Annotated in this window: 52 protein-coding genes and 5 tRNA genes (2 of these 57 only partly in view); 30 read left to right on the forward strand and 27 right to left on the reverse strand. The window is 59.7% G+C overall.

Annotation, left to right across the window (positions count from 1 at the left end):
* The 5 genes from ribB to BM225_RS16595 form a co-directional block, all read left to right on the forward strand.
* On the forward strand, positions 1-250 hold the 3' end of the coding sequence (gene ribB, locus BM225_RS16575) for a 3,4-dihydroxy-2-butanone-4-phosphate synthase (RefSeq protein WP_072705832.1). 881 nt of this gene lie to the left of the window's left edge; only the last 250 of its 1,131 coding nucleotides appear in the window; its start codon lies beyond the left edge, outside the window; its stop codon occupies positions 248-250.
* Positions 250-777: a 6,7-dimethyl-8-ribityllumazine synthase gene (locus BM225_RS16580; RefSeq protein ID WP_072705833.1), complete on the forward strand. Its 528-nt coding sequence runs from the start codon at positions 250-252 to the stop codon at positions 775-777. The genes ribB and BM225_RS16580 overlap by 1 nt, the downstream gene beginning before the upstream one ends.
* A 21-nt stretch (positions 778-798) precedes the next feature.
* Positions 799-1,281 carry a transcription antitermination factor NusB gene (gene nusB / locus BM225_RS16585; RefSeq protein WP_072705834.1) on the forward strand — a complete coding sequence of 161 codons (483 nt, stop codon included), beginning with the start codon at positions 799-801 and terminating at the stop codon, positions 1,279-1,281.
* Between the two features lie 170 nt (positions 1,282-1,451).
* Positions 1,452-1,772 (forward strand): hypothetical protein, encoded by a 321-nt coding sequence (locus BM225_RS16590; RefSeq protein ID WP_072705835.1) that lies wholly within the window; start codon positions 1,452-1,454, stop codon positions 1,770-1,772.
* A gap of 377 nt (positions 1,773-2,149) precedes the next feature.
* Complete coding sequence (locus tag BM225_RS16595; RefSeq protein ID WP_072705903.1) at positions 2,150-2,602, forward strand: MmcB family DNA repair protein; 453 nt, start codon at positions 2,150-2,152, stop codon at positions 2,600-2,602.
* Here the strand turns inward: BM225_RS16595 and BM225_RS16600 are convergent, their stop codons facing one another.
* On the reverse strand, positions 2,603-2,803 hold the full coding sequence (locus BM225_RS16600) for a DUF6324 family protein (protein ID WP_072705836.1): 201 nt from the start codon (positions 2,801-2,803) through the stop codon (positions 2,603-2,605).
* A 126-nt stretch (positions 2,804-2,929) separates the two neighbouring features.
* On the opposite strand from BM225_RS16600, the gene BM225_RS16605 reads away from it, so the two are divergent.
* Positions 2,930-3,006: transfer RNA gene (locus BM225_RS16605), tRNA-His, on the forward strand.
* 136 nt (positions 3,007-3,142) lie between these two features.
* Here BM225_RS16605 and BM225_RS16610 read toward each other — a convergent pair.
* Both BM225_RS16610 and BM225_RS16615 read right to left on the reverse strand, forming a co-directional pair.
* Positions 3,143-4,591, reverse strand: coding sequence for an ammonium transporter (locus tag BM225_RS16610; RefSeq protein ID WP_072705837.1), 1,449 nt, complete (start codon positions 4,589-4,591; stop codon positions 3,143-3,145).
* Positions 4,592-4,925: 334 nt separating this feature from the next.
* Positions 4,926-5,225: a DUF6476 family protein gene (locus BM225_RS16615; protein WP_083595625.1), complete on the reverse strand. Its 300-nt coding sequence runs from the start codon at positions 5,223-5,225 to the stop codon at positions 4,926-4,928.
* On the opposite strand from BM225_RS16615, the gene BM225_RS16620 reads away from it, so the two are divergent.
* From BM225_RS16620 to BM225_RS16630, 3 genes are all read left to right on the forward strand, one after another.
* Positions 5,224-6,255, forward strand: coding sequence for an RluA family pseudouridine synthase (locus BM225_RS16620; protein ID WP_072705839.1), 1,032 nt, complete (start codon positions 5,224-5,226; stop codon positions 6,253-6,255). The genes BM225_RS16615 and BM225_RS16620 overlap by 2 nt on opposite strands.
* A gap of 152 nt (positions 6,256-6,407) precedes the next feature.
* Entirely contained in the window at positions 6,408-7,304 is an 897-nt protein-coding gene (gene rpoH, locus BM225_RS16625) for an RNA polymerase sigma factor RpoH (protein ID WP_072705840.1), read from the forward strand.
* A gap of 68 nt (positions 7,305-7,372) precedes the next feature.
* Entirely contained in the window at positions 7,373-8,347 is a 975-nt protein-coding gene (locus BM225_RS16630; RefSeq protein ID WP_072705841.1) for a Gfo/Idh/MocA family protein, read from the forward strand.
* Between the two features lie 63 nt (positions 8,348-8,410).
* Here BM225_RS16630 and BM225_RS16635 read toward each other — a convergent pair whose 3' ends face one another.
* The 5 genes from BM225_RS16635 to BM225_RS16655 all read right to left on the reverse strand — a co-directional run bounded on the left by BM225_RS16635 (position 8,411) and on the right by BM225_RS16655 (position 14,209).
* The gene (locus BM225_RS16635) at positions 8,411-10,228 is read right to left on the reverse strand and encodes a M3 family oligoendopeptidase (RefSeq protein ID WP_072705842.1); all 1,818 of its coding nucleotides are present in this window, start codon (positions 10,226-10,228) and stop codon (positions 8,411-8,413) included.
* Positions 10,229-10,302: 74 nt separating this feature from the next.
* The gene (locus BM225_RS16640; RefSeq protein ID WP_072705843.1) at positions 10,303-11,886 is read right to left on the reverse strand and encodes an ATP-dependent DNA ligase; all 1,584 of its coding nucleotides are present in this window, start codon (positions 11,884-11,886) and stop codon (positions 10,303-10,305) included.
* Positions 11,886-12,908, reverse strand: a complete 1,023-nt coding sequence (locus BM225_RS16645) for a ligase-associated DNA damage response exonuclease (protein WP_072705844.1) — start codon at positions 12,906-12,908, stop codon at positions 11,886-11,888. The genes BM225_RS16640 and BM225_RS16645 overlap by 1 nt, the downstream gene beginning before the upstream one ends.
* A 45-nt stretch (positions 12,909-12,953) precedes the next feature.
* Positions 12,954-13,898, reverse strand: coding sequence for an alpha/beta hydrolase (locus BM225_RS16650; protein WP_072705845.1), 945 nt, complete (start codon positions 13,896-13,898; stop codon positions 12,954-12,956).
* A gap of 20 nt (positions 13,899-13,918) precedes the next feature.
* Positions 13,919-14,209, reverse strand: a complete 291-nt coding sequence (locus BM225_RS16655) for an SCP2 sterol-binding domain-containing protein (protein WP_072705846.1) — start codon at positions 14,207-14,209, stop codon at positions 13,919-13,921.
* Positions 14,210-14,381: 172 nt separating this feature from the next.
* Here BM225_RS16655 and BM225_RS16660 point away from each other — a divergent pair, with 172 nt between their 5' ends.
* The 5 genes from BM225_RS16660 to BM225_RS16680 all read left to right on the forward strand — a co-directional run bounded on the left by BM225_RS16660 (position 14,382) and on the right by BM225_RS16680 (position 19,259).
* Positions 14,382-14,837 (forward strand): tetratricopeptide repeat protein, encoded by a 456-nt coding sequence (locus BM225_RS16660; RefSeq protein ID WP_177218645.1) that lies wholly within the window; start codon positions 14,382-14,384, stop codon positions 14,835-14,837.
* A gap of 12 nt (positions 14,838-14,849) precedes the next feature.
* Positions 14,850-17,714 carry a helicase-related protein gene (locus BM225_RS16665; RefSeq protein ID WP_072705848.1) on the forward strand — a complete coding sequence of 955 codons (2,865 nt, stop codon included), beginning with the start codon at positions 14,850-14,852 and terminating at the stop codon, positions 17,712-17,714.
* A gap of 8 nt (positions 17,715-17,722) precedes the next feature.
* Complete coding sequence (locus BM225_RS16670) at positions 17,723-18,100, forward strand: RNA-binding S4 domain-containing protein (protein WP_072705849.1); 378 nt, start codon at positions 17,723-17,725, stop codon at positions 18,098-18,100.
* Positions 18,101-18,150: 50 nt separating this feature from the next.
* Positions 18,151-18,489 (forward strand): ferredoxin FdxA, encoded by a 339-nt coding sequence (gene fdxA, locus BM225_RS16675; protein WP_072705850.1) that lies wholly within the window; start codon positions 18,151-18,153, stop codon positions 18,487-18,489.
* A gap of 254 nt (positions 18,490-18,743) precedes the next feature.
* A complete protein-coding gene (locus BM225_RS16680) occupies positions 18,744-19,259 on the forward strand; it encodes a CarD family transcriptional regulator (protein WP_072705851.1) in 516 nt (171 codons plus the stop codon).
* Between the two features lie 98 nt (positions 19,260-19,357).
* Here the strand turns inward: BM225_RS16680 and cobS are convergent, their stop codons facing one another.
* Positions 19,358-20,119, reverse strand: coding sequence for an adenosylcobinamide-GDP ribazoletransferase (cobS, locus tag BM225_RS16685; RefSeq protein ID WP_072705852.1), 762 nt, complete (start codon positions 20,117-20,119; stop codon positions 19,358-19,360).
* Positions 20,120-20,189: 70 nt separating this feature from the next.
* Here cobS and cobT point away from each other — a divergent pair, with 70 nt between their 5' ends.
* Positions 20,190-21,200, forward strand: a complete 1,011-nt coding sequence (gene cobT / locus BM225_RS16690; RefSeq protein ID WP_072705853.1) for a nicotinate-nucleotide--dimethylbenzimidazole phosphoribosyltransferase — start codon at positions 20,190-20,192, stop codon at positions 21,198-21,200.
* Between the two features lie 35 nt (positions 21,201-21,235).
* On the opposite strand, the gene BM225_RS16695 is transcribed toward cobT, so the two are convergent.
* The gene (locus BM225_RS16695) at positions 21,236-23,119 is read right to left on the reverse strand and encodes a monovalent cation:proton antiporter-2 (CPA2) family protein (RefSeq protein WP_072705854.1); all 1,884 of its coding nucleotides are present in this window, start codon (positions 23,117-23,119) and stop codon (positions 21,236-21,238) included.
* A 130-nt stretch (positions 23,120-23,249) separates the two neighbouring features.
* Entirely contained in the window at positions 23,250-25,526 is a 2,277-nt protein-coding gene (locus tag BM225_RS16700) for a hypothetical protein (RefSeq protein ID WP_072705855.1), read from the reverse strand.
* 164 nt (positions 25,527-25,690) lie between these two features.
* On the opposite strand from BM225_RS16700, the gene BM225_RS16705 reads away from it, so the two are divergent.
* Complete coding sequence (locus BM225_RS16705) at positions 25,691-26,386, forward strand: SIMPL domain-containing protein (RefSeq protein WP_072705856.1); 696 nt, start codon at positions 25,691-25,693, stop codon at positions 26,384-26,386.
* A gap of 132 nt (positions 26,387-26,518) precedes the next feature.
* Here BM225_RS16705 and BM225_RS16710 read toward each other — a convergent pair whose 3' ends face one another.
* Together BM225_RS16710 and BM225_RS21860 are read right to left on the reverse strand one after the other, a co-directional pair.
* On the reverse strand, positions 26,519-27,502 hold the full coding sequence (locus BM225_RS16710; protein WP_072705857.1) for a hypothetical protein: 984 nt from the start codon (positions 27,500-27,502) through the stop codon (positions 26,519-26,521).
* A 113-nt stretch (positions 27,503-27,615) separates the two neighbouring features.
* A tRNA-Tyr gene (locus BM225_RS21860) sits at positions 27,616-27,699 on the reverse strand.
* A 114-nt stretch (positions 27,700-27,813) separates the two neighbouring features.
* Between BM225_RS21860 and rlmB the strand changes: the two genes are divergently transcribed.
* Both rlmB and BM225_RS16725 read left to right on the forward strand, forming a co-directional pair.
* Complete coding sequence (rlmB, locus tag BM225_RS16715; protein WP_072705858.1) at positions 27,814-28,593, forward strand: 23S rRNA (guanosine(2251)-2'-O)-methyltransferase RlmB; 780 nt, start codon at positions 27,814-27,816, stop codon at positions 28,591-28,593.
* A gap of 479 nt (positions 28,594-29,072) precedes the next feature.
* Complete coding sequence (locus tag BM225_RS16725; RefSeq protein WP_072705860.1) at positions 29,073-29,492, forward strand: CoA-binding protein; 420 nt, start codon at positions 29,073-29,075, stop codon at positions 29,490-29,492.
* Here the strand turns inward: BM225_RS16725 and BM225_RS16730 are convergent, their stop codons facing one another.
* The 3 genes from BM225_RS16730 to hisA form a co-directional block, all read right to left on the reverse strand.
* Entirely contained in the window at positions 29,493-29,804 is a 312-nt protein-coding gene (locus BM225_RS16730; protein WP_072705861.1) for a phosphoribosyl-ATP diphosphatase, read from the reverse strand.
* Entirely contained in the window at positions 29,801-30,562 is a 762-nt protein-coding gene (gene hisF, locus BM225_RS16735) for an imidazole glycerol phosphate synthase subunit HisF (protein ID WP_072705862.1), read from the reverse strand. Before hisF ends, BM225_RS16730 begins: the two co-directional genes overlap by 4 nt.
* 78 nt (positions 30,563-30,640) lie before the next feature.
* Entirely contained in the window at positions 30,641-31,357 is a 717-nt protein-coding gene (gene hisA, locus BM225_RS16740) for a 1-(5-phosphoribosyl)-5-[(5-phosphoribosylamino)methylideneamino]imidazole-4-carboxamide isomerase (protein WP_072705863.1), read from the reverse strand.
* Between the two features lie 141 nt (positions 31,358-31,498).
* Here hisA and BM225_RS16745 point away from each other — a divergent pair, with 141 nt between their 5' ends.
* Positions 31,499-31,876 carry a DUF2147 domain-containing protein gene (locus BM225_RS16745; RefSeq protein WP_072705864.1) on the forward strand — a complete coding sequence of 126 codons (378 nt, stop codon included), beginning with the start codon at positions 31,499-31,501 and terminating at the stop codon, positions 31,874-31,876.
* A 96-nt stretch (positions 31,877-31,972) separates the two neighbouring features.
* On the opposite strand, the gene hisH is transcribed toward BM225_RS16745, so the two are convergent.
* From hisH to BM225_RS16775, 6 genes are all read right to left on the reverse strand, one after another.
* Positions 31,973-32,611, reverse strand: coding sequence for an imidazole glycerol phosphate synthase subunit HisH (gene hisH, locus BM225_RS16750; protein WP_072705865.1), 639 nt, complete (start codon positions 32,609-32,611; stop codon positions 31,973-31,975).
* Entirely contained in the window at positions 32,611-33,198 is a 588-nt protein-coding gene (hisB, locus tag BM225_RS16755) for an imidazoleglycerol-phosphate dehydratase HisB (RefSeq protein WP_072705866.1), read from the reverse strand. Before hisB ends, hisH begins: the two co-directional genes overlap by 1 nt.
* A gap of 97 nt (positions 33,199-33,295) precedes the next feature.
* Positions 33,296-33,370 (reverse strand) — tRNA-Gly (locus BM225_RS16760).
* Positions 33,371-33,394: 24 nt separating this feature from the next.
* Positions 33,395-33,469, reverse strand: a tRNA-Gly gene (locus BM225_RS16765).
* Between the two features lie 35 nt (positions 33,470-33,504).
* A tRNA-Gly gene (locus BM225_RS16770) sits at positions 33,505-33,579 on the reverse strand.
* 181 nt (positions 33,580-33,760) lie between these two features.
* Complete coding sequence (locus BM225_RS16775; RefSeq protein WP_092465007.1) at positions 33,761-37,204, reverse strand: pyruvate carboxylase; 3,444 nt, start codon at positions 37,202-37,204, stop codon at positions 33,761-33,763.
* A gap of 406 nt (positions 37,205-37,610) precedes the next feature.
* On the opposite strand from BM225_RS16775, the gene BM225_RS16780 reads away from it, so the two are divergent.
* Positions 37,611-40,016, forward strand: a complete 2,406-nt coding sequence (locus BM225_RS16780) for an ATP-dependent helicase (RefSeq protein ID WP_072705868.1) — start codon at positions 37,611-37,613, stop codon at positions 40,014-40,016.
* 510 nt (positions 40,017-40,526) lie between these two features.
* On the opposite strand, the gene BM225_RS16785 is transcribed toward BM225_RS16780, so the two are convergent.
* Positions 40,527-40,751 carry a DUF1127 domain-containing protein gene (locus BM225_RS16785; RefSeq protein WP_072705869.1) on the reverse strand — a complete coding sequence of 75 codons (225 nt, stop codon included), beginning with the start codon at positions 40,749-40,751 and terminating at the stop codon, positions 40,527-40,529.
* Positions 40,752-42,242: 1,491 nt separating this feature from the next.
* Here BM225_RS16785 and mraZ point away from each other — a divergent pair.
* The 8 genes from mraZ to murD all read left to right on the forward strand — a co-directional run bounded on the left by mraZ (position 42,243) and on the right by murD (position 51,433).
* Positions 42,243-42,749 (forward strand): division/cell wall cluster transcriptional repressor MraZ, encoded by a 507-nt coding sequence (gene mraZ / locus BM225_RS16790; RefSeq protein ID WP_072705870.1) that lies wholly within the window; start codon positions 42,243-42,245, stop codon positions 42,747-42,749.
* A 4-nt stretch (positions 42,750-42,753) separates the two neighbouring features.
* A complete protein-coding gene (gene rsmH, locus BM225_RS16795; protein ID WP_072705871.1) occupies positions 42,754-43,740 on the forward strand; it encodes a 16S rRNA (cytosine(1402)-N(4))-methyltransferase RsmH in 987 nt (328 codons plus the stop codon).
* A 1-nt stretch (position 43,741) separates the two neighbouring features.
* Positions 43,742-44,092: a cell division protein FtsL gene (gene ftsL / locus BM225_RS16800; protein WP_072705872.1), complete on the forward strand. Its 351-nt coding sequence runs from the start codon at positions 43,742-43,744 to the stop codon at positions 44,090-44,092.
* On the forward strand, positions 44,089-45,870 hold the full coding sequence (locus tag BM225_RS16805) for a peptidoglycan D,D-transpeptidase FtsI family protein (RefSeq protein ID WP_072705873.1): 1,782 nt from the start codon (positions 44,089-44,091) through the stop codon (positions 45,868-45,870). The genes ftsL and BM225_RS16805 overlap by 4 nt, the downstream gene beginning before the upstream one ends.
* Positions 45,871-45,894: 24 nt before the next feature.
* Positions 45,895-47,376 (forward strand): UDP-N-acetylmuramoyl-L-alanyl-D-glutamate--2,6-diaminopimelate ligase, encoded by a 1,482-nt coding sequence (locus BM225_RS16810; protein ID WP_072705874.1) that lies wholly within the window; start codon positions 45,895-45,897, stop codon positions 47,374-47,376.
* On the forward strand, positions 47,373-48,830 hold the full coding sequence (locus BM225_RS16815; protein WP_245780527.1) for a UDP-N-acetylmuramoyl-tripeptide--D-alanyl-D-alanine ligase: 1,458 nt from the start codon (positions 47,373-47,375) through the stop codon (positions 48,828-48,830). Before BM225_RS16810 ends, BM225_RS16815 begins: the two co-directional genes overlap by 4 nt.
* Positions 48,830-49,912 (forward strand): phospho-N-acetylmuramoyl-pentapeptide-transferase, encoded by a 1,083-nt coding sequence (mraY, locus tag BM225_RS16820; protein ID WP_072705876.1) that lies wholly within the window; start codon positions 48,830-48,832, stop codon positions 49,910-49,912. Before BM225_RS16815 ends, mraY begins: the two co-directional genes overlap by 1 nt.
* 120 nt (positions 49,913-50,032) lie before the next feature.
* Positions 50,033-51,433 (forward strand): UDP-N-acetylmuramoyl-L-alanine--D-glutamate ligase, encoded by a 1,401-nt coding sequence (gene murD / locus BM225_RS16825; protein ID WP_072705904.1) that lies wholly within the window; start codon positions 50,033-50,035, stop codon positions 51,431-51,433.
* A gap of 1 nt (position 51,434) precedes the next feature.
* On the opposite strand, the gene BM225_RS16830 is transcribed toward murD, so the two are convergent.
* From BM225_RS16830 to moaA, 3 genes are all read right to left on the reverse strand, one after another.
* Positions 51,435-52,121, reverse strand: a complete 687-nt coding sequence (locus BM225_RS16830) for a ParB N-terminal domain-containing protein (RefSeq protein ID WP_092465008.1) — start codon at positions 52,119-52,121, stop codon at positions 51,435-51,437.
* Between the two features lie 203 nt (positions 52,122-52,324).
* Positions 52,325-52,747: a GFA family protein gene (locus BM225_RS16835; protein ID WP_072705878.1), complete on the reverse strand. Its 423-nt coding sequence runs from the start codon at positions 52,745-52,747 to the stop codon at positions 52,325-52,327.
* Positions 52,740-53,744: a GTP 3',8-cyclase MoaA gene (gene moaA / locus BM225_RS16840; RefSeq protein WP_092465009.1), complete on the reverse strand. Its 1,005-nt coding sequence runs from the start codon at positions 53,742-53,744 to the stop codon at positions 52,740-52,742. Before moaA ends, BM225_RS16835 begins: the two co-directional genes overlap by 8 nt.
* A gap of 89 nt (positions 53,745-53,833) precedes the next feature.
* Between moaA and BM225_RS16845 the strand changes: the two genes are divergently transcribed.
* Positions 53,834-54,382: a hypothetical protein gene (locus BM225_RS16845; protein ID WP_072705880.1), complete on the forward strand. Its 549-nt coding sequence runs from the start codon at positions 53,834-53,836 to the stop codon at positions 54,380-54,382.
* A gap of 141 nt (positions 54,383-54,523) precedes the next feature.
* Positions 54,524-54,934, forward strand: a complete 411-nt coding sequence (locus BM225_RS16850) for a hypothetical protein (protein WP_092465010.1) — start codon at positions 54,524-54,526, stop codon at positions 54,932-54,934.
* 30 nt (positions 54,935-54,964) lie between these two features.
* Here BM225_RS16850 and glmS read toward each other — a convergent pair whose 3' ends face one another.
* Positions 54,965-56,135 carry the 3' portion of a glutamine--fructose-6-phosphate transaminase (isomerizing) gene (glmS, locus tag BM225_RS16855; RefSeq protein ID WP_092465011.1) on the reverse strand. Its footprint extends 647 nt past the window's final position, so the window shows 1,171 of its 1,818 coding nt (coding positions 648-1,818); its start codon lies beyond the right edge, outside the window; it ends in the stop codon at positions 54,965-54,967.

The following is a 56,135-nucleotide window of genomic DNA, read 5'->3' on the forward strand; positions in this document are numbered from 1 at the left end:
CTCAGCAATGAAGATGGTTGCCGAAGAGGGCAGGGGGGTCATCGTCCTGCTCCGCGACTTGACCATGCAGCTTGGCGGTGGGACCAGCCCCCAAACCCTGCGCCAGTATGGCCTCGGGGCTCAGATCCTGACCCATCTGGGCCTGAAACAGCTGACTCTTCTCACCAATTCGCCCACCCCAAAGGTGATCGGCCTTGATGCTTACGGCATCGAAATCACCGGCACCCGCAAAATTCCGGAGGCAAACTGATGGCCGCCAATGAACAGCACTACACTCTAGAGCGCCCGACTTTCGACAAGCCCGTGAAAATCCTGATCGTCGTCGCACCCTATTACAAGGATATCGCAGACAACCTGCTTGCTGGTGCCCGCGCCGAGATTGAAGCCGCTTGTGGCACCCACGAGACGGTCGAGGTCCCGGGCGCACTGGAAATCCCCACCGCGATCGGCATGGCCGGACGTCTGGCCAACTACGATGGCTACGTGGCCTTGGGTTGCGTGATCCGTGGCGAGACGACCCACTACGACACCGTCTGCAACGACAGCTCGCGCGGGATCACCCTGCTGGGTCTATCGGGGCACTGCATCGGAAACGGCATCCTGACCGTGGAGAACCGCGAACAGGCCGAAGTCCGCGCGGAACCGGACGGCCAGAATAAAGGTGGCGGAGCGGCGGCTGCGGCCTTGCATTTGATCGCATTGGCGCGTAACTGGGGCGGCTCAAAGCGTGGCGTTGGCTTCATGCCCACCGAGGATGACAGTTACCGCATCGCTTAACCCCATCTTCAGGCTGACCCGATGACCACAGATTCCGCACCCCTGTCTGGCAACCAGAAGCGCAAGATGCGCTCGGCATCCCGTCTGTACGCGGTGCAGGCGCTCTACCAGATGGAGTTGACCGGCCTGTCGTACGACCGCGTTAAGGCAGAGTTTCTGGACCTGCGCTTTGGCGCAGAGATCGACGGCGAAGAGCTCATCGACGGTGATATTGACTTGTTCTCGACCATCCTCGAAGCGGCTGTGAACTGGCAGGCGCGGATCGACCAATGCACCGACCGCGCGCTGGTTGCGAAATGGCCCCTGGGCCGGATCGACACTACTCTGCGCGCGCTCTTCCGTGCGGCTGGCGGTGAGTTCCAAGCCAAAGAAACACCGCCCAAAGTGGTGATCACCGAATATGTCGACGTAGCCCGAGCGTTCTTCCCAGAGGGCAAGGAAGCCGGTTTCGTAAACGCGGTGCTTGATCACATCGCCCGGGAGATGCGCCCAGAAGCCTTCTGATCAGCTCAGGCAATTTAGACACTTAAACCCGGCGCGGTCTTCGCAGCCGGGTTTTTCTATCACATCAAGACGTATCACAACGGCGCGATTTCGCCCATTATCCGCTTGATCAGGTAGACACTCCCTCCGTGCGGCACTACCTTTCTTGTGCAAAGCACAGGAGATGCAAAATGCCTAAGCTCGTACGTCTCTATATCAGCCAAGTGATCATGGGCTTCGGCCTGTCCGCCGTCTTTGTTGCCGCGCTCCTTACTTTGAACGTCGCAAACCTTTGGCATTTGGTCACTCACTCGACCGGCGGTCTTCTGGCTGTGACCATGCTTTGGATTTTTAACGGCATTGTTTTCGCAGGGGTGCAGTTCGGTATCTCGATCATGCGTATGGCCGACGACGATGACACGCCGCGTGGCCCACGCCAGCAGGCTCTGGTCCGCGAATATGCGCCGATCCCCGTCCGCACGGACGAGCAGCGCAAGCGCCGCCACATCTGAGGTTTACGCCAATCGCGCTTTCACCTTTGTAAAAATACTCTGGGGGAGGCGCGCATCGCGCGACGGGGGCAACGCCCCCTTTTTTGTGCCAGATCGCAAGAAGAATGAAGCGTATTCAAAGGGTAAGGTGTGGCGGGCCCGCGCGCGACCGTCTAGGTTTTTGCATTCCCGAGGACCTGTATATACAGGTGGGCGCCAGGTAATCAGGCCAGGGCCAGAACAGAGCCAGCTCCCTCGGATTTGCTTAAGGCCACCGGAATGAAACCGACATACGAGAGGGGCAGCACCCGCCACGCAGCACAGGTAATGTGACAAGCCCCTTTCGACAAGGGGGCATGTGACTTGATTTTGTTCTCTTTATGTTCATATTGGGTGATATGCAGATTATCCCCAGCCAAACTTCCATTGATCCCAAGCCAGGACAGCTTTTGGCCCGCGGGGTCACGCGTCATCTGGCGCAACTCGGCTTTGCTTGCCTCGACGAATTCAAGCCCGCGCGCGGGCTGCGCATGGACGTCATGGGGATGGGAAAGAAAGGGGAGCTTTGGTGCGTAGAATGCAAATCTTGCCGTGCAGATTTCCAAAGTGATTCCAAATGGCAGAACTATTTGCCCTACTGCGAGCGATTTTTTTGGGCCGTGGATGCTGATTTCCCGACGGATCTCCTGCCCGAAGGGACAGGTTTGATCATCGCAGATGCCTATGACGCAGAGATTATTCGCATGCCGGATGCGCTGCCGCTCGCTGCGGCCCGCCGCAAGGTCCTGACGCGTGACTTTGCCCGCACGGCGGCACTGCGTCTTCAGACCCTGCGCGATCCGCGTTTGTGATCAGCGACGGCCTTTGCTGGCCAGATCCTTGGCGGTCTGGATGGCGGACTGGATTTCCTCGACGATTTCTTCAGCTTCATCCGGCGTGAAGTCCATCGGAATTTCCAGGTCACCCGCTTCGATATAGAGGCGGATCATGCCCTTGTCTGTCGGACCGATCTGCAAGCTGGCTTCGATGTCGCGTTCTGTGTTGATACCCATGAAAGGCTCCGTTTTCCTGTTGAATATCGCGGGTAAACCCTGTTCGGGCCCTTGGCAATATCATGTGAATTTTTTGTTATACTGCTTCTTGCAATCCGAGTTCGCTAGGGGTAAATGACCCCCAGTGCCGCCTTAGCTCAGTAGGTTAGAGCGCCTGATTGTGGATCAGGAGGTCCCCCGTTCGAGCCGGGGAGGTGGTACCATCATCATCTTCCAATGATGTTCGAAAGCGCCCTTGAGGCGCTTTTTTCGCGCTTGGATGATGTGATCATTTGTGCGCCAAAGAAAAACGCGGCACCCATAGAGCGCCGCGTTCAGGTCGTGTGATGTTGTCCTAGCTTAGAACGTTGTCTTTGCCTTGCCCGGGGCCGTCAGGTTGATCGAGTAGGCGTCCTGCCCGTGCAACTCCAGATCCATACCGGCAAGCTCTTGCTCTGGTGTGACACGCAGGTGGTTGCGGGGCATCGGGCCGTAGTCGAAATACTGCGAATTGCCCAGTTTCTTGATCACGTACATCAGGCGTGACGCCACCCAGAACGTCACGAGCGCCGATAGGAAGCCGAACATGCAGATCATCGCCCCATAGAACATCTGTGTCCCAAAGACGATCGGACCCAGTTCCATGTCGCCCGTCGTCAGAGCGAACATGCCGCCCGCGAATAGGCCGACAGCTCCGTGAACGGGGAAGGCGCCGATAGGATCGTCAATCTTGGCGCGGAACATAAAGATGACGGCGATGACATAAACTGCGCCGGACAGAACACCGATTAGAACTGCGATTGGGGCGGTTGCAGCGTCGGCGTTTGCGGTGATGCCCACGAGGCCCGCGAGTGCCCCATTCATCAGATCAGAAATGTTGTACTTGTTCTGGGTAACCATAAAGAAAGCCAGCACCGAGAATACCGCAGCACATGGTGCGAGTGTGGTGTTGATCACGACCTGACCAAACCCTCCAATTAGCTGCTCAAAGATCGCATTGGCGATCATGTCGGGCTGATCTTGGGTGGCGCTCAGGTCAATTTCTGACAGGTCGAAACCCGCGGCAAAGGTGCTGCCTGCGTTAAAACCGTACCAACCAATCCACAGGAAAAACACACCCAGCGCGCTGATCGGAATATTGTGGGCGGCGTTGCTGATCGACGACCCCGCAAAGCGATAGGAATCGATCTGACCACGGCCAAAGTTGAACTCACCGATTCGGGGCCGCAACATGATCGCGCCAGCGAGACCAGCGAACCCGCCAAGGCCGTGGACCACGAGCGAGCCTGCAAAGTCATGGATGACGCCGTACAGCATCCCATCAGGGTTCCAAACCGTAAAGGCGACAACGGGGTAGATCAGGGCAGAGAAGACAGCGCCAAAGAAAAGATAGGCGTAGGGGGCAATTCGGCCTGTGACCGCGCCCGAGCAAATCGTCACGCATGTGGCCGCGAAGGCAAAATTGAAAAACAACGAAATGTCATCGTTCAACGTTACAATCGGGCCGGGAGAGGTATTCTCGGTCGTGTGCGCAAATCCCATTTCGCGCATCCAGTCGACCAGAATGGAATCCCCGGTCAGGATCGGATATCCGAACCAGTAAAAGAAGATGCCACACACGCAGGCATCGACAAAGTTTTTAAAGATATTGTTGATCGCGTTCTTGCGCGACATGCCGCCCGTTTCGAGCATCATGAACCCGGCTTGCATCATGAAAATCAAGACGCCGCTCATGAAAACAATTACGTTGATAGTCGAGTAGACCCCGAAAATAAGGGATCGGTCGTAACTGGCTAAATCACCGCCCATGTTTCTGTCACCTAAATAGTATATGGGCCCAAGTGTAAGTAAAACCCGGGCGCCATTTCATGCGTGAAAATTTACACTTATGGGATTAGCGGGGTGGCTGAACGTCCGTCAAGGTTGAAAGGGTCAAAACATGATTTACTGAGATTTGATTGCAGAATTGACGCAATCTCAGGAGGTGAATCGTAGGCTGAAATTACACTAAATACGATAATGATATTTATTTGAGTGTAGAAAGGGGATTCCTTGATGTCCGGAATCCTAGATAATATGCGCCACAAACAGAATGTGACCGTGATTTGCGCGCTAAGGTGTGAGACTCTCTTACATTGCCCGTTTATTGAGCGGAATTGATCTGCACCGTTTGCCTCAGGGAACCGCTGACCGCATCAAAGATCAGGATCTCTTGTCGGTCGGTGACGATTGCAATCCAACCCTTGCCTTGTGTAACTGCGCTGATTGTTGATCCCGCAGGCAGTCTCAGATTTTCTGGTAGAACTGGCGTGGGGTCAGGGAAGCGAAACACAATGACCAGTGCGATGGCGATCATGCCTCCCATCATCACCACGGTCAGGGCCGTCACAAGGCGGCGCAGGAACAGGGCGTCTGGGGGCGTCTGGTCAGAAGGAAGCGACATGGGCGAGACCTTGGTTACCGTCATCATCGCGGCAGATCCGCCGCCCCGTCTGGATAAGGCCTTGGCGCGCGATGTGCCAGAGGAAGCGTCTCTGTCGCGGACCCGTCTTGCCAAACTCATCGCCGAGGGCAAAGTCGCGCGAGCGGGCGAGGTGTTGTCTGATCCCAAAGCAAAGGTGACGGAAGGCGACGAAATCAGCATTCAGATCAAGGTTGCTGCCGAAGTCGACACCGTGGCCGAGGATATCCCGCTCGAGATCATCTACGAAGACGATGATCTGATCGTGGTGAACAAGCCTGCTGGCATGGTGGTGCATCCTGCGCCCGGCTCGCCCGGTGGCACTTTGGTCAACGCGCTGCTGCACCATTGCGGCGATACTCTGTCGGGCATCGGGGGCGAGAAGCGTCCGGGCATTGTGCACCGTATTGATAAAGATACCAGCGGGCTTTTGGTCGTGGCAAAATCGGATCGCGCCCATCACGGGTTGGCGGCTCAATTCGAGGACCACAGCGTCGAGCGGGTGTATTCCGCCGTTGTCTATGGTGTCCCAGACAGCAATGAGCCGCGCCTCAAGGGGGTGAAGGGTGTCAGCTTCGAGCCGGGCAACATCATCAAGATCACGTCTTTCCTCGGCCGTCACAGAACCGACCGTCAGCGGCAGGCCGTCAGTTTTAGCAGTGGGCGCCATGCAGTGACCCGGGCGCGGGTCGTTGAAACATTCGGGACGCCCGTCTGTGCGACATTGGTGGATTGCTGGCTGGAAACAGGTCGGACCCACCAGATCCGTGTGCACATGACCCATGCAGGTCATGCGTTGATAGGAGACCCCGTTTACGGCGGGCGGCGCAAGCTGTCTCCCAAGGCGTTGTCGTTGGCTGGCATTGAAGCTGCAGCAACGTTCCCCCGTCAGGCGCTGCACGCGCGCAATCTTGGTTTCATCCATCCCGTGACCGAAGAAGAGATGACCTTCGAAGCGCCGCTGCCTTACGATATGGTTTCACTTCTCGATGCGTTGCGCACCAAGAAGTGATCCTCACGCACGTGTGCGTGAGTGCACCCAAATCCCTCTATCCAGCCAAGTGTCTCTCATTTTATATGGAACCAAAGCGAGGCTGAGGACTTGAATACATGAAGTCAGCTACCTAGCTGCATGTTAAAGCCTGTTACATTCAGGAGGGACAAATGGCAAACTATGCAAATCTTCCGGCACCGACCCCAGAGGGCGGCCTGTCGCGCTACATGCAAGAGATCCGCAAGTTCCCTCTGCTGGAGCCTGAAGAAGAATATATGCTGGCCAAGCGGTGGGTCGAAGAACAAGACACAGAGGCGGCCCACAAGATGGTCACCAGCCACCTGCGTCTCGCGGCCAAGATCGCCATGGGCTACCGTGGCTACGGTCTGCCCCAAGCAGAGGTAATATCCGAGGCAAACGTCGGTCTGATGCAAGCGGTCAAACGCTTTGACCCTGAAAAGGGCTTCCGTCTGGCGACCTACGCAATGTGGTGGATCCGCGCAAGCATTCAGGAATACATCCTTCGCAGCTGGTCGATGGTGAAACTGGGGACAACTTCGGCGCAGAAGAAATTGTTCTTTAATCTGCGCAAAGCGAAATCCCGCATCGGAGCGCTGGAAGATGGCGACCTGCGTCCGGAGCACGTTCAGAAGATTGCGACGGACCTTGGCGTAACCGAGGACGAAGTGATCAGCATGAACCGCCGTTTGTCGGGTGGTGACGCCTCGCTCAACGCGACCGTCGGCTCCGAAGATGATGGTGGCGCACAGTGGCAGGATTGGCTCGAGGATGAAGATGCGAACCAAGCTGCGGCCTACGAGGCGCAAGACGAAATGGACTCGCGCCGCGAACTGCTGGCCGAAGCCATGGATGTGCTGAACGATCGTGAGAAAGACATTTTGGTCAAGCGCCGCCTGAGCGAAGAGAATATCACGCTCGAGGATTTGTCAGCCGAGTACAACGTGAGCCGCGAGCGTATTCGCCAGATTGAGGTGAGGGCGTTCGAAAAACTGCAGAAGCGGATGACCGGTCTTGCACGGGAAAAGGGCATGCTGCCTGCGGTCTGATCCTTTGACAGAGTTGTAGAAAATCCCCTCGGGCCCTAGGCTCGAGGGGATTTTTATTTGGGGGCGGTATGACCAAAATCTACAACTGGGGCATTCTGGGGGCGGCGAAATTTGCCCGCGAACACATGGGGCCCGCGATCCATCTGGCCAGCGGGGCGCGCTTGGCGGGGCTGGCCACGTCGAGCTACGACAAATCTGCGCCGTTCCGCGCGTTTGCGCCGGATATCCGCGTGTACGAGAGCTATGACGCCCTGATCCATGATCCCAAAATTGATGTGGTCTACATTCCGCTCCCGAACCATTTGCATGTGGAGTGGGCGCTCAAGGCGTTGAAGGCGGGCAAGCATGTGCTGTGCGAGAAACCGATCGCCCTCGAGGCCGCCGAGATCGACCAGATCATTTCCCTGCGCGACGAGACCGGCCTGATGGCTGCCGAAGCCTATATGATCCTGCACCACCCCCAATGGCAGCGCGCGAAAGAGATCATAGACAGTGGCGAGATCGGGCGCCTGCGTCATGTGAGCGGGATTTTTACATTCGACAACCGAGAGGACACCGGCAATATCCGTAATAAGGCCGAGACCGGCGGTGGTGGCATCCGCGATATCGGGGTCTATACCTATGGCTCTGCGCGGTTCGTGACGGGGCAGGAGCCGACCGAACTGCGCGCGGATGTGGAGTTCGAAAAAGGGATCGACACCTATGCAAATGTCACAGGACGGTTTGGGGACATCACGTTTACCCTGATCAACTCGATCCGCATGGCGAACCGTCAGCGCATGGAGTTCCATGGGGAGAAGGGTGTGTTGGCCCTGACAGCGCCGTTCAATGCGCAGGTGTTCGGGGAGCCGAAGCTGACGGTGGAATGCTCTGGCGGGGTGATCCGTGAAGAACGTTTCCCGGCCGCTCAACACTACAAGCTTCAGGTCGAGAATTTCTGTGCTGCGATTGGTGGGGACCGTTCGGCTTATCCGGTGTCGCTGGAGTTCTCGCAGGGCACGCAGGCGATGATCGACCGCGTATTCGCTGACGCAAAGCGCTGATCAACCAAAAGGAACGCCGCCCTGATCGGGCGGCGTGCTGTGTTCTTGGTGATTGCGGTTGGGTTATTCCATCGCCTCGAGCTGGTCGATGAAGCCTTCGATCATTGACAGGCCCTTGTCCCAGAATTTCGGGTCAGACGCATCGAGGCCAAAGGGCGCCAGGAGCTCTTTGTGGTGCTTCGACCCGCCCGCCTTGAGCATGTCGAAATACTTGTCTTGGAAACCTTCGGGCTGCTCTTGGTAGGCCGCGTAAAGGGCGTTCACCAGACCGTCGCCGAACGCATAGGCGTAGACGTAGAAGGGCGTATGGACGAAGTGTGGGATGTAGGCCCAGAAGGTCTCATAGCCCGGCATGTAGTCGAACACTGGACCAAGGCTTTCTGCCTGAACGCTCATCCACAGGGCGTTGATGTCGTCGGGGGTCAGTTCTCCACCGCGGCGCGCCTCGTGCAGTTTGCATTCGAAATCGTAGAAGGCGATCTGGCGCACGACTGTGTTAATCATGTCCTCGACCTTGCCAGCCAGCATGACCTTGCGCTCGTTGTCGTCCTTGGCGCCGGACAGCATCTTCTGGAAGGTCAGCATTTCGCCAAACACAGACGCAGTTTCCGCCAGCGTCAGCGGAGTGGAGGACAGCATTTCGCCCTGACCAGCGGCCAGACGCTGGTGGACGCCGTGTCCCAGTTCGTGGGCGAGTGTCATCACATCGCGCGGTTTGCCAAGGTAGTTCAGCAGCACGTAGGGGTGCGCATCGGTGACGGTGGGATGGGCAAAGGCACCAGGCGCTTTGCCCTGTTTGACGCCCGCGTCGATCCAGCCTTTGGAGAAGAACGGCTCGGCCAGTTCGGCCATGCGCGGGTCGAAGTCGCCATAGGCGTCCATGACAATCTTTTCCGCTTCGGGCCACGCGATCTTGCGCTCGGTCTCCATGGGAAGGGGCGCGTTGCGGTCCCAGACTTCCATGGTTTCAAGGCCGAGCCATTTTGCTTTGAGTTTGTAGTAGCGGTGGGACAGGCGCGGGTAAGCATCGACCACAGCGTTGCGCAGGGCCTCGACGACTTCGGGCTCTACGTGGTTGGCCAGATGGCGACCGGTCTGCGGGGTGGGCATGCCGCGCCAGCGGTCCATGACCTCTTTTTCCTTGGCCTGGGTGTTGTGCACGCGGGCGAAGGTTTTGACGTTCTTGGTAAAGGTTTCACCCAAGGCGCGGGCACCAGCCTCGCGCTTGGAGCGGTCTTGTTCGGACAGCAGGTTCAGGGTCTCTTCGATGCCCTTTTCCTCGCCATCCACGTCGAATTTCAGGCCCGCAATGGTTTCGTCGAACAGACGCTCCCAAGCGTCGCCAACCACGCCCATGTCGTGGAGGAATTTCTCCATCTCGTCGGACAGCTGATAGGGCTTCATTGCGCGGATGCGGTCAAACACGGGCTTGTAGCGGGCCAGATCGCTATTTTCCGCGAACAGAGCGTCCAAATGGTCATCGGGCAGTCGGTTCAGTTCCAGCGTGAAGAACACCAGCGGGGTGGTGTAGCGGGTCAGGCGATCTTGCAGGTCGGACATGAACTTGGCGCGTTCGGCGTCCATGGTGTTCTGATAGTAGCGCAGACCGGCAAACGACATGATGCGCCCCGCGACCATATCGATGCGTTCGTTGCGCAGGGTGCATTCCAGCATGCCGTCTGCATCCAGATCGGCCAGTTTGCCTTCGTAATCTTCGGCAAAGCTGGCGCAGGCGCTTTCCAGCCAGTCCAGATCGCGCAGCAGTTCAGGGGCGTCTTCGGCGGTGTACAGATCGCTCAGGTCCCATTCCGGCAGATCCCCCAGATCGCCAGTGCCTGCGCTGGGGTTTGCATCAAAAAGCGGTTGAATGCGGTGTGCCATAGGTGGTCCTTTTTAATCTTGCTTGGAACACAGGTAAGAGCGCCCCCGCAGGATGTGCAAGGGGGCGGGGCGAATTAGGGCATCAAAGCCCTCAGATCATCGAGCGTGTTCGCCTCTGACGCGGGTTTGTCGTGCCGCCAGCGGATCATGCGGGGAAAGCGCAGGGCGACGCCCGATTTGTGGCGCGGGCTGTCCATGATCCCTTCGAACCCGATTTCGAACACATGCTCCGGGGTGACCTGCCGGACGGGGCCAAAGCGTTGCAAAGTGTTTTTGCGCACCCAAGCGGTGATCTTGCGGAATTCTGCGTCGGTGAGGCCGGAATAAGCCTTGGTAAAAGGGACCAATTCGCCGTTGTTCCAGACCGCAAAGGTGAAGTCGGTGAACAGGTTGGCCCGCCGTCCATGCCCTGATTGGGCATAGATCATCACGGCGTCGATGGTCAGGGGATCGACCTTCCACTTCCACCAGTCGCCTTTTTTGCGGCCCGCCAGATAGGGGCTGTCCAATCGTTTCAGCATCAGCCCCTCGGCATGGGCATCGCGGCTGGTTTCTCGGATATCTGTCAGGGTTTGCCAGTTGTTGAAGGGCACGACTGGAGAGGGGATTACAGCGGCCTCGGGTGGGATTTCAGCCAGCAGAGTTTCAAGTCGTGCGCGCCGTTCTGCCAAAGGCTTGTCGCGTATGTCTTCGCCCGCGTGTTCCAGCAGGTCATAGGCGCGCAGGACCACGGGTGCGTCTTTCAACAGCTTTTTCGGCACGGTTTTCCGGCCAATCCGTTTTTGAAGTTCGGAAAAGGGCAGGGGTTTGTCCTCGTGCCACGCCAGAACCTCGCCATCCAGAACGGTACAGTCGGGCAGGAAATCCACGCTGCGGGCAAATTCGGGAAAGCGGTCGGTGATCAGCTCTTCGCCGCGGGACCATAGAAAATGGGTGCCGCCGCGCAGGATCAGTTGCCCGCGAATGCCGTCCCATTTCCATTCAGCTTGCCAGTCTGAGGGCGCACCAAGGGCCTCGGGCGCATCTTCCAGACCATAGGCCAGATAAAACGGGTAGGGACGTGACTGGTCCGCCTCGGTGTCCTGCGCATGTATCAGATCGTGAAAGGTGGTCGTTTCTGGCGTCCAATTGCCCATCAGGCGATGGGCCATCTGCGCCTCTTCGGTGTCCGTGGCGCGGGACAGGGCGCGGGTCATGAGTTTTTGGCTGACACCCACGCGAAAACCCCCGGTCAGCAGCTTGTTAAACAGAAACCGCTCTGTCGTGTTCAGGCAGTCCCATGCGTCCAGAACGGCCTCCTTGCGGGAGTCTTCGTCCGCTGGTGTCAGGCGCAGGATTTCATCCATCCAGTCCGACAGGGTTCGGTTGGTCTGGCGCGTGGCGTCGGGCAGGATCAGGGCGATGGTTTCCGACAGATCGCCAACGATTGGATAGGTTTCCTCGAACAGCCACAAGGGGATGCCTGCCCGTTCCGCCGCCCATTCACGCAGGCGCGTGGTCGTGACGGCGCGCTTCGGGCGACGTCCGGAAAACAGCGCGATGCACCACAGTTTGTCGGGATCAGCAGCGGTTTCAAAATAGTCGGTCAGCGCGGCGACCTTCGCATTGGTCGAGGTGGTCTGATCCAGCGCGTTGAACAAGTCGGCAAAGGCTTGCATCAGTCCACCTCTGCCACATCGTCAGTGTCGGCGCCTTCGCCGGTGTATTCGGTGGCGACAATTGCGGAATCGTAGCCTTGGCTCAGAAGCCACTGGTTGAAGATTTCGGTGTAGCCGTGCGTCACAAAGACTTTTTCGCAGCCTGTGGCGCGGATGGTGTCGTTCAGGCCCGGCCAATCCGCATGGTCGGACAGGACAAACCCGCGATCTGCGGCCCGGCGCCTGCGGACCCCGCGCAAGCGCATCCACCCGCTGGCAAATCCCGTCGCGGCGCGACCGAACTTCTTGGCCCAAGGGGTGCCGAACGCCGAAGGGGGCGCGATCACGATGCCGCCCGTGTGGGCTTTGACATCCAGATCGCCGGTGACGCGGGTGGTGGCGGGCAGCGGGTAGCCTTGGGCGCGGAGGACTTCGTTCGTGGCCTCGACCGCGCCGTGGGTCAAGATCGGGCCGATGGATGGGTCGAGCAGGGACATCAGCCGCTGCGCCTTGCCCAAGGAATAGGCCCCGAGCAAGGAGAACCGCCCCTCGGCGGCATTGGCGGCCCACCATCCGTTGATCTCCTCAGCCGCCACGGATTGAGGGGCCCATTTGAATGCCGGCAGGCCAAAGGTGCATTCGCTGATAAAGGCGTGGCAGCGGACCAGTTCAAAGCTCTCGCACAGGCCATCCGGTTCGGGTTTGTAGTCGCCCGAGACAACCCAAACCTCGCCACCGACCTCGATCCGGATTTGCGCCGAGCCGGGGATATGTCCTGCAGGGTGAAAACTGACTGAGGCCGCTCCAATTTGCGTCTTAGCGCCGTAGGGTGTGGTTTGGATCGCCACGTCACCCAGCCGGTGGTGCATGACGGGTGCTGCGGCTTCGGTCGCCATGTAATGCTGATGGCCCCAGCGGGAGTGATCGGAATGCCCGTGAGTGATCAACGCACGATCCACGGGGCGCCAGGGGTCGATATAAAAATCACCAGCAGGGCAGTAGATGCCGCGATCAGTAAAGGTCAGAACAGGGTCAGCTCGCATAAGGCGAAGCTAGTCCGCCGCTGCCGCACTGCCAGAGCAATCCAGTCAGGCGTCAACGTTTTCTTTGGTGCGTTCAACAAAAGCGGCGATTTCGGACTTTGCACGACGGCGGATGTCCGGAGTTTCCATCAGCACCTCGTGCTGTGCATTCTCGATCTCAATCAGTTTGCCCTTGGGCCATGCGCCCATCCGCCGCTTGATTTCCTGAGGATCAACAATGCTTTCTAGATCGCCGAGAAAGCAGAGGGCAGGCACGTCGGGTGACGGGATAGAGGCCAGCGCCAAAGTCTCGCGAAGCGCTTGGTTCAGCCAGTTCAGACTGGGGCCGCCAAGGCCAAGGTCCGGTTGCGCGTCCGTCTGGCTGCGCATGTAGGCATACATGTCACGATCCGTGGTCAGCGCATTCCCCAAAAACGGAGCTGCCTCGGTATAGGGGCGGCGGCTGGTGCTTGGGGTCAACAGATGACCCAATGCAACTTTGTCTGCAGTCCACGTCACGGTCCACGCGACGGTACGCAATACGCCAGGCATCTGGATGCCCCACATGGGCGCAGTAAAAAGCACGCCGGAAATTGGCGCGCCATTTAGAACTGTGCGAAGTGCGATGCACCCGCCCATGGAGTGGCCCAGTATGTACCAGGGCTTGGGCAGGTTCATGCGCGCCGCGTAGTCCAAGAAGGCGGCTACATCTTTCTGGAAGTCCGAAAACTGCCCAACGTGCCCAACCAGACGATCGTCTAACGCGCGGTCCGACAACCCTTGGCCGCGCCAGTCCAGCGTCGCGGTCGCGAGCCCGATTTCGGCCAACTCTCGGGCCGTGATGCCATATTTTTCGATGTATTCGGTGCGCCCGTTGAAAAGCAGCATCGTGCCTTTAGCCCCAGTGTGGGGCCAGTGGGCCATGCGCAGACGCACCCCGTCCGAAGCAGTGACCCAGTGCGCAGCCCCCCCATCGGGGCCGCGTGCCAGATCATTGAAAAACGGGGCCATCTGCGTCACGTCTGTCGTCCCTAGGCCAGTACGGTGCCAAGCTGCATGGCTTTGCCCATGTCGCCATCGACGCTCAGGCGGCCCGACATAAAGGCTGCAGTGGCATCCAGTTCGCCATCGAGAATGGATTTGAAGGTGTCGGCGTCAGCAGTCAGGGTGACTTCAGCCTCGTCATCGGCGGCGCGTGCGCCGTTTTCGTCGATGATAATGCTGCCTTCGTCCTCGATCACGAATTTGGCGGTGCCGTCAAAGCCGTCATCCCCCAGTTTCGCGTTCAACTCCTCGACTGCGGTATCAATCACAGAGCTCATCGTGTCGCCTTTCACATTCTTGTTGCGGCACTCGCTTTTCGCCGCGGTTGGATTACACTGCTGAACTATGACCAGATTCCTTGATCCGCTCAAACGTGTCGTCACGGCAGGTTTCATGATAGTCACGATTTCCTCACCTGCAACGGCGCAGAGCCCGCAGGAGACGGAGTTGTTGGAACGATTGAAGAAAGCTGACCCCGATGGTGCGCAAGTTCTTGCCGAAGATTTGCGTCTGATTTGGGCGCGCTCGGGGTCCGCCATGGTGGACATGCTGCTGCGCCGTGCAGAGCGGGCGATGGCCGAGGGCGAGTTGGAGCTTGCGCTAGAACATCTGACGGCCGTGACTGACCACGCTCCTGACTTTGCCGAGGGGCATATGTTGCGGGCCACAACACTCTACCAGTTGGACCTCTATGGTCCTGCGATGGAAGAGCTGGAGCAAGCGATTGCGCTCAACCCTAACCATTTCGGGGCACTCTTTGGGGCGGGGATCATTTCCTATGAAACCGGACAGACCGAAGCGGCGATGACGTTTTTCGACGCTGTCGAGGCTATACATCCCAACTTCGAGCAATTATCTCGGCTCCAACAGGAACTGGACAAAGAGGCGGGCGCGCTCGACCTCTGAGACGAGGGTATAATGGCCAACAGGGGCCGGATCGCGGCCATTTTGGGCCCGACCAACACAGGCAAAACCCATTATGCCATCGAACGGATGTTGGGATATCGGACCGGTGTGATCGGTCTGCCCCTGCGTCTTTTGGCGCGCGAGGTCTATGACAAGCTGGTCGCCCTGCGGGGGCCTTCGGTCGTGGCATTGGTGACGGGCGAAGAGCGGATCGTCCCGCCGCGCACCCAGTATTGGGTCTGCACGGTCGAGGCGATGCCAGAGGGTATCGGCGCCGACTTTGTCGCGGTTGATGAAATCCAACTCTGTGCGGACCCTGAACGTGGACACGTGTTTACAGATCGCCTGTTGCGGATGCGCGGGACGAACGAGACCTTGTTCATGGGCAGTGACACGATGCGCGGGCCGATTGCCGCGCTGGTCCCGCATTGCGAGTTCGTTCGCCGCGAACGGATGAGCCAGTTGCTTTACTCCGGGTCAAAGAAGATCAGCCGCATGCGGGCACGCAGCGCGATTGTCGGCTTCTCGGTGGATAACGTGTACGCCATTGCCGAACTTTTGCGCCGCCAGAAGGGCGGTGCGGCTGTGGTGATGGGGGCGCTGAGCCCGCGGACGCGGAACGCTCAGGTCGAACTCTATCAGAACGGGGATGTGGATTATCTGGTGGCGACTGATGCCATCGGGATGGGCCTGAACCTTGATATCGACCACGTGGCGTTTTCCAGCCTGATCAAATTCGATGGCCGCCGGATGCGCGAGTTGCACCCCAACGAACTGGCCCAGATAGCAGGCCGTGCGGGACGGGGGATGTCGGATGGCACATTCGGTACCACAGGCGAAGCGCCGCCGCTGGATGACGAGGTCGCTGATGCGATCATGGAGCACCGCTTTACCCCGCTGCAAAAGCTGCAGTGGCGGAATCACGACCTGCGGTTCGGCCATGTGGACGCGCTGATCGATTCCCTTGAGCAGGGGCCAAACGACCCCCGTTTGCTCAAGGCGCGAGAGGCTGACGACCTTCGCGTTCTGAAAATCCTGACGGCGGTGGATGAAATCCGCGCACGGGCCCACGATGGAACAAGTGTGAAACTGCTGTGGGATGTCTGCCGGATTCCCGATTTCAGGGGGATCAGTAGTGGTGAACACGCCACACTTCTGGAGCAAATCTACCGATTTTTGCATCAGGATGGCCGTGTTCCCGATGATTGGCTCGCCAGACAGATCAAACGCATTGACCGGACGCAAGGCGACATAGATACCCTATCCAAGAGGCTCGCGTTCATTCGGACTTGGACATATGTCGCGCAGCGTTCTGGCTGGGTCCGTGACGAAAGTCATTGGCGTGGCGAAACAAGGGCGGTAGAAGACCGCTTGTCAGATGCGCTGCACGAGCGCTTGACGCAGAGATTTGTGGACCGGCGCACATCCGTGCTTTTGCGCCGGCTCAAGCAGAAGGAGGCCCTTTTGGCCGAAGTAAACGACAAGGGTGAAGTGACCATCGAAGGAGAATTCGTTGGTCGTCTCGAAGGGTTCCGTTTCCGTCAGGACAAGGGCAGCAGCCCCGACGAAGCGAAAACCGTAGCCAAGGCAAGCTTGCAGGCGCTGGCGCCTCATTTCCATCTGCGCGCAGACAAGTTCTACAACGCGCCCGATACCGAAATCGACTTCACCGAACAGGGTGGTCTGATGTGGGGTACGGATGCGGTTGGCAAACTGGTCGCCGGATCGGATCCGCTCAAGCCCGAGGTTGTCGCCTTTGTCGATGACGAAGCAGGTGCAGACGTGGCTCAGAAGGTGCAGCGCCGTCTGCAGCACTTCATTGACCGCAAGATCGCGACCCTGTTTGAGCCCCTGATGAACCTGTCCAAGGACGAGGCTCTGTCGGGGCTGGCTCGTGGCTTTGCCTTCCGCATGGTCGAAGGTCTGGGTGTGCTGGAACGTGCGCCCATCGCTGACGAAGTCAAATCGCTGGATCAGGATGCTCGCGGCGCGCTGCGCAAGCACGGTATCCGTTTCGGCCAGTTCACCATCTTTATGCCCCTTCTGCTGAAGCCTGCGCCGACTCGTCTGCGCTTGGTCCTGTGGTCGCTGGCGAATGGTCTGGATGCTTTCCCCGAGGCGCCGCCTCCGGGGCTGGTGACGGTCCCTGCGCAATCTGACGCGCCTGAGGGCTACTTCACTATGGCGGGCTACCGTCAGGCTGGCGAACGCGCGATCCGCATCGATATGCTGGAGCGTCTGGCAGACATGCTGCGGTCCGAAGATAGCCGAGGCGGCTTCGAAGCCAAGCCCGACATGCTGTCGATCACCGGTATGACACTGGAGCAGTTCGCGGCGCTGATGGAAGGTCTGGGCTACCGTGCTGAAAAAGGCGAACGCGCCAAGGTCAAAGCGGTCGATGCCGTGATGGCTGACCCCGCACTGGCCGCTGGCGAAGAGGCTCCTGCCGCTGACATCGCACCCGAAGTGGCCGCAATCGAAGACGAAGGCATCGCGCCCGTCGCCGAAGAAGCGCCTGAGGCTGCCGAAGTCCCTGCGGAAATCGCTGAAACGCCTGCCGAAGAAGTGGCCGTGGGTGAAGCGGCGGATGCTGGTGCTGCCGGTGCCGAGATGGAAGTGTTCTACACCTTCACTTGGGGTCGTCAGCGCAACAACAACCGTGGCGGCGAGCGTCGTGGCGGTGGGCGCAATAACCGCGCCGAGGGAAGCAAGCGCACCGATGGCGAGCGTCCCCGCGGCAAAGGCAAGCCCAAGGGCAAAGGCGGCAAGCCTCAAGGCCCGCGCGTGCACAGCGCACGTCCGCCCAAGGCAGACAAGCCGATTGATCCCGATAACCCCTTCGCAGCAGCTCTGATGGGCCTGCGGGACAAGACCTAAGGGGCGCCTTGTCGGACGCTGAAAAAACAAAGCTGCGCGTGGACAAATGGTTGTGGCACGCGCGGTTTTTCAAAAGCAGGTCACTGGCCGCACAGGTAGTGTCGGCCGGTCACCTCAGAATCAACGGAAATCATGCAGCAAAGCCGTCCGCGAATGTCGGTCCGGGTGACGTTCTGACGTTCCCGCAGGCCAATCGTGTGCGGGTCGTCAAGATTGCAGCTGTGGGTGTGCGGCGCGGTCCGGCCCCCGAGGCGCAAACGCTGTACGAGGATCTGAGCCCCCCAGAGGACAAAGGTCCTAAAAATCCGGCATTTGAGGGAAGCGGACGCCCCACGAAGAAAGATCGTCGCAATCTCGATCTTCTCCGCCGCGAGAGCCTTGAATGATCTGTCTGTCTGGCCTAGCTATCGGCCAAGTTTAATGAGCGAGAGACCCGATGACCTACGTCGTTACAGATAACTGCATCGCCTGCAAATACACCGACTGCGTCGAGGTATGTCCTGTGGACTGCTTCTACGAGGGTGAGAACATGCTTGTTATCCACCCCGACGAGTGCATTGACTGTGGTGTGTGTGAACCTGAATGCCCCGCCGATGCAATCCGTCCTGATACCGAGCCGGACATGGAAAAGTGGGTCGAGTTCAATCGCAAATACTCGGAAATGTGGCCGGTTATCACCGAACGCAAGGACCCGCTGCCCGAAGCGACCGAGCGCGATGGCGAGGGCGACAAGATCACCAAATACTTCTCTGAAGCGGCTGGTGAGGGGAACTGATTCCCCTAGCGATTCTGTCGGTTTCCCGCTGAATGCTCTCATCTCATTGATTCACGAGGGTTTCACGCTTGGGTATGGCCCTTTGAATGATGGGCAAAATCTGTTATACAGTCGTGTAATATATCGAAACCGATGTATCCCCGCGGTGTTGAGACGGGGGTAATCATCCGGCTACTGAGGGACACCCGAGCGCAATCTTTTCAGATTGCGGCGCGGTTTTTTTGTCCTCTGATGCCCCTGCGAGGAAGGATTGCATGAGCAAATCTAAAGCCCCCGAATTTCGTCCCAATGACTATGTTGTGTATCCGGCTCACGGCGTCGGTCAGATCATGTCCATCGAAGAACAGGAAATTGCCGGCCTCAAGCTGGAGCTGTTCGTAATCTCGTTCGAGAAGGACAAGATGACCCTGCGCGTGCCGACCAACAAAGCTGCCGAAGCCGGTCTTCGGTCGCTGTCGACTCCGGACGTGATTTCGCAGGCGATGGCCACCCTGAAGGGCAAGGCCAAAGTGAAGCGCGCGATGTGGTCGCGCCGCGCTCAGGAATATGAACAGAAGATCAACTCGGGCGATCTGATTGCGATTGCTGAAGTTGTACGTGACTTGCACCGTGCTGACGATCAGCGCGAGCAGAGCTACTCGGAACGTCAGCTGTACGAAGCGGCTCTGGAGCGTCTGACCCGCGAAGTGGCTGCAGTCACGGACGGCGACGAAACTGCTGCTGCAAAGAAAGTCGATGACGTGCTGATGTCGCGCGCTGCTGCTGCGTAACTAGCCAGAAATATAGAATTGAGGAAGCCGCCCTTGGATGGGGCGGCTTTTTTCGTTTTTGGGGGCATGTGTGGGGGAGGTGGGGCTGGAGGGTATTTTTACCAAGAAAGAGAGGAGGTCGCGGCGAAGGCGATAAGCGCAGTGATCTCTGTCAGCTGCTGAGAGGCGCCTAGAATGTCTCCGGTTTGCCCGCCGATCTTCTTTATGGCGATGGCGGCCCAGAAGAGGGCGGTCAGGCCCGCGATAAGGCACGGGATTGGGCCGAGTATGGGCCATGCGATGACCAGGCCGAGAGCAGCGGAGGCGATGGCTGTCAGGCGCGAAGGCGCACCGACAGCACTAGACAGGCCGCTTTTGCGTGCGTTGGGAAGAAAGGCCATGAGCGGGGCCATGGTGCTGCGGCTCAGGGCGCCAAGAGCCGCGAGCAGAAGGATTGGGTTTGAAGCGCCAATCACAATAGAGAGCAGCGCAGTTCGCCAGATCAGCGATAAGGCTATGGCGATGACGCCGTAGGCGCCAGTCCGGCTGTCCTTCATGATTTCGAGCCGGCGTTCGGTGGTCCAGCCGCCCCAAAGCCCGTCGGCGCTGTCGGCGAGGCCGTCTTCGTGCATGGCGCCGGTGATGATCACGGATGTGGTCAGTGCTCCGATTGCTTGAATCATCGGAGGCAGGCCAAGTGACCCGAGGCCCCACGCAACCGTGCCTGCAACCGCCCCGAGGATCGCACCAGCTAGTGGATAGGCCCAAGTGGCGCGCGCAGACCGTGATGTGGCGCGTTCTGTATCGACGCGCACGGGGATACGCGACATAAGGCCCATTGCGGCCGGTAGGTCTTGCCAGTGAAAGAAAGGCTGTGTCATGGGCACGTCGCTGGTTGAGGCGGATTGGCGTTACATATCGGCTTTGGCACACGAATCAACAGGGGGGCCTATGGGACAGACCGAAACCTTTGCGGCTGAAATGACCGCAGCTCTGCAGGCAGCACAGGGACCAAGCGCAGCGGCGCAGGCAGAGGCATCGGCGCGTAACGACGTGCTGACCAAGCCTCCGGGTGCTTTGGGTCGTCTTGAGGAGCTGGCGATTTGGTACGCCAGTTGGCGCGGGAATGCGTGCCCCGAGATCAAGGCCCCGCAGGTCATCATTTTTGCGGGCAACCACGGAGTTGTGGCGCAGGGAATCTCCGCGTTCCCGCCTGAAGTGACCGTGCAGATGGTGGCAAACTTTGAGGGAGAAGGAGCGGCGATCAACCAGTTGGCCAAGCTGCATGGCGCCGAGATGGCGGTCGTGTCACTGGAACTGGACCGCCCGACGGCAGACTTCACCCAAGGCCCCGCGATGGATGCGGCGGATTTGAATGCGGCGCTCAAAGCAGGCTGGGAAGCCGTGAATCCTGAGTCAGATCTGCTGGTTGTGGGCGAAATGGGGATCGGCAACACCACGGCGGCGGCTGCGATTGCTTTGGCGCTCTTTGGGGGCGAGGCGGTGGATTGGGTCGGACGGGGCACCGGCCTTGACGATGCAGGGGTCGCGCGCAAGGCCGAGGTGATCGCCAAGGCGCTGCAGGTCAATGCGCCTCAAGGGCCTATGGAAGTTTTGCGCTGCGTCGGTGGCCGAGAGATTGCGGCGATGGCTGGTGCCATGGCCCGAGCGCGGGTCAAGGGCATTCCGGTCATTCTTGACGGCTTCATCTGCTGCTCAGCGGCAGCGGTGCTGGACCGATTGGTCGAGGGTGCGCTCGATCACTGCGTCGCAGGCCATCAGAGCGCCGAGGCGGCGCATGGGCGCGTGCTTACGGCTCTGGGCAAAGAACCTCTCTTGTCGCTCGGCTTGCGTCTGGGAGAGGGGTCGGGCGCTGCCTTGGCTATCGGTGTGCTGAAGGGGGCGATTGCCTGCCATTCGGGTATGGCATCCTTCGCCGAGGCTGGCGTGAGCGACGGCTAAAAGCACAATCACTCGCTGGTAAGAGAAGGCGTCCTTTAGGACGCCTTTTTCTTTGCCTCGGCCTGCGACTCAAGTTGCGCAAGCAGGTTCGTTTCCAGCTCTTTTTCCAATTCGCGGGCGCGGGCGATGTAGGGCTCGTTTTCGATCGAAGGCACGTCCGGATTCCACAGTTTGGCCAACTCGCTCACGGTATAGCGGTCATGGTGGTAGAACACTTTTTGCGCTTCGGCGGCTTCGAACTCTGTCATGCCAAGGTTCTCTAGCACATAGCGCCCCGCCCGGAGCGAGCTGTCGAACATCTCTCGCACGATGTCGTTCGCACCAGCAGCGTAGAGCGAATAGACGTGGTTGCGGTCATGGGCACGGGCGATGATGTGCAGGTCGGGTTGGTGTTTACGTGCATAGGCGACAAGCTTGGTGGTCGACGCGGGATCATCTAGTGCGACGACCAGAATGCGGGCCTCGTTCAATCCGGCAGCCCGTAGCAGGTCGGGGCGTGTGGGGTCGCCAAAGAACCCCTTAAATCCAAATTTGCGCATCAGTTGGATGGTTTGGATGTCGTGATCAATCACCACAGTCTTGTAGCCGCAGGACTGCACGAGACGGTTGACGATCTGCCCAAAGCGCCCGATGCCCGCAATAATTACGGGGCCTTTGTCGTCGATTTCGTCCTCGACGATCGGGGCGGCCATCGCGTTCGCGCCACGTGCTTTGCGCTCGAAAATGATGAAGAGCAGGGGCGTGATCAGCATGGTTAAGGCGACCACAAGCAAGAATACCTGTCCCTGAGCGTTGTTCAGAGCCCCAGTCTGGGTCGAGAAAGAGACCAGAACAAACCCGAATTCACCGGCCTGCGCGAGTCCAAGGGTAAACAGCCAGCGCCCTCTGGGGCGCAGCCGGAACAGACGCGCGATTATGTAGAGGATGGTGCCCTTCACCAACAGAACGGTTAGTGCCATCCCGATGATCGTCAGGGGTTTGGCAAACAGAAGGCCAAAGTTGATCCCTGCGCCCACGGTGATGAAAAAGAGCCCCAAGAGCAGCCCCTTGAAGGGCTCTAGGTCGCTTTCCAGTTCGTGGCGAAATTCGGTGTTGGCCAGCACCACACCGGCCAAGAAGGTGCCAAGCGCGGGCGACAGGCCCACCATCGTCATCAAAAGGCCAATGCCCACCACGATCAGGAGGGCCAGCGCGGTATACATCTCGCGCAGTTTGGCGGAGTGGATATAGCGGAAGACGGGTCGCGTCAGGTAGATGCCGGTCAAGATAATCGCGACCACGGCGCCCAAGGTCACCAGTGTCACGCCCCAGCCGGGCAGACCGTCCACTAGACTAATCGCGTGGTGGCCCGCCTCTTCGGGGCGGGGGATCTGGATCGAGCCATCCTCGGCAAAGCCTGGCCCTTGGGCCAGTGCAAGCAGCGGCAGGACAGCCAGCATCGGGATCACTGCGATATCTTGGGTTAGCAGGACCGAAAATGTCGCGCGCCCGCCGTTTGTCTGCACCAAGCCCTTTTCCGTAAGGGTCTGCAGCACGATCGCAGTCGAGGACAGGGACAGCACCATGCCCCCCGCAAGCGCGGTTTGCCACTCGTACCCCATCCAGATGCCAATTCCTGTAAAGGCCGCGGTTGTTAGGGTGATCTGCAGTCCGCCCATGCCGATCAGCTTGTGCCGCATGTTCCACAGGGCGCGGGGCTCTAGTTCTAGGCCAATGAGAAAGAGCATCACGACGACGCCGTATTCTGCAAAATGTTGCAGGTCCTTGGTCTCTGATCCGACGATGCCCATGACGGGCCCGATGATGATTCCTGCCGCGATGTATCCCAGTACCGATCCCAGCCCCAAGCGGGCGGCAAACGGGACTGCGATCACTGCAGCGACCAGATAAATCATGATGTCTAAGAGGATGACGTCCATTGGCGGCGGAATTCCATATCTGCAATGGCTCTAGTTTACGGCCTGCGCGCGGCTTTGCCAGTGCTGCCCCGCATATGTGCAAGGAATCTATGCTAAAGTGTGATGGCGTAGTGTCGCGGCTGCGGTGGAATTACCCTTGGGGCATCTCCAGAACGATATTCCGCCCGCCTTTGACCAGTCGGATTGCATCCGAACTGATCGAGGTGACTTGGCTGCCGTCCACGCGGTCGCCGACCTTGACCTTCTTGAAGCGGCCATTGGGCAGGCGGACCAGCGCACGGCGGCTGGATTCTGACCCGTAGACTCCGATCAGGTTCAGCTTGCGCATGGCCAGAACGTTGCTTTCAGTCGCGGCTTTGGCAACAGACGCTTTGGATGGGATCGAGGGCTGCGCAGATTTGCGCGGTGCGGCCGAGGCAACCTGCGTCTGGGGGGCAGGCTTGCTGCTCTCTACAATCTTGCCAAAGCCCTGCGGGCGCGCCTTGGGCACCAGCGAGGCTGTGGCCAGCGCATCATCGACCGCACGCTGAACAGGTTCGCTCAGGCCCGCAGTCGATCCACCAGAGGCTTCGCGGAGGGCGTCCATGACCGCGGTGGCGGTTTCGGCTTGATCGACACTGGCCAGTGTAACGCTCTCGGGAACCAGATCAGCGGGGCGGGCCTGCGGGCGGGCCATCGCGATTTCTGCCATGGTACGGCCGCCAAAACGTGCACGCTCGAACCGTTCGGCCAGATCAGTCGGACGCGCGCTGGGGCGCAGTTTGTATTCGGGTTGCTCTGCGAGCTCGGCTTCTTCCTCTGAGGCCTCTTCCTCGGTCGGGGTCAGGTCAGGGCGCTCTGGCGGAATGACGGGCGGATTGCCCAAAAAGACCCGATATCCCCCCGGCGCGAGTGTTCCTTCGGGTGTGGGCACAACGAGACCGTCCTCGCCCAAGTCGAAACGGTGTTCGGCGGCAGTCGGCAAAGACTGTCGTGGGGGCAGCTCGTCAAGGGCCAGTACATCCGTATCAGGCAAAGACACGGCATCAAGCGAGGGCACCGCGCGGTCGAGCGACGGCACATAGGCGTCATGGTCATCCGCGAAAGTCGGCATTTCAGGTGGCGTCGGGGCCATCGCATAGACGCCCGTACGGTCGTAAATGCCCTGCAACTCTTCTTCGGTCAGGATGAAAGGATCTGGGGTCTCTTCGGGTGCAGGCTCTGGCTGCGCAAGTGTGGGCAGTTCTGGCAACAAATCCGACGGCGCGCCATTCATCGCCAGCGTTTCGTCCACTTGGGCCGAGGACGGGGCAGGGGTCGACAAATCATCGCTCAAGGCGGCCATCGTCTCTGGCTCGTCTTCCAACTCAGCAATGTCGAGCTCAGAAGCTGGGACGGGCGTGATCGGAATGACAACCTCGGTCTCAGCCACTTGCTCGGGGGCGGCACCGATAAGAAGGGTCGCGGTGGCCCCCACAGCCCCCATGATCACGACAACAGCAGCGGTGGCGAGCATCCCGAGCTTTGCGGGCTCTTGATTGCTTGGCAGGGGCAGCTTGGACGAGGCCAGCATGCCGCCGATCACTGTAAACATCCCCGGGGTGCTGCTTTTACGCTCGGCTTTCAGTTTGGCAGAGCGGTCGGTATTGGGCGCCTTGGGGACAAAGCGTTGCGCCGTGAGCGTCGCTGCGCTCAGGTCGGGCGTGATCTCTGCCGGTTCTTCGGGGGTTGTGACCTCGGTAAAGGGTGCCTCGGCTTGATCTTCGCGCGCCTTAGTCGCCGTGGCCATGCCGATCAGGCCGCTGTGATCCGAGGTATCATCGAAATCAGGCAGCGGGATTTTATCGTCCACCGTCTGGATCGGATCGACCTTGGGCTCGGCTTTGCCGACAATCGAAATCAGTTCATAGTCGCGGCGGACTTCTTCGCCCTTGGGCATGACCTCGCGCGCATGAAGTGAGGTCCCTAGATAGGGCTCGACCGGATAATTTGCGTCTGGGGCAGGAATGGCGGCAAAAGAATAGGGTTGGAATCCATGTTCCAGCGCAAAGGCCTCTGCCTCGTCCAACGTCTCGTGCGCGACGGCTGCAATCGAAATATCGCCGTTGTGCAGGCGCACGCAGTCAAAGCTAAGCTGCTCAACCTTGTAGGGCGTTGCCCCCTCTAGATGGACGCGCGCCATGCTGCGCTCTGCGCCGTTGGGCACGTTCGACACTGTCAGATAGCGGATCTGTTCGTCGGGAATGATGACCTTGCAGTGCAGCCCCTCGGGGGCCAGTTGCTCTGCCTTTGCGCGCAGCTCGCCTAGGGCAGCGGGCATGTCCGGATCGTCCAGTGCGACCTCTCCGACAAGCAGCCACCCGTTATTCGCCCGCTGCAGCAGGCGAATTCCGTGAAAACTTAGCGAAAGCGCAAAATTTGTAATCATGCTTCAGTCATACCACCCACCCACCTGTGCGGGTAGCTTCGCCCAAGAGTGTGCCTCAGGATACAGCAGGAAACCGCTTAGAGAAAGACAATATACCTAAAGGGTACTTCGCAAGACCGTGCGCGCACCCCATCTTGGAAGACAGCAAAAAGAGGAGTGGCTTAATGCGATATCTCAGGACTGTAGCGGGCGCGGCGATGATCGCGATGTTGCCTGCTTGGGTGCAAGCCGCAACCATTCACGTGACCGGCACAGGCACAGTCGTCGCAGAGCCGGACATGGCCGTGATCACTTTGGGCGTGTCCGAAGAGAACCGCGAAGCATCCGAGGCGATGGAGCGTGTCTCGGCCAAAGTTGCCGAGATCCTAGAGGCCCTTGAGCTGGCTGGGATCGCCGCGCGGGACGTGCAAACCCAGAATATTTCGGTGAATCCGGTATGGAATAACAACGCGGTGGAGCGCAAGATCAGCGGGTTCGAGGCAACGAATACGGTCGCTGTGCGGGTTCGCGTCCTCGATAGCCTTGGGTATGTGATTGACCGCGTTCTGGACAAGGGCGCGAACCGGATGCACGGGCTGAGTTTCCAACTGACCGATGACACCGAATTGATGGCAGAGGCGCGGCGTGCAGCGGTGCAGGATGCTATGGCCAAAGCACAACTCTATGCAGAGGCTGCGGGTGTTACGCTGGGCTCGGTTCAGTCTATCGAAGAGACCGGAAATATGCGCGAGTTGGGCCGGATGGACATGGCAATGATGGCGGCTCCGAAGGGGGCACCAGTTGCAAAAGGCGAACTGACTCAGACGGCAACGGTGTCGATGGTTTTCGACATCGCGGAGCCTGCGGGCGGCTCGGAATAGCAAACCTGTGAAACAGCGCTGCGTTCGTCTGCAAACTCAGCTTACTGATGTGAAATTTTTGTCAGCTTAGGACGCGGAGTAGGGCATTTTTCTGCCCCGCTCTGCGCGAATAATGTCGAATCGCCACAGCGATCAGCGCATCCAGAAGCCTTCTTTCTTGATGCGGTTGCGAATGGCCTGTTCTTTGCGGGGCAGGGCATCGCGATCAAAGAGAGCACGGACCTTGGCGCCGCGACCCTGATAGATCATCCGCTTGATCGGATCGTACTGTTTTAGCACCTTCTTCAGCTTGTTTGGCGCTGTGACGGTTTCCAGCGTCTCGATCACCTTGTCGCTCTCTCGGGCGTAGGCCAGTGGCAGGACGCGGTAATGGCAGGTGGTTTTGCCATCAAGCCAGCCATCCTCCAGCGCGCCAAAACCGCCGCCAAAGCTGTGTAGAACCAACGGCAAGGCTATTTGATCGAGCCACGGCCAGATTTCTTGACACACCAGCTCTGCGGGCGGGTTGTCGCGGATGCCGGTCGCGATCTCCATGAAACGGGCACCAAAGGCCGCCGCATCGCGGTAATAGAAAAAGCCGGCGTTGAAGTAGGGGTACCGTCGCCAGAACTCTTCTGGGTAGCTGCTGTCCTCTGCCGTGCTCAGATCCAGCCCATACTGCGTATAAAGCGCGTTCCATGTGTCGTGATAGCCGGGGCCATAGAGTTCAATCTTGGGCCACGTAGGCTCGCGCCGCATGGACGCTGCGGGCCGATCGAAGTCAAAGGGAACATCGGTGATTTCGTCCAAGACCAGAGTGTCTGTGTCAAAGAACACAAACGGCTTGTCTGTCGGGACCTCTTTCAGGCACTCGATCTTGTTGGCATTAGGGTAGCCGTGTCCGAAATTCTGGTTCTCGAATGGCAGGATTTCTGCGTTCAGCGATTCCAGTGCTTCGCGGACGGCAGGTCGGATGCGCGGGTCGCCATTCCACTTGGGGCCGGGCTGCGGTTCGGCGACCAGAAGGCGCCCCTTGAATTTGGGGCTCTTGGCGCGGAGCGAAGCGGCAAAGATCAGGGCCTCGAATTCGAGACGTCCGGACTGCGCAACAATGACGATGTTGAAATCTTTGGTCATGGACCCTCGAAAAAACTTAAATCCACCTGAACTATAGGCGGGTCAAACACATTGAAAAAGAGGCGTTTTATTTTTTCGGAAGTTAGGTCCCATCCACTCTCTCAGAAGGAGAATGGTGGGCGACCCTGGAATCGAACCAGGCATGGGTCTCCCCGGCGGAGTTACAGTCCGCTGCCGCACCTTGCAGCTCGTCGCCCTGACGTGGGGCGCTGTCTAACTCCGGCCTTGGGGGGCGTCAACAGGAAAATCTCTTGTATCTCCAAGAAAGCGTAGGCAGTTAGACAGGCATCAGAAAACAAAGGGCCAAAGCCATGAAAAAACCGAAGTGGGTCGTGGAAAAAGAGCAGTCCAAGCGCGCTGCCGCCAAGGAAACGGTATGGTTGTTTGGTCTTCATGCGGTGCGCGACGCACTAGAGAATCCGGCACGCGTCAAACTGCGACTCGTGGTGACGCTGAATGCGCAGGCGAAACTGCAGGATGCGATCGACAAAGCGGGAATCACGCCCGAAGTCTCCGACCCTCGGAAGTTCGCCGCGCCCTTGGACCCGCAGTCTGTGCACCAAGGTGCCGCGCTCGAGGTCAAGGCGCTGGACTGGGGCAAGCTCGAGGATATCTGCGTCGGTCAACCCGGACGTGCGCCCCGTGTGGTGATGCTGGACCGCGTGTCGGACCCCCACAACGTGGGCGCCATCCTGCGAAGCGCAGAGGTGTTCGGTGCCTGCGCTGTGATTGCTCCTGCGCGCCATTCTGCCCCCGAAACAGGCGCACTGGCCAAAACCGCGAGCGGCGCGCTAGAGCGCCAGCCTTATCTTCGTGTAGGCAACCTGTCCCAAGCGATGGAGCGTCTGCGCGACATGGGCTACCTGCTGTTGGGTCTGGACGGCACCGCAGACAAAACCATCGAAGAGGCTTTGGAAGGCCAATCCGACCGCCCTGTGGCATTGGTGCTGGGGGCCGAGGGACCCGGCCTACGTGAAAAAACCCGCGAGACTTGCGACTCCTTGGTGAAAATTGCCTTTGCGGGTGATTTTGGATCGCTCAACGTCTCAAACGCGGCGGCGGTTGCCCTATATGCCTCTCAGGAGAAATAAAACCAAGAGGACGCCGCCATTCCAGAGCGCACGCATATCGTCACCTGTCCCTATTGCGGATCGAAGTCGACCTTCGCCTTGGCCAAGGGGGATCACGTTCACCTAACGTGTCACACATGCGGCGCTCCGGTCGAAGCGGAGCCAACGGAAAAAACGGCCAAAGCCAAGAAGGTGAAGCCGCCAAAGCCCGAATCGCCCAAGAAAGCGAAGAAGAAAAAGCGCAAGAATGGCCTGTTCGCGCGGGCAATTGAGGAGCTGTGGGATGAGGTTGAGGACTTTTTCGACTGATCTCACAACTGGTTAGATGCGATCACAGCTTATTTACATGCTCTTTAACGCGCGAAATGCTCTCTTAAATCCATGTTTATCACGAGGTCGGAACCTTCGTGGTATCTTCACTGTCCCTCGTTCCGTACCTTCGCCCGAGAGCTTTACCTCTCGGGCGTTTTTTGTGCAGCCCCCAAAAATCAGGAGCGTTTATGCCTCAGACCGATGATCAGATCCGCGACATATTGACCAGTGCACAGACAATTGCCTTGGTCGGCGCTTCGCAGAATACGGCGCGTCCCAGCTATCAGGTCGGAGAGTTTCTGACAGGGCAGGGCTATCGCGTGATCCCCGTGAACCCCGGTTTGGCGGGGCAGCAACTGTTCGGGGAAACCGTGGTCGGCACACTGGCGGAGATCACCGATCCCGTGGACATCGTGGATGTGTTCCGAGCGGGCAATGCGGTCCCTGCAATTGTGGCAGAGGCGCTGAAGCTGACAGGGCCGCGGACCATCTGGCTGCAGCTGGGTGTGGACAGCGCCGAAGGCGTGGCGCTGGCCCAAGAAAACGGCCTGAAGGTCGTTGAAAACCGCTGTCCCAAGATCGAGATGCCCCGCCTCGGGATGGTCTGATTATTTGCGCGCTGCCTTTTCGGCGATGCCAGAGGTGCCTTCGCGGCGTTCCAGCTCGGCTTCGACGTCGGAAAAGTCCACGCCGCGGGCGCGCAGCATGACCAGCAGGTGATACATCACGTCCGCCGCTTCGCCGATCAGCTTTTCGCGGTCGTTTTTCACGGCCTCGATAATGGCCTCGACCGATTCCTCACCGAATTTCTCGGCGCATTTTTCGGGGCCTTTGGACAGCAGCTTGGCGGTCCAGCTGGTGCTGGGGTCATCGCCGACGCGAGCGGCGATGGTGTCGTTCAGGCGGTGCAGAGCGCTCATGTCAGCCTCATCTCGATGCCCGCTGCGGCCATGTGCTCTTTGGCTTCGCGGATGGTGTAGTCGCCGAAGTGGAAGATAGAGGCTGCGAGAACCGCGCTTGCGTGGCCCTCGGTCACGCCCTCTACCAAGTGGTCCAGCGTGCCAACGCCGCCAGAGGCGATTACGGGCACGTCTACCGCGTCTGCAATCGCGCGAGTCAGAGGCAGGTTAAAGCCAGAGCGCGTGCCATCCTTGTCCATGCTGGTCAGCAGGATCTCTCCGGCGCCTTTGGCGACGACGGTGCGGGCAAATTCGATGGCGTCGATGCCTGTCGGCTTGCGCCCGCCATGGGTAAAGATTTCCCAGCGACCGGGCTCGACGGTTTTGGCGTCAATCGCGCAGATGATGCACTGGCTGCCGAACTGGTCCGCTGCGCGGGCAATCACATCGGGGTCCGCCACGGCGGCCGAGTTGAAGCTGACCTTGTCCGCACCTGCCAACAACAAGGCCCGCACGTCCGCGTTGGTCCGCACACCGCCGCCGACAGTCAGGGGCACAAAGCATTGCTCCGCCGTGCGGGTCACCAGATCGTACATGGTGCCACGGTTTTCGTGGGTCGCGTGGATGTCGAGGAAACAGATCTCGTCCGCGCCGGCGGCGTCATAGGCGCGCGCGGCTTCGACGGGGTCGCCCGCGTCAATGAGATCGACAAAGTTCACGCCTTTGACCACTCGGCCATCGGCAACGTCCAAACAGGGGATGATACGTGTCTTGAGCATGGGATTCTCTTAGGCGGTGGTGCGGGACGCGTCCAGCGGGGCCAAAGCAGAAGGGCCGCGCAGGGCGGCCCAATCCGGTTATTTCAGCGCGGCGATGGCTTCTTTGAGGTCCAGAGCGCCGTCATACAGCGCACGACCCGAAATCGCGCCAGAGATCACGCCGGTGTCGCGCAGAGCAGTCAGGTCAGCCAAGCTGGAGACGCCGCCCGAGGCGATGACAGGGATCTGGACCGCGCGTGCCAACGCTTCGGTCGCTTCGATGTTCGGGCCTTGCATAGCGCCGTCGCGGTTGATGTCGGTGTAGATGATTGCGGCCACACCAGCGTCTTCGAAGGATTTGGCCAGATCGGTGACCATCACGTCGGTTTCTTCGGCCCAGCCTTTGGTGGCGACTTTGCCGTTGCGGGCGTCGATGCCCACAGCGACCTTGCCGGGGAATTCGCGGGCGGCTTCGCGGACCAGATCGGGGTTCTCGACGGCAACGGTGCCAAGGATCACGCGGGCCAGCCCCTTTTCGATCCAAGTGGCGATGGTTTTCATGTCGCGGATACCGCCGCCAAGCTGTGCGGGAACGTTTGTTTCGGCAAGGATCGCCTCGACTGCTGCGCCATTCACAGGCTCGCCCGCGAAGGCGCCGTTCAGGTCCACCAAGTGCAGCCATTCGCAGCCTGCGTCCTGAAATGCCTTGGCTTGGGTCGCGGGGCTGTCCGAGAACACGGTTGCCTTGTCCATATCGCCGCGAAGAAGGCGCACGGCCTGTCCGTCTTTGAGGTCGATGGCGGGATATAGGATCATGGCGCGGGCTCCGGTCGATGCTGTCAGAAGTTGGTCTGGCAAATGGCACGAGCGGGGGCGAAATGCAACGGACCTGACGTTAGGCTTGATTCGTAAGGCAGGCTCGCTCAGGCTGAGGCAACTCATTAGGAGGAGATGGGGATGAAGACGTTTATTCTGGCGCTGGCCATGGGGGTGGCAGGTGTCGCAGCGCAGGCCGAAGGTGTCTATGGCACGTGGCAGACCGAAACCAGCGATAAGGGCGCTTACCTACATGTGCGGGTTGGGCCCTGCGGCGAGAAAGTGTGCGGCGTAATCGACAAGGTGATTGGCGGTGACGAGAGCATCACCGGCAAGACAATCATCTGGGATATGGCGGACGCTGGGGGCGGCGCGTTCAACGGCGGCAAGATTTGGGCGCCGGATCAGGACAAGACTTACAAGAGTAAGATGGCGCTAGAGGGCAACGCTCTGATCGTATCGGGCTGTGTTCTGGGAGGCGCCATTTGCCGGTCCCAGAATTGGAGCCGTGTGAACTAATTTCGCATCTTTGGATGTGAGAGACCCCGCCGTGGTGTTGGCCGCGGCGGGGTTTTATTTGAGTATTTTTGCAAAGCAGAAAGGCTGACCGTCGTCTTAAGGTTTCCAGTTGAGGAAGTTGGCAATCAGGTGCAGGCCGATTTGTTGGCTTTTCTCGGGGTGGAACTGGAAGCCGAGCAGGTTGTCGCGGCCGACGATGGCGGTGACTTCGGTGCCGTAGTCCACGTGGGCAAGGCGCTCGGCGGCGGTGTCTACGGTGAAGTGGTAGGAGTGCACGAAATAGGTGTGATCGCCCGTTTTCACGCCGTCAAAGACGGGGTGGGGGGTGCCGATCACCAGATCGTTCCAGCCCATGTGCGGCACTTTCAGGGTGCTGTCGGTGGGGCGGATTTTGTCGACGGTGCCTGCGATCCAGTCAAAACCATTGGTCTCGGTGTATTCCAAGCCGTGCGTGGCCAGCATTTGCATGCCGATGCAGATCCCGAGGAAGGGTTTGCCCTGTTTGATGGCGACTTCCTCGATGGCTTCGAACAGGCCCGAGTGGTTGAAGAGCGCCTGTTGGCAGGCGGGAAAAGCCCCGTCGCCGGGCAGGACGACGCGGTCGGCTTTGCGTACGACCTCGGGGTCGGCGGTGACGATCACAGGGCCGTGGCCCTGTTCTTGGGCCATGCGCTGGAATGCCTTTTCCGCCGAGTGCAGGTTGCCGCTTTCGTAGTCGACGATCACCGTGGTCATCAGAGCGCGCCCTTGGTCGAGGGCAGGGCGCCTGCGGCGCGGGGATCGGGCTCGACCGCTTGGCGCAGCGAACGGGCCACGGCCTTGAACGCGGCTTCGGCGATGTGGTGGCTGTTGAACCCATTCAGGCAGGCGATGTTCAGAGTGATGCCGCCGTGGGTGCTGAGCGCCTGAAAGAATTCGCGCACCAGTTCCGTGTCGAAGGTACCGATCTTCTCGCTCGGGAAAGTCATGTCAAAGTGCAGGAAGGGGCGGTTCGACAGATCGAGCGCCGCACGCACCAGTGTGTCGTCCATGGGCAAGAGGCAGCTGCCATAGCGGTTGATGCCCTTTTTGTCGCCGACCGCCTCTTTGATCGCCTGACCAAGCGCGATGCCCGTATCCTCGACCGTGTGGTGGTCGTCAATGTGCAGATCGCCGTTGGCACGCGCGGTGATGTCGATCATCGAGTGGCGGGCCAATTGCTCCATCATGTGGTCGAAAAAGCCTACGCCGGTCTTGATGTCATACTTACCGGTGCCGTCCAGATCGACGGATACGCTGATCTGGGTTTCAGTGGTGTTACGGGTGATTTCGGCGCGTCGCATGGGCCCCTCCGTTAGAACTCGCGGCCTTGTAGCGCGATGTGGGGGCAAGGCCAAGCGGCCCGTGTCATGTTCTGTCGTCGGAAAGTTTTGGTCTGTATGGAGCGGGCGAGGCGATTCGAACGCCCGACCCTAACCTTGGCAAGGTTATGCTCTACCCCTGAGCTACGCCCGCACTCTCATACAGTTATCGGTTTTCTGGAGCGGGCGAGGCGATTCGAACGCCCGACCCTAACCTTGGCAAGGTTATGCTCTACCCCTGAGCTACGCCCGCTTCCTTGGGAAAACCGATCCCTATCTACCTTCTTCTGGAGCGGGCGAGGCGATTCGAACGCCCGACCCTAACCTTGGCAAGGTTATGCTCTACCCCTGAGCTACGCCCGCACCGTTGAAGGTGAGGCGCTGTTTAATGCCGTCCCGCAAAGGCTGCAAGAGGAAAAAGCGACCTTTTCTCAGGAAATTTCTATGGTCCGTTCGGACATCTTGTTTTCCGGTGTTTTTCAAAGCCGGAATGAAAAAGGCGCGCCGTTTTGGGCGCGCCTTTGTGTTATTCTACAGGGCGGGATTACTCCAGCTCAACCAGCAGGTCCTTGGCGTCGATCTGGTCGCCCGGTTTGATGTGGACCGCTTTGACCACGCCGGATTTTTCAGCGTGCAGACCGGTTTCCATCTTCATCGCTTCGATGGTCAGAATCAGATCGCCGTCGTTGACCTTCTGGCCCGGTGTGACGCTAACCGAGGCGATGACGCCTGGCATAGGTGCGCCCACATGGGCAGCGTTGCTTGCTTCGGCCTTGGGGCGGACCGTGGTGGTCGCCTTGACCTTGCGGTCGGGCACGCGGATTACGCGAGGCTGACCGTTCAGTTCGAAAAAGACCTTTACCTCGCCCTTGTCATCCGCTTCGCCAAGCGCTTGCAGGCGGATTTCCAAGGTCTTGCCGGGGTCAATCTCTACGCTGATCTCATCGCCGGGCTCCATTCCGTAGAAGAAGCTGGAGGTCGGCAGGGTGCGCACAGGGCCATAGGTTTTGTGGCGCGCCACGTAGTCGCTAAAGACCTTGGGATACATCAGGTAGCCATTCAGGTCCTCGTCATCGAGGGTATCGTCGAGCTCCAGTTCCTTGGTCGCAGCCAGACGGGTTTCCTCGATGTCGATTGGCTTGGCGCTCAGGCCAGGACGGTCTGTGTTCGGCTTTTCGCCCTTGAGCACCTTGGTGATGATGCTGTCGGGGAAGCCACCCGGGGGCTGGCCCAGGTTGCCGCGCATCATATCCACGACCGAGTCGGGGAAGGCGATGTCGCGGTTCGGATCTTCGACGTCCGCGCGGGTCAGGCCTTGGGAGACCATCATCAGCGCCATGTCACCGACCACCTTGGACGAGGGGGTCACTTTCACGATGTCGCCGAACATCTGGTTCACGTCCGCATAGGCGTGGGCGACCTCGTGCCACTTTTCCTCTAGGCCGAGGCTGCGGGCCTGCGCCTTGAGGTTGGTGAACTGACCGCCGGGCATCTCGTGCAGGTAGACCTCGGACGAGGGCGACGCGAGGCCGCTTTCGAACGCGGCGTATTGTGCACGCACCTGTTCCCAATAGTCGCTGATCTGGCGCACGGCTTCGATGTCCAGTCCACTGTCGCGGTCTGAGTGACGCAGTGCTTCGACAATCGAGCCCAGAGCGGCCTGCGAGGTGCCCCCCGAGAACGCGTCCATGGCCGCATCGACCGCGTCGACGCCCGCTTCGGCAGCGGCCAGAATGGTCGCGCCCGCAATGCCGCTGGTGTCGTGGGTGTGGAAGTGGACGGGCAGGCCGACCTCTTCTTTCAGGGCTTTGATCAGGATGCGCGCAGCGCCGGGTTTCAGTAGGCCCGCCATGTCCTTCAGGCCAAGAATATGCGCGCCAGCTGCCTTCAGTTCCTGCGCCATGGCCACGTAGTACTTTAGGTCGTACTTTGCGCGGTCAGGGTTCAGGATGTCGCCAGTGTAACATACGGTACCTTCGAGGATTTTGTCGGTTTCCAGCACGGCATCCATCGCGACGCGCATGTTTTCAACCCAGTTCAGGCTGTCGAACACGCGGAAGATATCCACGCCGGTCTCAGCCGCCTGTTCGACAAAGAACTTCACGACATTGTCGGGGTAGTTGGTGTAGCCCACACCGTTCGCCCCACGCAGCAGCATCTGGGTCAGCAGATTGGGCATACGGGCGCGCAGGTCGCGCAGACGCTGCCACGGGCATTCCTGCAAGAAGCGGTAGGCCACGTCGAACGTCGCGCCACCCCAGCATTCGACCGAGAACAGCTGGGGCAGGTTGTGTGCGTAGGCAGGGGCGACCTTGACCATGTCGAACGACCGCATGCGGGTCGCCAGCAAGGACTGGTGGCCGTCACGCATGGTGGTGTCTGTCAGCAGCAGTTGCTTCTGCGCCGCCATCCAGTCGGCCACGGCCTGCGGGCCCTTCTCATCCAGGAGGGTTTTCGAACCGGCTGCGGGCGCATCGGCCAACAGTTGCGGCGCGCGCGGGTTGATGTCCGAGCGGGGCTTCACGCGGCCAGCGGTTTCGGGGTGACCGTTGACACTGATGTCCGCGATATAGGTCAGAACCTTGGTGCCGCGGTCACGGCGGGCGCTGAAGTCAAAGAGTTCGGGAGTCGTGTCGATAAACTTGGTTGTGTATTCGTTCGACAGGAAGGTCGGGTGCTTTAGCAGGTTTTCCACGAACGCGATGTTGGTGGAGACGCCGCGAATCCGGAATTCGCGCAGGGCGCGGTCCATGCGAGCGATCGCGGCCTCGGGTGTTGGGGCCTTGGCGGTCACTTTGGTCAGCAGCGAGTCATAATAGCGTGTGATGACTGCGCCCGAATACGCCGTGCCACCGTCCAGACGGATGCCCATGCCAGTTGCCGAGCGATAGGTGGTGATCCGGCCATAGTCGGGGATGAAGTTGTTCTGTGGGTCTTCGGTGGTCACACGGCACTGCAGGGCGTGGCCGGTCAGCACGATGTCTTCCTGCTTGGATTTGCCGGTCGCCTCTTCCAGTGTCTTGCCTTCTGCGATCAGGATCTGAGCGCGGACGATGTCGATGCCGGTGACTTCTTCGGTGACGGTGTGCTCCACCTGAACGCGGGGGTTCACTTCGATGAAGTAGAAGTTGCCCGAGTCCATATCCATCAGGAATTCGACGGTGCCGGCGCACTCGTAGTTCACATGGGCGCAGATTTTCTTGCCCAACTCACACAGTTCGGTGCGCTGTTCTTCGGATAGGTAGGGGGCAGGGGCACGCTCGACGACCTTCTGGTTGCGGCGTTGAACCGAACAGTCCCGCTCCCATAGATGGTAGATGCCGCCGTGCTTGTCGCCAAGGATCTGAACCTCCACGTGACGAGCGCGAATGATCATCTTTTCCAGGTAGCCTTCGCCGTTGCCGAAAGCGGCTTCGGCCTCGCGGCGGCCTTCGCTGACCTTGGTGGCCAGTTCGGATTCGGCTTCGATTGGGCGCATGCCGCGACCGCCGCCACCCCAAGACGCTTTGAGCATCAACGGGTAGCCAATCTCGGCGGCCTCTTTCTTGATGGCCTCCATGTCGTCACCCAGAACCTCGGTAGCGGGGATGACAGGCACACCGGCCTCGACCGCAACGCGGCGGGCGCTGGCCTTGTCACCTAGGGCGCGCATGGTCTCGGCCTTGGGGCCGATAAAGGTGATGCCGTTCGCGGCGCAAGCCTCGACGAAATCGGGATTTTCAGACAGCAGACCGTAGCCCGGATGGATCGCGTCCGCGCCGCACTCCTTGGCGACTCGGATGATTTCGGGGATCGACAGATACGCTGCGACCGGGCCCATGCCTTCGCCGATGCGATAGGCTTCGTCCGCCTTGAAGCGGTGAAGGCTCAGTTTGTCTTCTTCGGCATAGACGGCGACCGTCTTCTTGCCCATCTCGTTTGCGGCCCGCATCACGCGGATCGCGATTTCCCCCCGGTTCGCAATGAGGATCTTTTTAAACTCGGTCATAATTAGGTGTCCCGACATAGTCTCACAGGTTTTGCCACTCGCACGGCATGGAAGAGTGCGATCGCTAACTCCCCTGATAGCGATAACACTCCTTTAAAATCAGACAGCAAGCAGATGTTGCTGCACGTGCAGCGTGATAATTTTTCAGCGCCGCGCAAGTGCGAAATTTCACACACTTTCGGATTTGCAGGACGATACCGTTAACACCTACGTTATGCTGGTTGCGCTAAATGTTATGTTTATCAGTCTGTTACATTGCCGAAATTTGCAGATTTGCTAGAGAGAATTTTTTTGAAGAATTTGCAAGAATAATTGCAAACCCGTTGGGGCGTGCTCATTGGAAAATTTGTGAACATTTTGGGAACACCTCTTTTCCTTGGGGCAGCGGCAGGCTATTTTGCCGGACATGAGCAGCTTTGATGAATTCGATGCCTTCGAAGGCGCCTCCTTGTCCGCACGTGCCATGGCCGCGCGGCCGTCGCCCTATCTGGACGATCTGAACCTTGCGCAACGCGAGGCGGTCGAGGCGCTGGATGGCCCTGTGCTGATGCTGGCTGGTGCTGGCACCGGCAAAACCAAGGCGTTGACCTGCCGCATCGCCCATCTGCTGAACACGGGCCGCGCGCGTCCGAATGAGATTTTGTCGGTGACCTTCACCAACAAAGCGGCGCGCGAGATGAAAGATCGCGTGGGCCGTTTGATGGGCCAAGCGGTCGAGGGGATGCCGTGGCTTGGTACGTTCCACTCGATCTGCGTGAAGCTGTTGCGCCGGCATGCGGAACTCGTGGGGCTGAAGTCGAATTTCACGATTCTCGACACGGACGACCAGATTCGGCTGCTAAAGCAACTGCTCAAGGCCTACAACATCGACGACAAACGCTGGCCTGCGCGCCAGCTGTCGGGGGTGATTGGCCATTGGAAGAATCGCTGCTGGCTGCCCGAGCAAGTTCCAGGGGGCGAGGCTGCCGCATTCAACAACCGCGGGATCGAGCTCTACAAAGCCTATCAGCTGCGCCTGCGCGAACTGAACGCCGTCGATTTTGATGACCTCTTGCTGCACATGGTCACGATTTTCCAGCGTCACCCCGACGTGCTGGAGCAGTACCAGCGCTGGTTCAAATACATCCTCGTGGACGAGTATCAGGATACCAACGTCGCGCAGTATCTGTGGCTGCGTCTGTTGGCGCAGGGGCACCGGAATATTTGCTGCGTCGGCGATGATGATCAGTCGATTTATGGCTGGCGTGGGGCCGAAGTGGGCAACATCCTGCGCTTTGAAAAGGATTTTGACGGCGCGCATGTGGTCCGGCTGGAGCAAAACTACCGCTCGACCCCCCATATTCTGGCAGCGGCCTCTAACGTGATCCGTGGCAACGAATCCCGTCTGGGCAAAGAGCTGTGGACTGACAAGGATGAGGGCGAAAAGGTTCGACTGATCGGCCATTGGGACGGCGACGAAGAGGCCCGCTGGATCGGTGAGGAAATTGAAGCGCTCCAGCGTGGGACGAGGGGACTGCGTCCGTATTCATTGGACGAAATGGCTATTTTGGTGCGCGCCTCCCATCAAATGCGCGGCTTCGAAGACCGTTTCCTGACGATTGGCCTGCCTTATCGCGTTATCGGCGGCCCGCGTTTCTATGAGCGGCAAGAGATTCGCGATGCCATGGCCTATTTCCGTGTGGTGACGTCGAATGATGACGATCTGGCGTTTGAGCGGATTGTGAACACGCCGAAGCGCGGTCTCGGAGATAAGGCGCAACAGAACATTCAACAAACCGCGCGGCACCATGGGGTGTCTTTGGTCGAAGGTGCGCGGATCTTGCTGGACGAGAAGGGGATCGGTGGCAAAGGGGCCAAAGAACTGCGCATTCTGCTCGATGGGATCGAGCGCTGGTCGGAGGTTGCGCGCACGCACACCAGCCGCGCTGTTCTTGACGACGATGAGGCAGTGATCGACGACGGCGGCGCGCGCACCTCCATGACTCATATGGAGCTGGCCGAAATCATTCTGGATGAGTCCGGCTACACAGCGATGTGGCAAAACGACAAAACGCCCGAGGCGCCAGGCCGCTTGGAAAACCTGAAGGAACTGGTGAAGGCGCTAGAAAGCTTCGAAAACCTGCAGGGGTTCTTGGAGCATGTCAGCCTCGTCATGGACAACGAGTCCGATGCCGAGGGCGCAAAGGTATCGATCATGACATTGCACGCGGCCAAGGGTCTGGAGTTTCCAGCCGTATTCTTGCCTGGTTGGGAGGATGGCCTGTTTCCGTCCCAGCGGGCGATGGATGAAAGCGGTCTTAAGGGCCTCGAGGAAGAGCGCCGTCTTGCCTATGTCGGCATCACCCGCGCCGAAGAGATTGCAACCATTAGCTTCGCGGGCAATCGCCGCGTCTACGGACAATGGCAGAGCCAGATGCCCTCTCGGTTTGTAGATGAATTGCCAGAGGAACATGTCGAGGTTCTTACCCCGCCCGGTCTATATGGCGGCGGGTATGGTGCGGCCAGTCCCATGTCGTCCCGTTTGGATGAGCGGGCCGCAAGCGCCGATGCGTATAATTCCCCCGGTTGGAAGCGCTTGCAAGAGCGCAGCGGGAGCCGTCCCGTCAGTCAACCGCGCGAGTCTCGCGCGCCGGTGATAGATGCGCAGGCCATCAGCAGTCACACGGTCGGCGAGCGTGTGTTCCACCAGAAATTTGGCTACGGCGAAATCATTGGGATTGAGGGCGATAAATTGGAGATCGCTTTTGACAAGGCCGGAACCAAGAAGGTCGTCGCCAAATTCGTGACGACACCGAACGACATCCCGTTCTAAAGCGCCGCACATCGGTACGTTATTGAGGTCGCCTTCGGGCGGCCTTTTTCATTTTCTGAAGTGAAAAATAAAAAAGCGGTGGCGCCAGGGAGGAGGAGAGGCGCCACCGCTAAAATACAGATGCTGCAGGGAGGAGGAGAGCAGCCTCTGATTTCGGATTAGGGTGCGGCGATATCCAGGGAGGAGGAGAGGATATCGCCGCTGATCTACAGAATGCTCAGGGAGGAGGAGAGAGCATCCTGATCTCGAATTAGGTGCGGCGACACAGGGAGGAGGAGAGTGTCGCCGCTAGATTACAGAATGCTCAGGGAGGAGGAGAGAGCATCCTGATCTCAAACTTGATGCGGCAACACTCAGGGAGGAGGAGAGAGTGTTGCCGCTGATAACAGACGCCGCAGGGAGGAGGAGAGCGGCTATCTGAACCTTGTTGGGTTGGCGGTGGACCAAAGGGAGGAGGAGGTCACCGCCAGATCACAGATGCGAGGGAGGATCGCACCTGAAATCGAATTCTTAGACAGCGCCGTAGCGCTCGTTTGCTGCGGCGATCGCCACGCCCATGATCTGCGACCGGTGCATGCCCAGGTCTGCCAGCTCGCGACCGGACAGAGCGTTCAACTCTTTCACAGTCTCGCGGATCAGCATCTGACGAGCGATCTTTGCTTTCAGGGTGTCAAAGAAACCGGTTACACCGTTTTTCTGAGCGCCCTGTGCGCGGATGTCTGATGCGTATGCCATTGGTACAGCCTTCAACTTTGAACTTCTTTAGAGTGACGTCCCTTCGAGTGCTGCTCGTCTGGATGTGTGCCGCTCTGTTGATACTGAATGTACGCTAATGCTGCAGATGCACAATCCCGCGAAGGTTCAAGGCCGCTATGCATATCGTGCATGCCTATTCTGCCCATGAATTAGGCGGATTTTTGATCAATAGGGCTTGTTTTCAGCAGCTCTTGTCTGTGGTTCCGCTAACATCACCCGGCAAGCTGGCATGCGCTCAGCGTATGGCACGGCCTTTAAAATATGTGGAATTCCCAAATATTTAGCCGTGATCCCACTATTTTTGGGGAGGCGATATGGGGCGCGTGCAAGTTGGGAACGCGTCATTTTCGGCTTTTTCGGATTCGAAGCCACCCCTCTTTTAGGTGTGTGGCGAAAACAACACAGGCGTCTGTGGCGCGGGCATCTGGCCGTGATTCCATGGATTGCCGGTGTGAAGTGATGGGCGGGAGCGAGTCGGCGATGTGACCCCGTGCTTAGTCGGGCGCGCCGATGGGCTAAGATGGGAAACAGGTCAGAACGCCAGCCGGTGCCATGCGATCCCACCACGGACCACTTCGACGCGCCTTCCGAGGAGCCGAGTTCGGCGTCTCTCTGACGCCTATAATTAGAGAGTGCGCTCCAAAGTGCCGAAAAGTGGGGTTCGGCCCCACACCGCACGATTTGGCGATGGCGATTCCATGGGAAATCGTGGGACGGGATTTGGGACGCCATGAGAATTGCCCAGATTCACGGCCAATCGAGAGCCCGTGATAAAAGAGGTCCACTTTTTTAGGCGCGTATCTGGCGCGTTTATCCACAGAGAACTGCGAAGAACGGCGCGTATCTATGGGAATCGACTGAAAATTCCAGAATCTAGGTCTCGTACCGCCATGGGACTGCATGGTCCGAAGGCCTGACTTACGGGTGAATGGAATCACAAACACGCGCGATTCCGTGAGTCCGTGGAACTTATGCCCGATTTGTTGCCCAAACTTTCGATAATCCTGAAAGTTTTTTTGGCAATTTTGCCGCAAACTTATCCACACAGTGGAAGTCTAGATGATGTGTCCGAAGCTGACTATCGCGCCTATATATTCCCGTTTTGAGAGATTCAGCTTCGCAAAATGAGAGAAGAGCTGACACTTATCCACACGGGTAGGTGGGGCGGTTCCCCAAAAAAACCGTTGATTACCATGATTTCCCATGGCATCCCTAAGTCACAAGATGAGAACGGGCAAATAAAGGGACGACAAAAGATCCCGAAAAGGCTCAGGCAGTTTCATACAGGCACCCCGCTTTCATCAAAATAGATCCGGCTGGTGGGCAGTATACATCCCCCCAGGTGGCTTGCACAGCCGGACACCCAGTAATGGGACGAGGGGCGGCGGGTTGAGCAGTGGCAGACGCTCAACCCGCCGTTTTCGTTTCATCACCCGATAAACCAAGAACGACCTGGGGACGGAGCGGGCAGTGAGCCAACAGTGGTTCATAGGCGAGAGCCACCACAAGGTGGATACGAAAGGTCGGGTCTCTATTCCCGCTGCCTTCCGTAAAGTGCTTGCCGCTGGCGATCCCGAATTCTCCGAAGGTGCGAACCCGCAGGTTGTTGTTGTCTACGGCGACGCGCGCCGCGACTATCTTGAATGCATGACCATCAAGGCCATGAACAAGATTCAGCGCAAAATGCTGAAGATGCCCCCCGCGAGCCCGCAGCGCCGCGCTTTGCAGAAGATGTATTCGACCCAAGCTCTGGTCACGTCGGTGGACGAGACAGGTCGTCTGGTGTTACCCGCCAAGCTCCGCAACAAGATCGGCATCAGCAATGAGGCCGTGTTTGCCGGCACAGGCGAGAATTTCCAGATCTGGAGCACCGAGACCTACGAGATCGAAAACGGCCTGGTGACAGGCGACGACGACTTCGATCCGAACCTCGATCCTTCTCACTACCTGTTCGGCGACGACGAAGACGAGGAATAATCAGATGTCGCAGGACACCCAGACTGGCGCCCCGCATATTCCGGTATTGATCCGGCCTTTGATTGCGGCGGTTGCGCCGGTGACCGGCGTGTGGCTGGACGGCACCTTTGGGGCAGGGGGATACACCCGCGAACTGCTGGCCGCAGGTGCGGACAAAGTGTACGGCGTTGATCGCGATCCCTTGGCTCATGAAATGGCTCAGAAGTGGGTTGGCGAGTATGACGGGCGCATCGAGCTGGTGCGCGGCACGTTTTCTCGCCTAGATGAATACGCGCAGGATCTGGATGGTGTGGTGCTGGACCTTGGGGTCAGTTCCATGCAGCTCGATTTGGCAGAACGTGGCTTCAGCTTTATGCGCGACGGGCCGCTTGACATGCGGATGTCTCAGGACGGACCCAGCGCGGCGGATTTGGTGAACGAGGCCAGCGAAGCCGAACTGGCCGACATTATATACCTGTTCGGAGAAGAGCGTGCCTCGCGCCGCATCGCCAAGGCGATTGTCAAAGCCCGCGCGCTTGAGCCCATCACCACGACCCTGCGCCTGACCGAAATCGTCGAAAGCTGCCTGCCGCGCCCGAAACCCGGACAGGCCCATCCCGCCACGCGTACCTTCCAGGCCCTGCGGATCGCGGTGAACGACGAATACGAAGAGCTGTTGGGTGGTTTGATGGCCGCTGAACGGGCGCTGAAGCCCGGTGGCAAGCTGGCGGTTGTGACCTTTCACTCGATCGAGGACCGGATCGTCAAACGCTTCCTGACCCAAGCGTCAGGTGGGGGTGGGCGGGCGAACCGTTACGCGCCCGAGACGGAACAGCCAAAAGAACGTTTCAAATTGACGCCTCGCAAGGCGATCGCCCCCGATTCAGAAGAGTTAAAGATCAACCCGCGGGCCCGCTCGGCCAAGCTGCGTGTGGCTATGCGGACCGAGGCAGAGGCTGGCGCTATCGATGAAGATGCCCTTGGCCTGCCGCGACTGAAGAGGAACGGATAGAATGCGCACCCTGTTCGGGATTCTGACGGCTGTTGTTGTGATTGGCTTGGCCTACTGGGCTTATGGCGAAAACTATCGCACCCAAGATGCCTTGGCCGAGTCCCGCAAGGTGAGCAACGAGATTGAGGCCGCGCGCTCGCGTCTGGCGGTGTTGCGCGCGGAATGGGCCTATTTGAACCGGCCCGACCGTCTGCGCGATTTGGCAGAGCTGAACTTTGACAGCCTTGGTTTGCTGCACATGACGGCTGACCATTTTGGCGAGATTTCAGAGATCGCTTATCCCGTTCCTGTGAACCCTTTGTTCGATGAACCTGTAGAGCTGTCCAGCGACCAACTGGAGATGATGCAATGATCCGCACGCCTCTGCGACCCTTGGCCCGTATTCTTGAAGCTCGCGACAAAGGCGAAAATCCCGACGCGATCGAACGCGAGAACCTGCGCCTGCGTCACGAACAGATGCGGGATAAGATGCGCGGCCGTGCCGAAAGCCGTCTGCTGGTCATGGGTATTCTGTTCTTCTGTGGGTTCTTGATGGTGGGCACGCGCATGGCGCTTTTGGCCTCGACCGATCCAGAAGAGCCCCAAGCCACTGTGCGCTCGGCGCAGATTGTGTCTCAGCGGGCGGACATTGTGGACCGCGAAGGGCGCATTCTGGCGACCAACATGCAGACCAACCACCTGTATGCGCATCCGCAGGACATGGTGGATCCGGTGCATACGGCCAAAGAACTGGTCAAGATTTTCCCCGAGTTGAAAGAAGAGCGTCTGCTCAAAGATTTCACCGGCAAGCGCAAATTCCTGTGGATTCGCCGCCAGTTGAGCCCCGAGCAGGTGCAGGCGGTGCATGACATTGGCGAACCGGGCCTGAACTTTGGCCCCCGCGAAACCCGCCTGTATCCAAATGGCTCAATCGCCAGCCATATTCTTGGCGGCGCGTCCTATGGGCGTGAAGGTGTAGCCTCGGCCGAGGTTGTGGGCATTGCAGGTGTGGAAAAGGTCTATGACGAATTTCTGCGTGATCCGTCCAATGGCAGCCAGCCTCTGCAGCTTTCATTGGACCTGACCGTTCAGGCCGCAGCGGAAAAGGTGCTTGAGGGCGGCATGATGCTGATGAATGCCAAGGGCGCGGCCGCTGTCGTGATGGACATCAAGACTGGCGAACTGATCAGCCTTGTCAGTCTGCCCGATTTTGACCCGAACAACCGCCCCGTGCCGCTGACCAAAGGGTCTGCTGGGGACAGCCCGCTCTTTAACCGTGCGGTTCAGGGCGTGTATGAGCTGGGCTCGACCTTCAAACTCTTTGCCGCCGCGCAGGCGCTGGAACTGGGTCTGGTCACGCCAGAAACCAAGCTAGACACCAAAGGTCCGCTGCGTTGGGGCCGTTTCCGAATTCGCGACTTCCACAACTATGGCTCGCAACTGAGCGTGACCGAGACCATCGTAAAGTCGTCAAACATCGGCACCGCGCGATTGGCGCTGCTGATCGGGACCGAACGGCAGAAGGACTTCCTTGACCGTTTGGGTCTGCTCGAGAAGCCCACGGTTGAAATCCTCGAGGCCTCGGGCGCGAAGCCTCTGACCCCGAAAAAGTGGTCGGAACTGTCGTCTCTGACCATCAGCTATGGTCACGGTTTGTCTGTCTCGCCCGTGCATCTGGCGGGGGCTTATGCCAGCGTGCTGAATGGGGGCACACGGGTGAACCCGACCTTGCTGAAACAATCCGGACCCCAGAATGGCGAACGCATCGTGTCCGAGCGCACTTCGGCGCAGGTTCGGTCGATGCTGCGTCAGGTGGTCACCAAAGGCACCGCCAGCTTTGGCGAAGTGCCCGGCTACGCGGTTGCGGGCAAAACCGGCACTGCGGACAAGCCCAAGCCCACCGGTGGCTATTACAAGGACAAGGTCATTGCGACTTTTGCCAGCGTCTTTCCCGCCCATGATCCGAAATACGTGGTCATTGTTACCTTGGACGAACCCGAAGACCGCATGAGCGACGAACCCCGCCGCACCGCTGGCTGGACGGCCGTTCCCGTGGCGGCAGAACTCATCGGTCGCATTGCTCCGCTCATGGGGCTGCGACCCGAAGTTGAACCCGCTGCCGTAGGTGAGGTAACACTCGCCTCACATTGATCGGTCGAAAGGCATTTCTGGGTTATGGATGTTGTTAAAACACTGGCACAATTGGGATTGACCGCCCGAGGAGGCCAAGAAGCGCGAGTCACCGGATTGACGGTCGACAGCCGCGCAGTCGCAGCGGGGAACCTGTTTGCCGCACTTCCGGGTGTCAAAGTCCATGGCGCAGAGTTCGTGGCTACAGCCTTGGGGGCAGGGGCCAGCGCCATCCTGACAGACGCCGCCGGCGCCGAGATTTGCGAAGCGGACGTGCGTGCCGCGGGCGCCGCGCTGATCGTGACCGAAGAGCCACGCGCGGCGCTGTCCTATGCCGCTGCGCTTTGGTTCGAAAAGCAGCCAGAGACCATTGTTGCGGTCACAGGGACCAACGGGAAAACATCTGTCGCGTCCTTTACCCGCCAGATTTGGCAGGCTCTGGGTGTGCCAGCGGTCAATCTGGGCACCACGGGTGTTGAGGGCGATTGGGAATACCCGCTGCACCACACGACGCCAGAGCCGATTACGTTGCACCGTGCGCTGGCTGGGGCCGCCGCCGAAGGCATCACCCACGCCGCAATGGAGGCCAGCAGCCACGGTTTGGACCAGCGACGTCTGGATGCTGTGCGCCTGAAGGCGGCAGGATTTACCAATTTCACCCAGGACCATCTGGATTACCACCACACCTTCGAAGAGTACTTTGCCGCCAAGGCCGGCCTCTTTGACCGCGTGTTGCCCGAAGAGGGCACCGCCGTGCTGAATATCGACGACCCCAAAGTCGCTGAATTTGCCGAGCATCTGCTAGACGAGGGGCGCTGTGTGATCACCGTGGGCCGCCACGATGACGCGGACCTTGAGATTACCGCGCAGCGCTTTGATGGCACCGGGCAGGAGTTGCGGCTGAGCTATGACCATCAGGTTGCTCTGGTTCGTCTGAACCTGATCGGCGGTTTTCAGGCCGAAAACGTGCTGATTGCGGCGGGGCTGGTCATGGCCACGGGGGTTGGTTTTCAGGATGTCAGCAACGCGCTGCCGCGACTGACCACTGTGCGCGGCCGGATGCAGCTTGCGGCGACCCGGGACAATTCGGCATCAGTCTTTGTGGATTACGCGCACACCCCCGATGCGGTGGCCAAGGCTTTGGCAGCCATGCGCCCTCATGTCATGGGGCGGGTTGTGGCGATCATCGGGGCTGGTGGCGACCGTGATAAAACCAAGCGCCCCTTGATGGGCGAAGCGGCGGCCAAGAATGCGGATGTGGTCTTTGTCACTGACGATAACCCCCGCAGCGAAGACCCCGCCACCATCCGCGCCGAAGTCATGGCCGGTTGCCCGAATGCGATCGAAGTCGGTGACCGCGCCGAAGCGATTTTGCGAGCGGTGGATATGCTACAGCCCGGAGATGCGCTGCTGATCGCAGGCAAAGGTCACGAGCGGGGGCAGATCGTGGGCGATGTGACCTATCCCTTTGATGACGTTGAACAAGCCAGCCTCGCGGTGTCGGTGCTGGACGGGAAGATGGTATGAGTATGACTTCGCCTCTCTGGACCTCTGACGATGCGGCTGAGGCCACCGGCGGGCGGGCAACTTTGCCGTTCACCGTGGATGGCGTGTCTATCGACACCCGCACCCTGAAACGCGGCGACTTGTTTGTGGCGCTTAAGGCAGCGCGGGACGGTCATGATTTCGTCGGCCAAGCCTTGGCGAACGGGGCGGGCGCGGCGCTGGTGACCCATGTGCCAGAAGGCGTGCCCGAGGATGCGCCGCTTCTGATCGTGGATGATGTGCTGACCGCTTTGGAAGATTTGGGCAAGGCTGCCCGTGCCCGTACCAAGGCGCGTGTGGTGGGCGTGACCGGGTCGGTGGGCAAAACCTCGACCAAGGAAATGCTGCGCACGGTTCTGTCGGGGCAGGGCAAGGTCCACGCCGCCGAAGCCAGCTACAACAACCATTGGGGCGTGCCCCTGACGCTGGCGCGGATGCCTGCGGACAGCGACTTTGCCGTGATCGAGATCGGCATGAGCAACCCCGGGGAAATCGCCCCTCTGGCCAAGATGGCGCGCCCGAATGCGGTGATTGTGACTATCGTAGCACCGTCCCATCTGGCTGCGTTTGAAAGCCTAGAGGGAATCGCTCACGAGAAAGCCTCGATTATCGAGGGGCTGGAGCCGGGCGGCACGGCGATCCTGAACGGGGATTTGCCGACCTCTGATATTCTGGTGGCCAAGGCCAAGGAGGCTGGCGCCGTTCTGCGGACATTTGGTGAAAGCAAGGGCTGCTTCGCGCGCCTTCTGGATGTGCAATATGCGGACGAAACCACTGTGGCGACTGCCCGCACATGGCGCACGCCAGTGCTGTACAAGGTGCACGCGCCGGGGCGGCATTTCGCGATGAACGCGCTGTCAGTTTTGACGCTGGTGCAGAACTGGAAACTCGACCGCGCCGTGGCGCTGTCCGATCTGGCGCGCTGGCAACCTGTCCAAGGGCGAGGCGCTCGCGAGCCGATCCATCTGGATCTGGTCGATACGCGCCAAGTCTTTGACCTGATTGACGAAAGTTACAACGCGAACCCTGCATCCTTGGGCGCTGCACTTGAGGTTTTGGCGACGGCGACCACTCACAATGACGTGGGCCGGTTCAGCAAGGGGCGCAAGATCGCGATCCTTGGGGATATGGGCGAATTGGGGGTCACAGCCGAAGCTCTGCACGAGGGCATCGCTGACCTGCCAACCATAGAGGGCGTGGACAAGGTGCATTGCGTCGGGCCACTGATGCGCCACCTGTGGGAGGCGCTGCCGCTTGCAAAACAGGGCCTGCACACCAACACCGCCGACAAAATGGCCGAGAAGGTCCGCAGCATCGTGGATGCGGGCGACGTGGTCATGGTCAAGGGCTCGAACAGTATGCGCCTGCGTCTGGTGGTTGACGCCCTGAAGAAACTGGGCCATCCCGCCGCCCAACCGGATCAAGAGGACTCCTGATGCTGTATTGGCTCACACTGCTGTCGGATGGCGGCGACTTTTTCAACCTGTTCCGATATATCACGTTCCGCGCGGGTATGGCTTTTGCGACGGCTCTGATCTTTGGCTTCGTGTTTGGCAAACCGCTGATCAACGTCCTGCGCAAGCGTCAGGGCAAAGGCCAGCCAATCCGCGATGATGGGCCAGAGGGCCACTTTACCAAGGCTGGTACGCCAACCATGGGCGGTCTGTTGATTGTGGGCGCGCTGCTGTTTTCGACCCTACTGTGGGCGCGTTTGGACAATGCGTTCGTGTGGATCGTGCTGTTCGTTACCATGGGCTTTGGTCTGATTGGCTTTGCCGATGATTACGCCAAGGTCAGTAAACAGAATACAAACGGGGTGCCCGGCAAGGTCCGCTTGGGCCTTGGGTTTCTGATCGCGCTGATCGCGTCTGTCTGGGCCAGCTACTATCATCCCGCGGAATTGACCAACCAGCTCGCGCTGCCGGTGTTCAAGAATACCCTTATAAACTTGGGCTATTTCTTTATCCCGTTCGCGATGATCGTGATCGTGGGGTCCGCCAATGCCGTGAACCTGACCGACGGTCTGGACGGTCTGGCGATTATGCCGGTGATGATCGCAGCGGGCACTTTGGGCGTGATCGCCTATGCGGTGGGGCGCGTCGACTTTACCGAATACCTCGAGGTGCACTATGTCCCCGGCACCGGTGAAATCCTCATATTTGTCATGGGGTTGATCGGCGGCGGCCTTGGGTTCCTGTGGTATAACGCGCCGCCTGCGGCTGTGTTCATGGGCGATACAGGCTCGCTGGCTTTGGGCGGGGCGCTGGGTGCCATCGCGGTGTCCACCAAGCACGAGATTGTTCTGGCGATTGTCGGCGGCCTTTTTGTGGTCGAGGCGTTGTCGGTGATCATTCAGGTCCTGTACTTCAAGCGGACGGGCAAGCGGGTGTTCCTGATGGCCCCTATTCACCACCACTATGAAAAGAAGGGCTGGGCCGAGCCGCAGATCGTGATCCGGTTCTGGATCATCGCTCTGATCCTGGCCATGATCGGTCTGGCGACGCTCAAGGTTCGCTAAAAATAACGTCTGGCCTGCGTATGGTTTACGTATGGCACACGTACTGACATCGCGCCCCCTCTGGACCGGAGGGGGCGTTTTCGTTAGCGGTGGAGCGAACGGATAAACGAGGTGTTCACGATGATCCCTGTGCGCGGTGTAGATGGTCAGACAATTGCGGTCTTGGGTTTGGGACGGTCGGGGATGACCGCGGCCAAGGCCCTGCGCGAAGGCGGGGCCACGGTGCTGGTTTGGGACGACAACGACGCCGCCCGCGAAGGGGCCGAGACCGAGGGGTTCGAGGTTCGTCAGTTCACCAAGCAGGGGGCCTTTGACGACGTCGATCTGTTAATCGTCAGCCCGGGCATTCCGCATCTGTACCCGACCCCGAACAAAGTCATCGCGGCGGCGATGGCGGCGATGGTGCCGGTGGACAATGACATCGGGCTGTTCTTCCGCTCGCTCGCGCTGGATGGGTGGGAGGAGCTGGACACGCCGCCCCGCGTGGTGGCGGTGACAGGCTCGAACGGGAAATCGACCACGAGTGCGCTCATCCATCACATCCTGACCAACGCGGGCAAACCCGCGCAGCTGGCGGGCAACATTGGTCGCGGGGTTCTGGATATCGATCCCCCCGAGGATGGCGAAGTCATCGTGCTGGAGCTGTCCAGCTACCAGACCGATCTGGCGCGGGCTTTGACGCCGGATATCGCGGTGTTCACCAACCTGTCGCCCGACCATCTGGACCGCCACGGCGGGCTCGGGGGCTATTTTGCGGCCAAGCGTCGTCTGTTCGCCGAGGGCGGGCCGGATCGCGCTGTGGTGGGTGTGGATGAACCCGAGGGCCTGTATCTGGCGAACCAGCTGTCCACGGGGCCGAGCGATGATCGGGTGATCCGCATCTCTTCGGGGCAGAAGCTGTCGGGGCCGGGGTGGTTCGTGTTCGCCCGCAAAGGGTTCCTGACCGAATGGCGCAAGGGCCGTCAGGTCACCAGCATCGATCTGCGCGAGGTCGCGGGTCTGCCGGGCGCGCACAACCATCAGAATGCTTGTGCGGCCTATTCGGTGTGCCGGTCGCTGGGGCTGGCGCCGCGTGTGATTGAAGAGGGGTTCAAGACCTATGGCGGCTTGCCTCACCGGTCTCAGGTGCTGGGGGAAAAGGACGGGGTCAAATTCGTCAACGACTCCAAGGCGACCAACGTGGACGCGGCGGCCAAGGCTCTGGGCGCGTTCCCGAAGGTGCGCTGGATCTGCGGCGGGCTAGAGAAAGAGGGCGGCTTGGGCGGTCTGACGGACCAGTTCGGCCACGTGGTCAAAGCCTATGTCATCGGGCGCGAGGCGGCAGAGTTCGCCCTGAAGCTGGACGGCGTGGACAAGGAAATCTGCACCACGATGGAGGTGGCTGTGGCCAAAGCCGCGGCAGAGGCTGAGGCGGGCGAGGTCGTGCTTCTGGCGCCTGCTTGCGCCAGTTTCGACCAGTACAACAGCTTTGAAAAACGCGGCGAGGATTTCGCGGCGCAAGTGGCCAAGGTTCTGTCCTAGGTCACTGCGCGCGGCGGAAGGCTGCCAATAGCCCGTTCTGGACAGCGTCGAAATGCACGACGCCGACTTGGGCGGGCACCTCTGTCAGGCCAAGTAGCCGCGCGACGGCGAAACGATGCATGCCGCCACCCGAGCGGATGGCGCGACCGTTGCGGTCGATGTGTACGAAGATGCCCCCATGCTCGCGGCGGAAGTAGTCGGGCAGCGCATTCTTGGGCAGCAGTTTGCCGGTGCGGCTGGCCTCGTCATACAGGCGGTCCATGCGGTCATAGCGGGCGCGCAGTTCTTCGACCGTGTGGCAGTCGTCAGCCATGCCTTTTTCCGCGATGTCGCGGCTCAGTTTCGCGAATAGCGCGGTTTGCTCCCACGGGACGCCGTCGAGGAAGTGCTGCTCGATCGCTTCTTCCTTGATGTTATAGGGCAGGGGGGCAACGCTCTGGTCCCAATCACCGGTCGCGATCCGGCCGCTGTCCTTGCGGCGGAACTTTGGTGCGCCTTGCTTTGGGTTCGGCACATAGCGGTGGGTGACCGCACGGGGATCAATGTAGATGCATTCGTCGCTCAGCGGCGCCGCTGCGCCAAAGGACACGCGGTTGCGGAAATCGCGAAACGCCTTGCGCGGGACTTGGGCGCGCAGAGACCGCAAGAGGTTTTGCGGCTGAAGAGGGGGATGGATCGCGCGGGGCATCGAGGAACCTGGCTGAACTTAAACAAGTCGTAAACATAAAGCTTCTCGCACCTGGGGCAAAGTGCAGTGGTGCACATACCTGTCATGAAAACGACGCAAGTGTGTAACATTGATGTTACTTGCCAATAGGATGTGCGTGATCTCGGCCGAAGGTATCTTTGGCGTAGTTTTTCTGGGAAATGAGGCCGCGCGGGGCGGCGGGTTCAGCTGCGCGAGAAGCGTAGGATGCCTGCGAGGGTCGACGCGCTGCGATTGTCAGAGGGGTGCTGCTGGCCGTTGGACACGGGGACTTCTGTGAAATCAAAGGGGCTGAGGCCGTCGATGCAGGCGGCGTTCACCCCGTATTCGTTGGGGTTCGAACGGCGCTGGTGGTGGGTGTAGATGCCGCAATGCTTGCAGAAGTAGTGCTGCGCCGTGCCCGTGTTGAAGGTGTAGAGGGTCAGATCCTCTGCCCCTGCGGTGATGGTGATCCCACCCAGTGGGGCGGTCAGGGCGACCGCGCCGCGCATGGCGCAGAACGAGCAGTCGCAGCGGCGGGCCGTGCTGAGCCCGTCCGCAAGTTGGACGGTAAACCGCACGGCGCCGCAATGACAGCGGGCGCTGAGCGGTTTGGTCCAGTCAGCCACCGGTATGGCTCATGTGGCGGGTCATCTGGCCCGCGACGGTCTGGCGGGAGTAGTCGAAGTCGTGGCCCTTGGGCTTGAGCTTGATCGCGTCGCGGATCGCGTTTTCCAAGAGCGCGTCGTTGTCGGACATCCGCAGGGGCGCGCGCAGGTCGGCGCGGTCCTCTTGGCCCAGACACATGAACAGTTCGCCGGTGCAGGTCAGGCGCACGCGGTTGCAGCTTTCGCAGAAGTTATGGGTCAGAGGAGTGATGAAGCCGATCTTCTGGCCGGTTTCCTCGATCCGGACATAGCGGGCGGGGCCGCCTGTGCGTTCGGTCAGGTCGGTCAGAGTGTAGCGTTCGGCCAGCTGGCGGCGCAGGTCCTTGAGCGACCAGTATTGGTCAAGGCGGTCCTCGTTCCCGAGATCGCCCATGGGCATGACCTCGATCCAAGTCAGGTCCATGTCGCGGCTTGCGCACCATTCGACGATGTCGAACAGTTCGGGCTCGTTAAAGCCCTTCAAAGCGACGGCGTTCAGCTTGACCCGCAGGCCGGCCTTTTGCGCCGCATCAATGCCGCGCAGCACTTGGGGCAGGCGGCCCCAGCGGGTGACGTCCGCGAATTTCTGTTCGTCCAGCGTATCGAGCGAGACGTTTACGCGGCGCACGCCAGCGGCATAGAGGTCATCGGCGAACCGTTCGAGCTGCGAGCCGTTGGTGGTCAGGGCCAGTTCTTTGAGCGCGCCCGACTCGAGATGGCGGGACATGCTGTTAAAGAACTTCATGATGTCGCGGCGGACCAGCGGTTCTCCGCCGGTGATGCGCAGCTTTTCGACCCCGAGACGGACGAATGTGGAGCACAGTCTGTCCAATTCCTCGAGCGTGAGGAGTTCTTTCTTGGGCAGAAAGGTCATATTCTCGGCCATGCAGTACACGCAGCGGAAATCGCAACGGTCCGTGACGGAAACCCGCAGGTAAGAGATGGCGCGCTGGAATGGGTCTATCAGTGGTGCTGTCATAAGCGTAGAACCTAGGGGTGGCCTGCTGGTTGGGCAAGACAATTGGTTGCCAGAATAACAGAATATAATGTCGAGAGGTGGAGAGCAGAATGAACAAGTTTTTGATGAGCGCCCTTGCAGGTGTGCTGCTTGCGGGCTGTACCTCTGAGCAGTTTGCTGGAGTCAAAGATCGTGTGGGCGATTTCAACCCCCTGCGCCGCGGGCAGGAACTGGACGCGCAAATCCAGAATGACGCGCCGATGCAGACCGTCGCAGGCAGCGCCATCCAGCCTGCGCCGAGCGTGGCGACCAGCGTGATCTCTCCGCCCGCGAATGCGCGGACGGCGGCGGATTATGACACCGCAACCCCCGCGCAAAAGGCGGCGGCGGTCGGGTCCGGCCAGACCGCCAGCAAGGGCCAGTATCTGGGAACGCAGACCGTGTCCTTGGGCGATCCGCAAGAGGCGGGAATCTGGGTGAAGACGAGCCTTGTCTCTTCGACCCGGCCGGGCACGGTGAAGCTGAAGGACGGCGCGAATGTGCTGGTGGATCTGCGGCCGCTGGACGGATCGGGGTCGGCGCAGATTTCGCTGTCGGCGCTGCGTCTGCTTGGATTGGGTCTGACATCCTTGCCCGAGGTCGAGATTTACACCCGCTGACGGGATTTGAGTATTTTCAGCAAATAGAAGGCCCTGGCAGCGTGAACTGCGGGGCCTTTTGTCTGTTTGGTGAATTTGCAAAGTGGCTGTAGGCTGGCGGCACCGGGATATGTCTGAATCGTTTTTATAAGGACGTCAGAGATGGACAGATCAAAGGTGCTGCGTGCGCTGGCTGTTGTTGTGGCCAGTGTGTCCGGAACCGCTGCGGCGGCGGAGTTTTCATTCAGTTTTAATTGGGGCGGGATCCCGTCCTGCACCACGGGGCGGCCGAATACGGTGCCCAATCCGGTGTTCTACCTGAAGGATGTGCCTGCGGGGACCACGTGGATTCACTTTAAACTCGTGGACAAGGATGTGCCGTCCTACAAGCATGGGGGCGGCTGGGTGGCCTATACGGGGCAGTCGCAGATTGCGCCGGGGGCGTTTACCTACAAGTCGCCGTGCCCGCCCTGGGGCAGCCACACCTATGAGTGGACGGCGACCGCCAAAGCCAAGAAAAGTTCATTCGGCAAGGCGATCGCAAAGGCCAAAGCAGCGCGGGATTACCCGTAGGCCGGACCCTGTGGCGGGTCCAGCGCGGGGTTATTCGACGGTGACCGATTTCGCGAGGTTGCGGGGTTGGTCGACGTCGGTGCCCTTGGCGATGGCGGTGTGGTAGGCCAAGAGCTGCGCGGGCAGGGCATACAGGATCGGGGTCAGCACGGGGTCCACGTCGGGCATGGCGATGGTGCGCCACGTGCCGTCCTGTGCTTCTTCGATGCCCTTTTTGTCGGTGATCAGCAGGACGCGGCCGTTGCGGGCCATGACCTCTTGCATGTTCGAGACGGTCTTGTCGAAGAGGCTGTCGCGCGGGGCCAGCACCACAACAGGCACGGTCTGGTCGATCAGCGCGATCGGGCCGTGTTTCAGTTCGCCCGAGGCATAGGCTTCGGCGTGGATGTAGCTGATTTCCTTGAGCTTTAGTGCGCCTTCCATCGCCAGAGGGAACATCAGGCCGCGGCCAAGGAAAAGGATATCGGTCGCCTCGGCCAGTTCGGCAGAGACCTCTTCGAAGCCATTGGTCTGGTTCAGGGCGTGGTTCAGGACGCCGGGCAATGCACGCAGGTTGTTCAGGTGGGTGCCAAGCTCTGCGTCGCTGATGTGGCCGCGCTGGTGGCCGGCCCGCAGCGCGAGCAGGAGCAGAACGGTCAGCTGGCAGGTAAACGCCTTGGTCGAGGCGACGCCGATTTCGGTGCCCGCGAGGATGGGCAGGGCCACGTCGGATTCCCGCGCGATCGAGCTTTCGGGGACGTTGACGACCGACAGAATGGTGTCCGCTTTGCCCTTGCAATAGCGCAAGGCGGCGAGGGTGTCGGCGGTTTCGCCCGACTGGCTGACGAACAGGGCCGCGCTGCCTGCGGGCATCGGCGGTTCGCGGTAGCGGAACTCGGATGCGATGTCGATTTCGCAGGGCAGTTTCGCCAGCTGTTCGAACCAGTATTTGGCGGTGACGCAGGCGTAGTAGGCGGTGCCGCAAGCCACCATGGTCATGCGCGACATGGCGGTAAAGTCGATCTCTGGCAGGACGATGTCGGTGCCGTCGGTGGTCAGGTAGTGGGTCAGGGCGTCGCCGATGACGATGGGCTGTTCGGCGATTTCCTTGGCCATGAAGTGCTTGTGGCCGCCCTTGTCCACGCGGGCGCTGTCCATGGAAATGGTGCGGGTTTCGCGGTGGACCTGCTGGCCGCTCGCATCGCGGATTTCGGCGCCAGCG

The organism is Donghicola eburneus (genome assembly GCF_900115865.1).
Lineage (GTDB): Bacteria > Pseudomonadota > Alphaproteobacteria > Rhodobacterales > Rhodobacteraceae > Donghicola > Donghicola eburneus.

Excerpts from the sequence above, each read along its gene's own strand:
- BM225_RS16580 (WP_072705833.1), top strand. The coding sequence starts at position 250 with ATGGCCGCCAATGAACAGCACTACACTCTAGAGCGCCCGACTTTCGAC.
- nusB (WP_072705834.1), top strand. The coding sequence starts at position 799 with ATGACCACAGATTCCGCACCCCTGTCTGGCAACCAGAAGCGCAAGATG.
- BM225_RS16590 (WP_072705835.1), top strand. The coding sequence starts at position 1,452 with ATGCCTAAGCTCGTACGTCTCTATATCAGCCAAGTGATCATGGGCTTC.
- BM225_RS16595 (WP_072705903.1), top strand. The coding sequence starts at position 2,150 with ATGCAGATTATCCCCAGCCAAACTTCCATTGATCCCAAGCCAGGACAG.
- BM225_RS16600 (WP_072705836.1), bottom strand. The coding sequence starts at position 2,803 with ATGGGTATCAACACAGAACGCGACATCGAAGCCAGCTTGCAGATCGGT.
- BM225_RS16610 (WP_072705837.1), bottom strand. The coding sequence starts at position 4,591 with ATGGGCGGTGATTTAGCCAGTTACGACCGATCCCTTATTTTCGGGGTC.
- BM225_RS16620 (WP_072705839.1), top strand. The coding sequence starts at position 5,224 with ATGGGCGAGACCTTGGTTACCGTCATCATCGCGGCAGATCCGCCGCCC.
- BM225_RS16615 (WP_083595625.1), bottom strand. The coding sequence starts at position 5,225 with ATGTCGCTTCCTTCTGACCAGACGCCCCCAGACGCCCTGTTCCTGCGC.
- rpoH (WP_072705840.1), top strand. The coding sequence starts at position 6,408 with ATGGCAAACTATGCAAATCTTCCGGCACCGACCCCAGAGGGCGGCCTG.
- BM225_RS16630 (WP_072705841.1), top strand. The coding sequence starts at position 7,373 with ATGACCAAAATCTACAACTGGGGCATTCTGGGGGCGGCGAAATTTGCC.
- BM225_RS16635 (WP_072705842.1), bottom strand. The coding sequence starts at position 10,228 with ATGGCACACCGCATTCAACCGCTTTTTGATGCAAACCCCAGCGCAGGC.
- BM225_RS16640 (WP_072705843.1), bottom strand. The coding sequence starts at position 11,886 with ATGCAAGCCTTTGCCGACTTGTTCAACGCGCTGGATCAGACCACCTCG.
- BM225_RS16645 (WP_072705844.1), bottom strand. The coding sequence starts at position 12,908 with ATGCGAGCTGACCCTGTTCTGACCTTTACTGATCGCGGCATCTACTGC.
- BM225_RS16650 (WP_072705845.1), bottom strand. The coding sequence starts at position 13,898 with ATGGCCCCGTTTTTCAATGATCTGGCACGCGGCCCCGATGGGGGGGCT.
- BM225_RS16655 (WP_072705846.1), bottom strand. The coding sequence starts at position 14,209 with ATGAGCTCTGTGATTGATACCGCAGTCGAGGAGTTGAACGCGAAACTG.
- BM225_RS16665 (WP_072705848.1), top strand. The coding sequence starts at position 14,850 with ATGGCCAACAGGGGCCGGATCGCGGCCATTTTGGGCCCGACCAACACA.
- fdxA (WP_072705850.1), top strand. The coding sequence starts at position 18,151 with ATGACCTACGTCGTTACAGATAACTGCATCGCCTGCAAATACACCGAC.
- BM225_RS16680 (WP_072705851.1), top strand. The coding sequence starts at position 18,744 with ATGAGCAAATCTAAAGCCCCCGAATTTCGTCCCAATGACTATGTTGTG.
- cobS (WP_072705852.1), bottom strand. The coding sequence starts at position 20,119 with ATGACACAGCCTTTCTTTCACTGGCAAGACCTACCGGCCGCAATGGGC.
- cobT (WP_072705853.1), top strand. The coding sequence starts at position 20,190 with ATGGGACAGACCGAAACCTTTGCGGCTGAAATGACCGCAGCTCTGCAG.
- BM225_RS16695 (WP_072705854.1), bottom strand. The coding sequence starts at position 23,119 with ATGGACGTCATCCTCTTAGACATCATGATTTATCTGGTCGCTGCAGTG.
- BM225_RS16700 (WP_072705855.1), bottom strand. The coding sequence starts at position 25,526 with ATGATTACAAATTTTGCGCTTTCGCTAAGTTTTCACGGAATTCGCCTG.
- BM225_RS16705 (WP_072705856.1), top strand. The coding sequence starts at position 25,691 with ATGCGATATCTCAGGACTGTAGCGGGCGCGGCGATGATCGCGATGTTG.
- BM225_RS16710 (WP_072705857.1), bottom strand. The coding sequence starts at position 27,502 with ATGACCAAAGATTTCAACATCGTCATTGTTGCGCAGTCCGGACGTCTC.
- rlmB (WP_072705858.1), top strand. The coding sequence starts at position 27,814 with ATGAAAAAACCGAAGTGGGTCGTGGAAAAAGAGCAGTCCAAGCGCGCT.
- BM225_RS16725 (WP_072705860.1), top strand. The coding sequence starts at position 29,073 with ATGCCTCAGACCGATGATCAGATCCGCGACATATTGACCAGTGCACAG.
- BM225_RS16730 (WP_072705861.1), bottom strand. The coding sequence starts at position 29,804 with ATGAGCGCTCTGCACCGCCTGAACGACACCATCGCCGCTCGCGTCGGC.
- hisF (WP_072705862.1), bottom strand. The coding sequence starts at position 30,562 with ATGCTCAAGACACGTATCATCCCCTGTTTGGACGTTGCCGATGGCCGA.
- hisA (WP_072705863.1), bottom strand. The coding sequence starts at position 31,357 with ATGATCCTATATCCCGCCATCGACCTCAAAGACGGACAGGCCGTGCGC.
- BM225_RS16745 (WP_072705864.1), top strand. The coding sequence starts at position 31,499 with ATGAAGACGTTTATTCTGGCGCTGGCCATGGGGGTGGCAGGTGTCGCA.
- hisH (WP_072705865.1), bottom strand. The coding sequence starts at position 32,611 with ATGACCACGGTGATCGTCGACTACGAAAGCGGCAACCTGCACTCGGCG.
- hisB (WP_072705866.1), bottom strand. The coding sequence starts at position 33,198 with ATGCGACGCGCCGAAATCACCCGTAACACCACTGAAACCCAGATCAGC.
- BM225_RS16775 (WP_092465007.1), bottom strand. The coding sequence starts at position 37,204 with ATGACCGAGTTTAAAAAGATCCTCATTGCGAACCGGGGGGAAATCGCG.
- BM225_RS16780 (WP_072705868.1), top strand. The coding sequence starts at position 37,611 with ATGAGCAGCTTTGATGAATTCGATGCCTTCGAAGGCGCCTCCTTGTCC.
- BM225_RS16785 (WP_072705869.1), bottom strand. The coding sequence starts at position 40,751 with ATGGCATACGCATCAGACATCCGCGCACAGGGCGCTCAGAAAAACGGT.
- rsmH (WP_072705871.1), top strand. The coding sequence starts at position 42,754 with ATGTCGCAGGACACCCAGACTGGCGCCCCGCATATTCCGGTATTGATC.
- ftsL (WP_072705872.1), top strand. The coding sequence starts at position 43,742 with ATGCGCACCCTGTTCGGGATTCTGACGGCTGTTGTTGTGATTGGCTTG.
- BM225_RS16805 (WP_072705873.1), top strand. The coding sequence starts at position 44,089 with ATGATCCGCACGCCTCTGCGACCCTTGGCCCGTATTCTTGAAGCTCGC.
- BM225_RS16810 (WP_072705874.1), top strand. The coding sequence starts at position 45,895 with ATGGATGTTGTTAAAACACTGGCACAATTGGGATTGACCGCCCGAGGA.
- BM225_RS16815 (WP_245780527.1), top strand. The coding sequence starts at position 47,373 with ATGAGTATGACTTCGCCTCTCTGGACCTCTGACGATGCGGCTGAGGCC.
- mraY (WP_072705876.1), top strand. The coding sequence starts at position 48,830 with ATGCTGTATTGGCTCACACTGCTGTCGGATGGCGGCGACTTTTTCAAC.
- murD (WP_072705904.1), top strand. The coding sequence starts at position 50,033 with ATGATCCCTGTGCGCGGTGTAGATGGTCAGACAATTGCGGTCTTGGGT.
- BM225_RS16830 (WP_092465008.1), bottom strand. The coding sequence starts at position 52,121 with ATGCCCCGCGCGATCCATCCCCCTCTTCAGCCGCAAAACCTCTTGCGG.
- moaA (WP_092465009.1), bottom strand. The coding sequence starts at position 53,744 with ATGACAGCACCACTGATAGACCCATTCCAGCGCGCCATCTCTTACCTG.
- BM225_RS16845 (WP_072705880.1), top strand. The coding sequence starts at position 53,834 with ATGAACAAGTTTTTGATGAGCGCCCTTGCAGGTGTGCTGCTTGCGGGC.
- BM225_RS16850 (WP_092465010.1), top strand. The coding sequence starts at position 54,524 with ATGGACAGATCAAAGGTGCTGCGTGCGCTGGCTGTTGTTGTGGCCAGT.